The following is a 57,074-nucleotide window of genomic DNA, read 5'->3' as shown; positions in this document are numbered from 1 at the left end:
GGGCGGGCCCTCGGAAGGGCCGGTGATGCGCAGGGCGGGTGGCTTCGGCGGGCTGCCTCAGGCGCCGTCAGGCCATGCCGCCGTTGGCACGCAGGACCTGGCCGTTGACCCAGCGGCCCGCCGGGCCGACCAGGAAGGCGACCACCTGGGCGATGTCCGCGGGTGTGCCCAGCCGCTCCAGCGGCGGGGTCTTGGCGAGGGCCTCGATCTGCTCCTCCGTCTTGCCGTCCAGGAACAGGTCGGTCGCCGTGGGTCCGGGGGCGACGGTGTTGACGGTGACGTCCCGGCCGCGCAGTTCGCGCGCGAGGATCAGGGTGATCGCCTCGACCGCGCCCTTGCCGGCGGTGTAGGCGCCGTAGCCGGGGAACTGGGCCGCGACCACCGAGGTCGAGAAGGCGACGAAGGAGCCGCCCGCGCGCAGCCGGCGGGCGGCCTGCTGGGCGACGACGAAGGTGCCGCGGACGTTGGTGCGGTACATGGCGTCGAGGACGTCGAGATCGAGGTCGGCGATCGGGGACAGCGCCATCCGTCCGGCGCAGTTCACGACGACGTCGACGCCGCCGTGGGCCGCCTGCACCTGGTCGAACAGGGCGGCGACGGCGTGTTCGTCGGCGACGTCGGCCCGGAATGCGACGGCCCGGCCGCCCGCTGCGGAGATGGCCCGCACCGTCTCCTCGGCGGAGGCGGCGTCAGCGGCGTAGTTCACGATCACGGTCAGGCCGTCCTGGGCCAGGCGCTCGGCCACGGCCCGGCCGATGCCGCGCGAGCCGCCGGTGACGACGGCGACCCGGCCCGGGCCGGCATTGGCGCTGGTGCCGGGGCTGGAGTCGGAGCCGGGGGCGGGGCCGGGATCCGGGTCGACGCCGGGGCTCGGGGTTTCGACGGGAGTGCGGTTCATGGCCTCCACGATGCGGCGCTCCCGGCGCGCGAACCAGGGGATGCCATCCCCTGCGTCAGCGGTGCGCCGGCGGGCCGCCGTCCCGCAGACTGGGTGGGTGGCCTCCCCCAAGTACACCGAGCTCGGCGCCTTCCTCCGCTCCCGCCGGGAGCGCATCCGCCCCGAGGACGTCGGCCTCGTCGCCGGCCCGCGCCGCCGGGTGCCAGGACTGCGCCGGGACGAGGTGGCACAGCTCGCGGGCGCCTCGGTCGACTACTACAACGAGCTCGAGCGGGGTGCGGGCTCGCAGCCCTCGGAGCAGATGCTCGCCGCACTGGCCCGGGCGCTGCGGCTGACCTCGGACGAGCGCGACTACCTCTTCCGGCTCGCCGACCGCCCGCTGCCCGTGCACGGCGGACCGCAGTCGCACGTGCATCCCGGGATGACGGACCTGCTCACCCGGCTGACCTCCACCCCGGCGCAGGTCATCACCGATCTCCACGTCACGCTCGTGCAGAACCCCCTCGCCGTCGCCCTGCTGGGCGACCAGTCGGGCTTCCGCGGCCGGGAGGCGAGCTTCGTCCACCGCTGGTTCACGGACGCCGACGCGCGACGCCTCTATCCGGAGGCCGATCATGACGCGCAGTCCCGCACCTTCGTCGCCGACCTGCGCGCCGCCGCAGCCCGGCGCGACGCCAAGGACCCCGAAGCCCGCGAGCTCATCGCCGAGTTGACCGCCCGTTCAGCCGAGTTCGCCGCCCTGTGGGCCCGGCACGAGGTCGCGGTCCGCCGCAGCGACCGCAAGCGCATCAACCACCCGGTGCTCGGCACGCTGGAGGTCGACTGCCTCAACCTCTTCAGCGAGGACGGGCGGCAGCGCCTGCTCTGGTTCACCCCCGCGCTGGGCACGGACAGCGCCGACAAGCTGGACCTGCTCGCCGTCATCGGAAGCCAGCTCACCGACGCCCCGCGCTGACCGGACGGCCGTCCCGGCGGTGCCGAGGCGGGCGCCGGGGCCGTCCAGGCGGCCGTCACGCCCCGGTCAGTGCGGGAGCACCCAGCGCGGCCGCCACGTCCCGGCGGCATCGCGGTCGGCGGCCGCCGCCGTGGCGGCGAGGTGGGCGCGGAGGGTGGCGAGCGCCGGGTGGGCGTTGTCCCGGTGCCAGAGGAGCGAGTGCGGGTAGACGGGCGTCGGGTCGGTGACCGAGATGCGGCGCAGGCCGTAGCCGGCGGGCCAGACCAGGCGGGTCTGCTCGCTCATGAAGGTGGCCAGGGCCGGGGTGTCGGCGATGGTGTCGAGGAGGGCGTCGGAGCCGAAGTTGGGGCCGGTCGCCTCGATGGTGAGGCCGAACTCGGCGACCAGGTCGTCGTAGTAGGCGCCCCACTCGGTGCCGGGGACGATGCCGGGCATCCAGATCCGATGCCCGACCAGTTCGGCGAGGGTCACCGACTTGGCGCCCGCCAGCGCGTGCGCGGGGCCGGTGAGCAGCTGGAGCGGCTCGTCGAACACCCGGACCGACTCGACGTCCTCGGGGAGCGGCCGGCCCGGCATGGCGACGGCGCGGAACGTCGCGTCGATCGCGCCGGAGCGGATCGCATCGACGGCCGTCCCCACGTCGAAGATCATCACCACGTCGAGCTCGATCTCGGGGTGTGCGCGGTGGAAGTCGCGCATCAGGCCCGACTGCGCGCTCCGCGAGGTGAGCACGTCGACGCGCAGCGGGCGGCGGCCGGCGCGTACGGACGCCACCGCGCGTTCGGCGACGCGCAGCAGCTCGCGCGCGTGCGGCAGGAAGGCCTGCCCGTCGATGGTCTGCTCCGCGCCGCGCGGGGTGCGGGTGAACAGCCGGACCCCGAGGTCGCGCTCCAGCGCGGCGACCCGCTTGGACACGGCCTGCTGGGTGACCGAGAGGTCGACGGCGGCCTTCTGGAACTGGCCGGCCTCGGCGATGGCGACGAAGGTGCGCACTGCTTCGAGATCCATGGCGGCGAGCCTAGTGAACAACGCATGGTTGTGGCCGTGCCGGGGGGCGGTTGTTTGACCGGCGGTCCCGTTCGGCGCTTGGCTCTCACCGGTCAACTCCGGTTTGTTCGGTCGGGGCGTCGAAGGGGGTCGCACACGGTGGGCAGGAAACGGCTGGGCCGGCGGTTCGATTGGCTCTGGGCGGCGTACGCGGTGAGCGCGTACGGGTCCGGGCTGGGGTTCGGGGCGCTGCCGCTGATCGCCGTGACGGCCCTGCACGCCTCGCCGGGCGAGGTGTCCGCGCTGTCCGCGACCGGCCCCGCGATGGGCGCGCTGATCGCGCTGCCGCTCGGCCCCTGGGTGGAGCTCCGGCGCAAGCGCCCGGTGATGATCGCGATGGACCTGGCCCGGTTCGCGGCCATGGCCACGATCCCGGCCGCCTACGCCCTCGGCTGCCTCGGCTTCGCCCAGCTGCTGGTGGTCTCGGCAGCGGTCGCCGCCGCCAAGATCGCGTTCAACGCGGCCGGCGGCGCCTTCCTGAAGTCGCTGGTCCGGCCGGCCGATCTGCTCACCGCCAACGCGCGCTTCGAGTCCACGAACTGGAGCTCCATCGCGGTCGGGCCGCCGCTGGGCGGGGCGGCGATCGGCCTGTTCGGGCCGGTCACCACCGTGCTGGCCGACGCCCTCAGCTACCTGCTCTCCGCGGTGGGGATCGCGGCGATCGGCGGCCGGGAGGAGGCGCCCCAGCGGGTCGGCCGTCGGGCGGCGGGCGCGGTGGGGGCGGCGGGCGAACGGGCGGCCGACGCGGGCGGGGTGGCGGGCGAACGGCCGGCCGGTGCGGTGGGGGCAGCGGACGCGGAACGGCCGGCCGACGCGGTGCTCGACGGCTGGCGGCACATCCTGGCCGATCCCGGACTGCGGGCGCTCTACCTCAACAACATGCTCGTCTCCGGTCTGATCATGGCCACCGAACCGGTGCTCGCCGTGCTCCTGCTCCGCCGGCTCGACTTCGCCCCCTGGCAGTACGGACTGGCCTTCGCGGCTCCCTGCCTCGGTGGGCTGGTCGGCTCCCGGCTGGCCCAGCGCGTCGTCACCCGCTACGGCCGCGACCGGGTGTTCCGTACCGTCGGCACCCTGCGCGCCGTCTGGCTGATCGGCCTGGTCCTGGTCCGGCCGGGCGTCGTCGGGCTGCTCACGGTGATGGCCGTCGAGCTGGCGATCATCGTCAACATGAGCCTCTACACCCCGGTGCTGGCCACCTACCGGCTCGAGCGCACGCCGACGCACCTCGTCGCCCGCACCCTGTCCGCCTGGTCCATCGGCCAGCAGGCTGCCATCGCCGTGCTCACCGCACTCGGCGGCCTGCTGGCCGACGCCACCGGTCCCCGCACCGCCCTCGCGGTCGCGGGAGTGCTCGTCCTGGCCACCCCGCTCCTGCTCCCCCGCCCCGGACGGACCGGGGACCGGCCGGAGCCGTCCCGCAGCCCCGCCTGAGTCAGAGCGGCGCGCGCCGGCCTCGGAGCGCACCGGTCGGCGCAGGCCGGCGGCCCGTCGCGCCGTCCATCGGTTCGCGGATGGTCCCCGCGTGGGCGACCGGTTCCCCGAGGAAGGCGGCCCGACGGCTTCGGGGGCCGGCGGACCGGGCGGTCAGGCCGTCCGGCGCACGGCGATGACGTTGTCGGTGACGGTCGCGCGCTGCCCCTCGGGACCGGTTGCGGTGCGCCGGAGCGCGTGGCAGCGCTCGATGCGCCAGCCGTCGTCGAGGCGCAGGTCGGCGAGGGCCTCCTCGGCCGTGGGGAAGCGCACGTCCTGCCCCGCCTGCCAGGACCACGGCGCCACCGAGGCGTGGTCGACCACGAGCAGCAGCCCGTTCGGGGCGACCGCCGCCGCGGCGCGGCGCAGGATCCGTGCGCGCGGGATCTCCACCGGGGTGTGGAAGTAGCCGGCGGTGACGAGGTCGAAGACGCCCTCGGGGAAGGTCCGGGCCAGGTCGTGCCGGACGGGGTGGACCCGGGCGGACAGCCCGGCGGTCCGGGCCCGCGCGGCGACGCGGTCGAGGGCGGTCCCCGAGACGTCGACGGCTGGCGGAGCTCGCCGAGCGGACGGGCATCAACGAGAGCACGCTGTCCCGGCTCGAGGGCGGCAGCCGCAAGCCCACCCTGGAGCTGCTGCTGCCGCTCGCCGAGGTCCACGCCGTCCCGCTCGACGAGCTGGTGGGCGCACCCCCGCACCGGCGATCCGCGCATCCACCTGCGGCCGGTGGTCCGGGACGGGATGACGTACGTGCCGCTCAGCCGCCCGGGCGGCGTCCAGGCGCACAAGCTGCTGATCCCCCCGCGACCGGGCGGCGAACCGGAGTTGAAGACCCATGACGGGTTCGAGTGGGTCTACGTGCCCAGCGGCCGGCTGCGCCTGCTGCTCGGCGACCGGAGCCTGGTCCTCAAGGCGGGCGAGGCCGCCGAATTCGACACCCACGTGCCACACTGGCTCGGGCCGGACGGCGACCGGGCCGTCGAGCTCCTGGTCCTCTTCGGACACCAGGGCGAGCGGGCCCACCTGCGAGCCCGGTACACCTGACGTTTCGTCAACTTTATGGACAGGCAATCTGGTTCGCGCACCGGGCGGTCGTCGACCGGACCGTCGCGCCGCTCCGCCGGACGCACGCCGGGCGGCGCCCCCACTGGCCGGTCCACGGTCAAGCCCCGGTCAAGGATTACGCCGCAGGGGCCATCACCCCCTATCCTGGGGCCGATTCGAACAGACACCTCGTTCGGTGAGGCGTCTTCACGGACACAGGCCACTGATCCCACCCGTCGAGAGACGCTCCGGATCAGGACAGGTCTCCCCGGCTCAAGGGGTGACCCCAAGTGGCTTCCCGTCGGACACCGACCAGGGACACGCCGTGGAGTGCCAAAGCTCTGACGAGTGGGGGTGCCCGGGCGGTGACGTCGGTCTCCCCCTGCCGCGCCGCCGCGCCCCCGATGCGCGGCCGAGACCGGGAGGAGGGCGTGATGGACGAAAGTCCTGGCCATAGTCGGCCCTTCCCCGTGCCGCACTCGCCGTCCTCGCCGTCCCACCGCCGCCCGAGGCGCCCCGTCCTTCCCTGACCCGATCCGGTCCGTTCCGCCCTGCCGCCCGCCCCGGGCGCGGGCGGCCCCGGCGCATGCCCGCCACCGGCTCCGCGGTCACGGACGGCCGCGGCGCGCCGCCGGGTGGCCCGATGCCCCGTCCTGCCGGGGCGAGGGGGTTCCCATCATGGCCGCCGCCACGCTGTTCACGTCCGCCACCGCCCGGCTGCGCGACCGCACCGTCGCCGCCGAGCGCCGCACCGCCGTCACCCGCACCGTCCGGTCGTCGCTCGTCTCGCTGGCCGGGCTGGTCGGCGGGCCGGTCGCCAACCAGGCCGGTGAGGAGGTGGGCCGCGTCGTCGACGTGGTCGCCCGCCTCTACGGGGCGGAGCCGTACCCGCCGGTCACCGGCCTGATCATCCGGATCGGCCGGCGCCGCACCTTCATCGCCGCCGACGCCGTCGACCGGATCATGACCGGGCGGGTCCGGCTGCGCACCGCCCGGCTGGACCTGCGGGAGTTCAACCGCCGCCCCGGCGAGGTGCTGCTCGCCCGCGACGTGCTCGACCACCAGCTCGTCGACGTCGACGGCGTCCAGGTCACCCGCGCCGCCGACCTCTACCTGGCCCCACTGGCCGCCCGCACCGTGCTGGTGGGCGTCGACGTCTCGCTGCCCACCCTGCTGCGCCGCCTCGGCCCGCGCCGCTGGCAGGTCCGGCCCACCCCGGAGCGCGTCCTCGACTGGCGCTCCGTCGCCCCGTTCGGCGAGCAGGCCACCCACGGGCCCGCCGAGGTACGGCTGCGCGCCTCCCGCTCCGCGCTGCACCGGCTGCGTCCGGCCGACCTCGCCGACATCCTGGAGGACCTCGGCCGGCACGAACGCCAGCAGCTGCTCGGCTGGTTGGAGCCGGAGCAGGCGGCGGACGCGCTGGAGGAGATGGAACCCGCCGAGCTGGAGAACCTGCTGCGCGAGGTGCCGCCCGAGCACGCCGCCCGGCTCGTCGACGAGATGGAGCCGGACGAGGCGGCCGACGCCCTGCGCGACCTCGCACCGGGCGAGCGCGAGACCCTGCTCGCCAGGATGCCCGAGCCCGAGGCCGCCGAACTGCGCTCGCTGCTCGCCCATCGCGAGGGCACCGCGGGTGGTGCGATGACCACCCTGCTGGTCACCGCCGGCCGCGCGCACACCGTCGCCCAGGTGCGGGCGGAACTCGCCGCGCAGGCCGAGCACCGCACCGACATCGACGCGGTCGCCGTACTGGGCGAGGACGGCCGGCTGCTCGCCGACATCCCGCTGTTCGACCTCGCCGTCGCCGAGGACACCGCCGTGGTCGGCGATCTCGTCAGCTGGCTGGGCCAGTTCGGCCCGCCGGTGACCGTCCGACCCGACACCCGCCTGCCCGAGGCCGCCGACCGCCTGGTCGCGGCCCGGGCCACCTCCCTGCTCGTGGTCGACGACTCCGGGCGCCCGCTCGGCCGGGTCCTGGCCGACGACATCCTCGACTCGCTGCTGCCCGAGCGCGGGCGCCTGCACTTCCGGAGGCTCCTCAAGTGACCCGCGACCTCGACACTGCCCGCGACCTCGGCACTCCCCGGGACACCGACCAGCCCCGGGACGCCGCTCGACCCCGGGACACCGCCCAGCCCCGGGACGCCGCCACCCGCCCGGACACCGCCGACCAGGCCCGCGGGCCCGCGCCCGACCCGGCGTCGGCGCAGCACCCCGCCGGCGTCCCGGCCGGCTCCGGGCGCGCCGGCCGCCGCCGGGGCCTGCGCCGACTGGCCGCCGTCGCGATGGTGGCCGGGCCGGGTCTGGTCGCCGCCAACGCCGGCAACGACGCCGCGGGCATCGCCACCTACGCCAGCGCCGGCTCCCAGTTCACCTACGGGACGCTGTTCTTCATGGTGCTGGTCACCGTCGCCCTGGTGATGGTGCAGGAGATGGCCGTCCGGCTCGGCGCCCACACCGGCAAGGGCCTGGGCGCGCTGATCCGCGAGCAGTTCAGCCTGCGGCTGACCGCCCTCGCGGTGTTCTGCCTGCTGCTGGCCAACACCGGCCTGGTGGTCAGCGAGTTCGCCGGCATCGGCGCCGCCTTCCAGCTCCTCGGCGTGCCCAAGTGGGCGGTCATCCCGCCGGCCGCGGTGCTGCTCTGGTCGCTGGTGCTGTTCGGCTCGTACAAGTGGGCCGAGCGGATCTTCCTGGTGATGTCGCTGGCGTTCTTCGCCTACCCCGTCGCGATGGTCCTCGGCCACCCCGACTGGGGGCAGGTCGGCGAGCACCTGGTGGTGCCGCACCTGGAGCCCGGCAAGGACTTCATCCTGCTGGCCGTCGCCCTGATCGGCACCACCGTGAGCCCCTACATGCAGTTCTACGCCGCGGCCGGCGTGGTCGACCGCGGCGTCAAACCCGCCGACTACAAGCTGATCCGGGCCGACGCCGTACTCGGCGCGGTGTTCGCCTGCGTGATCAGCCTGACCATCATCATCGCCACCGCCTCCGCGATCGGCGGCACCGGCCCGCTGGAGTCCGCCGCGCAGGCCGCCGAGGCCCTCAAGCCGGTCGCCGGGCACGGCGCCGAGCTGCTCTTCGCCTTCGGCCTGATCGGCGCGTCCGCGCTGGCCGGCGCGGTGGTGCCGCTCTCGGCGAGCTACGCCATCGGCGAGGCGGCCGGCGTGGAGCGCTCGGTGTCCCGCAGCTTCCGCGACGCGCCGCTCTTCCTCGGGCTGTTCACCGCCCAGATCGTCCTCGGTGCCGTCGTGGCGCTGACCCCGGTGGACGTCATCCAGTTGCTGATCGGCACCCAGGTCCTCCAGGGCCTGATCAGCCCGATCGTCCTGGTCTACCTGCTGGTCCTCACCAACCGCCGCGCCGTGCTGGGCGACGCCGCCAACGGCCCCCGCTACCGGATCGCCGCCACCGTCGTGGTGGTCGGCGTCGCCGCCATGTCGACGATCCTGCTCGCCCAGACCGTCCTCGGCTGGTTCGGCCTCGGCTGACCCCGCCGGGGAGCGACCGCCCGGCATCCGGCACCCCGGCGCCCGTCGGCCCTCCGGCTCAGCCGCCCGCGGGCACCCGGAGCGTGCCGTAGCGTTGCATGCGCTGCCAGCGGAGCCGGGAGCCCGCGAGCGCGGTGAAGACCGACTGGATCACCACCAGGTACATCAACTGCCGGTGGACGAACTGCTGGAGCGGCAGGCTCCACAACGGCACGCGCCGATCCCTGTCGGGCCGGGCGCTGCGCCGGTGGCGACTGTTCAGCGCCGACACTCGGCGGATTGTCACACCCTCCTGAGGTCGCCGAACCGCAACGGGCTCGGCCCCTGGGCGGGGGCGGCGGCCTCGGCGACGCGCCTCGTCCCCGGTGCTGACAGCCACCGGCGGCCGTCCGTCAGCGTGTGGAGGTCGGCGCGGTCCGGGGTGGAGCAGGGGGACTCGCGGCACCGGCCGGCCCGGGCGGACAGCGTCGGCCCCGGTGCCGGTCGGCAGCGGGAGGAACTGAGCCGCCGCGTCAGTGGGAAGAGGAGAGAACCTGACGTCCTGTAGGGGGGCGCCCGGCCGTCACCAGGCACGGTCTCCCCCCTTCGGCCCCGGCCGCCCGCCATCGTCGTCCGGGGTCAGTAGCGGGCCCGGGCATGGCGCGGCCGGTGCGCGTCCTTCGCAGCCCTTCCCGCCCCGGGCCGCCGCGACCGGCCGTGGTGTGCGGAGGAAGGAGCGGTCGCGGCCAGGACCATCGCGAGCACGAGCGGAGCCAGCAGCAACATCATGGACACGGTCATCCACGCCTCCCGGGGATCGACGTCCGCCTCTGGTCCTCCCCGTGTGCCCCGCATCACGCCCGCCATGTCAGCTCAACGCGCTGCCCTGAGCGGCGACGGTGGACTCATCGGTTCGTGCCGGAGCCCGGCTCCTCGGGGAGCGGCGAGTCCGCGGGCGCGGGCCGGGACTTGCGGCGGATCAGGCAGGTGCTCCTGGCGACCGCGCACAACCGCAGGTCTTCGTCGAGCGCGCGACAGGTCGCCAGTCCGCGGTTCCGGCCGAGGTGGACCACCTCCGCATCGACCGTCACCGGGCCGCCCGGCGCCGGCACCGGGCGCAGGAAATCGACACCGAGGTCGAGGGTGACGATGTCCTGTTCCGCGGTGACGGCCGACAGCACGGCGCACCCGAGAGCGGCGTCGATGACGGTCGAGAGGATGCCGCCGGCGAGAACGCCGAGGTGGTTGGCGAGGAAGCCGGGTACGGGCATGGTGAACCGCACCCGGCCGGGTTCGGCGGTCTCCACCGCGATGCCGAGCACTTGGGCGACGGGGGGTGGAAGGACCTCGCCGCTCGCGAGGCCCCGCAGGTACTGCAGGCCGCTCTGCTGCGGGTCGTCGGCGAAGAGCAGGCCTGACTCCCTCCAGCTGAGGATCGTGGAACGTTCTGCGCCGATCTCCTGCCGAGTCATGCCGTCCCCTTCGGTCGAACAGCGGAGCCGATTCGCTTCGAATGTCGAAGCACCGCTGCCGGCCCGCGATACTACTGCTTCGAAATCCGAAGCGGTAGGTGCCGACAGAAGATCCGAGCCCGCCGCCAACCCCCGCGCGTGCGCGAGCCGCCGCGGGCGTCAGTCGGCAGAGCCGCCCTCGACCGCGCCCTCGCCCACGGTGCGGGCACGGGTGGCGCGGGTGGGACGGGTGGCGGCCTGGTCGTCGGGCTGGCGCGCCAGTTCCGGTTCGAGCTCCGCAGCCCAGCGTTGCGACCACCGGGCGAGGGGGTCGAGTGCGAGACAGGCATCCCGCCCCAGCACAGTGAGCTCGTACCGGCTGTCGGGCAGTTGGCGGACGACGTGGGCGTCCATCAGTTCGCTCAGGCGCTGTCGCATCACGCTGGAGGACATGTCGTCGCACTGCTTCTGCAGGGGCCGGAATCCGAGCGGGCCGCTGCGCAGCTCCCAGACGATGCGCAAGCTCCACCGCCGCCCGAACAGGTCGAGTGCCGCCATGAGGGGGCGACCGGACGTCGAGCCGCGGACGGGCTCGCCGGGCTTCGGGTTCGACATGGCGCGAAGACCAGCTCTCCAGGATTGATGCTTCGGATTCCGACACGCTACCATCGGCGAGCGCTTCGAAAATCGAAACGCAGGGAGGTCTGCGTGAACATCACGCCGACCACCCGGCTGTACCGAACGGCGGGCATCTGCACGCGTTCGTCCGAGCGCCCATGACCGGGTCCGCTGCCGCCGCGAGCACGGTCAAGCGGACTCTTCCCGACCCGGCCTCCATGCCCGGCTGGGCGGCCCACCGCAAGGAGGTTAACCAGGCGGTCAGCCAGGTCAGCGACGAGGACGGCAACGATTGCCCGGGCTGCAAGCTCGACGGCAGCGCCGACTTCGAGGCCGGCACCGCGAAGGCCTCCTTCAAGATCACCACCTTCGCCGGCACGGCGGAGGCCAGCAGCTACCTCGCGACGAATGCGAAGAAGTACGGGAAGAACGCATCCCCGCTGTCCGTCGGGGTGATCGGCAACGAGACCACCGCCTACAGCGGCACGTTCGGCAGCAGCACCGGTGACCTCATCCTCATGCGGGTGGGCACCACGTACGCCGGCGTCCTGCTCACGGGACCGTCGGACGTTCCGAAGCTGCAGAAGATGGCGACCATGCTTGCCCGGCGAATCGAGCAAACCGCCTCCGGCGAAAGCGCCAACGCCGCTCTCGACGTCACCTGACGGCCCGGCGCCTGTCGGCTTGGTGCTCCACCGCTCGGTGGAGCACCAAGCCGTGCTGGCGGTGGAACACGGCGGACACACCGACCTGCCCACGCCCGGACTTCTGCGACAAGCTTTAGAGGTGAGCGGACACCAGGTCGTGGTCAATCGTCAAGCTGCCGGGGTCCAGTGCGGGCAGACCCAGGTGGTCGCAGAGCAGCTGGGTGAGTTGCTGCTCAAAGTCGCTGCTCGTGTAGTTCAGCCCGGCCGCTGCGATGACGGGGGCCAGTTCATTGGGCCAGTACTCCCCTACGTATTCGGGCCCCTCGTAGTCGATGCAGGACGAGGTCCGGCCGTCCCGGTAGTGATAGGCCTTGGGTCCATGGGACTTGCCGATGCAGGGGTTGGGAACGAAAACCACCAGCTCAACCCCCTGAGGACACAGCTTGCGATAGTCGATGCCGCCGTAGTCGTCGCGCGACGGATTGTGCAAGCTGTGTACGATCACACCCCAGTCGCCGGGTGCCGGGTCGTTGCCGTGTGCGAGCGGCGGCCGGTGCAACGCGACCAGTCCTTCTGCCATGGATGCCAGGCTGGTTCCCCTGAAGTACACCAGGACGGATTCGTCTTCCCCGTAACCGTCCGCGCTCAGCCATGCGATGACGCCGCACTTGATCCAATCGGTCATACCCGGCACCGTAACCTGAGCCACCGACAAATCTGTTGCCTGCCAGCATCGTCGAGGTTGTAGCGGCGCAGCGACGGTGGCTCGACCATTCTTTTCACGGAACTCCGGGCGGAGCCGTTTCGCAGTTCCTCATCACCCCTGCCCCATCCCGTCGAAGCCCCCACAACGGGGGCACGGTCGGACCGCTCGGGGGTTCGGCCCTCCGGCCATGTCACATCGTCGGCCACCTTCCGAGGCATTCGGCACGTGTGGCTGGAGCCGGAGGAGACCTCCTCCGGCTCCAGCCATGAGCAGCGGAGGACATGCGGTCTCCGCGAGGGAATTCATCCCGGCGCTGCCGGACCAGGCCGACCAGGCCGACCGGACCGGCCAGGCCGCAGTCCACCAGCGCCGGCGACCGACCGGCACCCCGGCACCCCGTGCGGCCGCGAGGCCGTCCGCGCGCCGGGGTGCCGGGGTGCCTGGGCGCCTGGGCGCCGTCGGTCAGTACTCGTTCTTGATGACGAAGAACGAGCCCCGGATGGTACCGGCGAGCTTCGACTTCTGCCGGGCGAACTTGAACCGGGACGCCAGCTCCTCCGGGACCTCCATCCCGTCCGAGAGCTTGAACCCGACAGCCCGCTTCCCGGACTCGTCGAGGGTGTACATCACGTTGATGGACAGTCCGTTCTCGTAGAAGACGTAGGCCATGCGGATGTTCTCCACCTGGAAGGCCGTGGCCTCCAGCGGCCGGGACGAGATGACGAGGTCGCGTTCCTCCTTGAGGATCCGGTGCACCCAGTCGACGACCTCCTTGGCCTCGCTCGCCGGCTCCACCGTGAAGACGTGGTCGTACTTGTTCCGGAAGTAGCGCGCCTCGTTCGCCCGCAGGCCGGCGAGCGCCTCCGCTACGGGCGACGACTCCAGACCGACCGTCGAGACGGTGTCGAAATCCACGGTGTGCGTCATGGCGGGTGTTGTCTCCGTCTCCTCGGTTCGGCCCGGACGCCCGGTCCGTCCGGCACCGGCGCCCGCAGCCTCCTGCTGCTCCCCCCTACTCCAGCAGACCCCGGACGCCTCCGCCCGACACGTTCGGCCACCCGCTGGACGTGCCGGCCGGGCTCTCCCCGGCCCGGCGCCGCGGCTTCCGGGCACCTGCGAAAGGACCCGCGGGGGAACTCGAACGGCCGCGGAAAACTTGCGGGAATATCCGGCCGTGCTCGGGGCAAGCGAATGCCACCAACAGCCCTTACGACCGGAGGTCAATCACCATGGTCCCCTTGCTTCTCGTCCTCCTGCTGGCCCTCATCCTTTTCGGCGCGGGTTTCGCCGTCAAGGCACTGTGGTGGATCGCCGTCATCGTCTTCGTCGTCTGGCTGCTCGGCTTCATCGCGCGGGGCACCAGCGCCTCCGGCAGCCGCGGACGCTGGTACCGCTGGTAGTCCCGGTGCTAGCCGGGTCCTCCGCGGGGCGCCTCCCGGAACGAGGCGCCCCGCGGACGCCCCCCCCGGCCCTGAAATCCACGGACCGGCGAATTCCGGTATTCGGGCATTCGTTCCGGAAGGCGTTGGGAGTTGACCATGAGCGTGCTCGACAGACTCGACGACTACCAGCGGCGGCACCGTCGAGCGGGTCTCGCGCTCGCCGTGGTCTACAAGTTCATCGACGACCAGGGCACCTTCATGGCGGCCCTGATCACCTATTACGGCTTCCTCTCCCTTTTCCCGATGCTGCTGCTCCTGGTCACCGGGCTGGGATTCGCGCTGCACGACGACCCGCAGCTGCAACAGCAGGTCCTGCACTCCGCCCTCAGCCAGTTCCCGGTGATCGGGGACCAGATCGAGCACAGCATCCGCTCCTTCCACGGGAGCGGCTTCGCGCTGGCCGTCGGCATCGCCGGCAGCCTCTACGGCGCGCTCGGCGTGGCGCAGGCGCTCCAGAACGCCTTCAACACGGTGTGGGCCGTCCCCCAGCACAGCCGCCCGAACGCGCTGACCGCCCGCCTGCGCGGGCTCGCCCTCCTCGGCGTCCTCGCCGGCGCCGTCCTGGCCTCCACCGCCCTCGCCGCCCTCACGGCCACCGCGCACGGCTGGCCCATCTGGATCGAGCGAGCGGTCCGGTTCGCCGCCGTCCCGGTGTCGGCGGCCATCGGCACCGGCCTGCTGCTGACCGCGTTCAAGCTGCTGACCAACCGCCACCTCCGGGTGCGCCGCCTGTGGCCGGAGGCCCTGGCGGCGTCGCTGACCTGGCAGGCGCTGCTGCTGGTCGGCACCTACTACGTCGGTCACGAGCTGCGCGGGGCGACGGCCACGTACGGGGTCTTCGGGGTGGTGCTCGGCCTGATGGCCTGGATCTACCTCGGCGCCCTCACCCTCGTCCTCTGCGCGGAGAGCGCGGCGGTGCGCACCCGGCGCCTGTGGCCCCGCAGCATCGCGGCTCCCTTCGCCGACCACACCGCGCTGACCCGCGCCGACCGCCGGGCCTACACCTCGTACGCCACCGCAGCCGCCTACAAGCCCTGCGAGGAGGTCACCGTCGACTTCCACGAGCCCGCGGCCCGGCACGAGGACGGCACCGGTCCGTCGTCACCCACCGGCGGTTGAGCCGCGCGGGCCGGTGCCGGACCGCCCGCGGACGAACGCCGGTCGCGGGCGGTCTGACACGGGCCCGTCCGGCGGGTTATGGTGTCCGGCGATGACGACCGGGACGGCCTCGCGCCACACACGATTCGGCGACCCGGCGCTCCGCTGAGCGCCGTACGGGCCGCCGCGGGCCCGCAGTTCGACCAAGGATCCTGCGTTTCGGCGCGGGGCCCGCCTCCTTCGTGGTGACCACACGCTCGATGCGCCGACCACGACAGGAGACTTCGACGGATGCCCAGCAGGACCCTGACCATCCCCACTCCCGACGGCCTGGCCGATGCCTTCGCCGCGTTCCCCGAAGGCGGCGGGCGGCACCCGGGGGTGCTGATGTACCCCGACGCCTTCGGCATCCGGCCCGCACTGCGCGACCTCGCGTGCGAACTGGCCGGGCACGGGTACTACGTGCTCGTCCCCAACATCCTCTACCGGCACGGCCCGACGCCGGTGGTGGAGCTGCCCGAGTTCATCGGGGCGGAGGCCCGGTCCGCGGTCGTCGCCCGGCTGATGCCCCTGCTCAGGGCGCACACCCCCGAGCGCGCCCTGAGCGACGCCGCCGCCTTCCTCGGGTACCTGACGACCCGGCCCGAGGTCGCCCCGGGACCGGTCGCGGTGACCGGCTACTGCTTCGGCGTCCTGCTGGCCGCGCGCACCGCCGCGGCGCACCCCGGCGAGGTGGCCGCCCTCGCCGGGTTCCACGGCCCGGTGGGCGCCGACGGGCCCGACCAGCACCGCCTCGTCTCCGCGCTGAGCGCACGGGTCCACCTGGGGCACGCCGAGACCGACCTGACGCCCGAGGCCCTCGACGAACTGAACCGCGCCCTGGACGCCGCAGGGGTCGACCACACCTCCGAGATCTACCCCGGGACCGTCCACGGTTTCACCATGTCCGACACGGACGCCTTCGACCCCGGTGCCCTGCAACGCCATTGGGATCGCCTGCTGCCGCTCCTCGACGGCGCGCTGCGGCCCCGCGGCTGAGCTCCTGCGGCAGCGTTCCGCGGCTGGGTTTCCGAGACAGAGCCCTTCGGCTGGGTTCCCGAGACGAAGCCCTGCGGCTGGGTTTCCGAGGCTGAGCCTCCGGCCGGGGCGGCGCGCCCCGGCCGGGGTCACACCTCTGCCCGCCGGGGCGCCGGGTCGAGTTCCTCGATCCGGACCCGGTCGAGCATCCCGTGGTAGGCGGCGGCGTCGAAGCGGCCGGCCTGCGGGTCCAACACCGTGGCGGCGGACAGCGCCACCGCGTGCCGCAGCCGCTCCGGCCAGGGGATGCCGGTCTCCAGGCCGAGTGCGAGGGCCGCGACCGCCGAGTCACCCGCCCCGGTCGGGTTCCCGCGCAGGTGCTCGGGCGGGCGGGCGCGCCAACCGCCCTCAGGCGTACGGGCGAGCAGACCGTCCGGACCGAGGGAGGCCACCACCGCGCCCGCCCCGGCCGCGCGGAGCAGCTCGGCGCCGCGCGCCGGGTCCGCGGTGCCGGTCGCCGCCGTGAGTTCGGGCGCGTTGGGCTTGATCACCGCCGGACCGGCGGGCAGCGCCGAGAGCAACGCCTCGCCCTCGGCGTCCAGCACGACCGGCACGGCCGCGGCGCGGGCCAGCTCGACCAGCACCCGGTAGGCGTCCACCGGCAGTCCCGGCGGCAGGCTCCCGGACAGCACGGCCACCGAGGCGCCGGGCAGCAGGCGCCGGTAGTGCGCCAGGAAGCGCTGCCACTCCGCCGCCTCGACCGGCGGCCCGGGCTCCAGGAAGACGGTGGTGTCCTGCTCGTCCGCGACCGCGACGGTGCGACGGGTCCCGGCCGTGATCTCGACCAACTCATCGCGCAGGGCGCTCCGGGCGAGGTTCGCTCGCAGGGCCTGACCGTTCACGCCGCCGACCAGGCCGGTGACGATCGCCGGGTGGCCCAGCGCGGCCAGGACCCGGGCGACGTTGACGCCCTTGCCGCCCGCCTGCTGCCGGACGCTCTCCACCCGGTTGCTCGCGTGCAGGCGGACGGCGCCCAGCCGGTAGGTGAGGTCGAGGGCGGGGTTGAGGGTCACGGTGAGGATCATCGGCCGCCGCCGGTGGTGTCGTCGTTCCTGGTCATGACGTCCTCCTGAGCGAGGCTGCACGCAGTTGCGTGAATCTGATCGATGTAGAGCGGATTTTGCCATCAATGCGCAACCGTGCGCACCGGTAATCAGCTTCAGAGCATCCTGCGCCGGGCCGGTCCGCGCCGTACCGCCCCGGAACCGGGCACGGCACCCGCGGTCGACGAGCGCCGACGGGGGTCGCGCGGGCGCCGACGGGGGCCACACGAGGCCGTTCGGGCGAGTACTCGGCGTCAAAGATCAACTGCCCGTTCACCAAGATGTGTCATTTCCCCGTACCGATGTATCCACTCCCGGCTAAGATCCACTTCCCATGACCGGACGTCAGACCATCCCAGCAGTCACCGACTCGGCCGATGTCGTCATCCTCGGCGCCGGACCGGCCGGACTGACCCTCGGAAACCTCCTCCTCGCCGCCGGGATCGACTGCGTCGTCCTCGAACGCGCGGACCGCCGGCACGTCCAGACCCGCGCCCGGGCCGGGTTCCTCGCCGCCCACACCGTCCGCGTGCTGGACCGCCACGGACTCTCCGACGGTCTGCACCGGCGCGGGCTCCCCCACGGCACCTGCGAGTTCCGCACCGACGGGGGCCGCTTCCGGCTCGACTACGGCGCCCTCGGCCTCGGCGAGCGGCACACCGTCTACCCCCAACAGGACCTGGTCACCGACCTGCTGACGCACTACCTGGCGGCGGGCGGCCGGATCCGTTTCGAGACCGAGGCCCTCACCGTGGACGACGCCGCCGGCGTCCGCCCCACCGTCACCGTCCGCGACCCCGAGGGCCGCCCCTGCCGGTGGCGGGCCCGCTACGTCGCCGGCTGCGACGGCCGCCACGGCGCGGCCCGCCGTTCCCTGCCCGCCGCAGCCCGCCACCAGCGCGACCACGGCGTCAGCTGGCTCGGCCTGCTCGCCGAGGCACCGCCGAGCCTGGACGCCGTCGGCTACGCGCTGCACGCGCGCGGCTTCGCCGGCCACATGGCCCGCACCCCCGAGGTGACCCGCTACTACCTCCAGTGCGAGCGCGGCACCGCACCCGACGCCTGGTCCGAGGAGCGGATCTGGGACGAACTCGGCCTGCGCATGCGCACCGCCGACCACGGCCCGCTCCACCGGGGCCGGATCATCCATCGCTCCGTGATCGACCTCCAGTCCGACGTCATGGAGACGCTGCGGCACGGCTCCCTGCTGCTGGCCGGCGACGCCGCGAGCCTGCCCGCCCCGGCCGCCGCCAAGGGCGCCAACCTCGCCGTCCTCGAAGCCGAACTCCTCGCCGAGGCCCTGATCGACGACCTCGCGCACGGCGACCCGGGCGCCCTCGACCGGTACTCACCGCGCTGCCTCGCCCACATCTGGCGCGCCCAGGAGTTCTCGCACTGGATGATCCAGCTGCTCCACGCCCCGTACGCCTCGGACGGCGAAGCGCTCTTCCACGAATCCCTCCGGCGCTCGCGCGTCGAGTCCCTGCGCACCTCCCGCGCCCACCAGGAATGGTTCGCCGAGAACTACGTCGGCATCTGACCGCCGCGCCGCCGGCGCGCCCCAGGACCGGGGTGTCGCTCCGAGGCGCGGACGTCCTCGACGGTGACGTGCGGGCCGGGTGGCTGTCCCGGCTCCCTCACCGGTCCAGCATCGGCACTCTCACCTGGTTGAACGCGTAGTAGAGCGCCAGCAGCCCGTGGACCGCGAGGGCGGCCGGGGCGGAGAGGAAGGCCAGGCCGACGGTGAGCGGGTAGACGGCCAGGCCCAGCTCGAACCGCCACCGGCCGGCCCGGGCCGCGGCGACGTCGACGCGTTCGTCGAAGCAGTGGCCGGTGCGGGTCGCGTAGTTACAGAACACCCCGAACACCACGGCCTGCCCGACCATCACCCCGCCGTAGACGGCCGCGGCGACGTTCGCCGCCGAGCCGTTGCGGAGGTTCTGCGCCACCAGGGCCGTCGGGAAGGGCAGGGCGGAGATCAGCATGAGCAGCAGCAGGTTGACGAACATCAGCGTGCGGTCGATCCGGGCCAGGTAGCCGAACAGGGTGTGGTGGTTCACCCAGACGACGCCGATGACGAGGAAGCTCACCACGTACGCGAAGTAGGACGGCCACTGCTCGCCCAGCGCCCGCCACAGCTCCGCCGCGCCGTGGGCCTGCGGGATCCTGATCTCCAGCACCAGCAGGGTGATCGCGATCGCGAACACCCCGTCACTGAACGCCTCGATGCGGCCCGTGTCCGTCGTCTCCACCGGCAGAGCATCTCAGCACGGCAGCGGCGCCGGTCGGCGCAACGCCGCTGCGACCGCTCCGAGCACCGGCCGGCCCGCACGCCCGCCCGGCCGCCGTCACCGCGCCCCGCCCGGCCGCCACCTCCACCTGGCGACACGTCAGTGATGGTGTGTATCAACCGCGCTGGCGGAGCCGGCGTGCAGAGCCCCTTCCGGAGCGGCCCGGACCCCGTGCCGTGCGCTCCGACCGGATCGGACGCCCGAACACCCGCACGCCTTCGCACCCGCACTGTTAAGCTGCTCTGCGGCAGGCCCCTTCGTGGCGGAAAACGGAAAGCGGACGCAGACATGGCTGGTGACGACGACATCTCCGGGTGAGACCCGGTCCTGAAGCCGTCGTGGGTGCCGGGCACCCGGCGCGACGGCTCGCTTCGTCGTTCCCGTCCCCCTGTCTGCTCGTGGCGGAGAGGTCTCCGCCCGCTCACCCCCGGGTTGTCCTGATGTCCGACGCATCCATCGTCTGCTCCCAGCTGTCCTTCTCCTGGCCCGACGACACTCCCGTGTTCCGGGAGCTGTCCTTCGCCCTCGGCACCGGCCGCACCGGCCTGGTCGCGCCCAACGGCTCCGGCAAGAGCACCCTTCTCAGGCTCATCGCCGGTGAACTGCGGCCCACGGCCGGGTCGTTGACCGTCGGCGGCACCTCCGCCTACCTGCCGCAGGACCTCCCGCTGGCCGCCGACCTCACCGTCGCCGACGTCCTCGGGATCACCGAGGTGGTCCGCGCCATCGACGCGGTGGAGTCCGGTGACGTGGCGGAGGAGCACTTCTCCACCATCGGCGACGACTGGGACATCGAGGAGCGCAGCCTCGCCCAACTCGAACGCCTCGGCCTGGCCGGTGTCGGGCCGGATCGGCGGCTGGACACCCTCAGCGGCGGCCAGATCGTCCAACTCGGCCTAGCAGCACAGCTGTTCAAGCGGCCCGACGTGCTGCTGCTGGACGAGCCCACCAACAACCTCGACCTCGCGGCCCGCCACCGGCTCCACGAAGCGCTGGAGGACTTCACCGGCTGCCTGCTGCTGGTCAGCCACGACCGGGCCCTGCTCGACCGGATGGACCGCATCGCCGAACTCGGCTCCGGCGAACTCCGCCTCTACGGTGGGGACTTCACGGCGTACGAGCAGGCGGTGCAGGCCGAGCGGGAGGTCGCCGAGAAGAACATCCGCAACGCCGAGCAGGAGCTGAAGCGGGAGAAGCGGGAGATGCAGCAGGCCCGCGAGCGCGCCGACCGGCGGGCCGGCAACGCCGCCCGCAACCTCAAGAGCGCCGGTCTGCCCCGAATCTTCGCCGGGAACATGAAGCGCGGCGCCCAGGAGGCGGCGGGCCGCTCCGGCCAACTGCACGCCGCCCGCGTCGGCGAGGCCAGGGCCAGGCTCGACGACGCGGAACGCGCACTGCGCGGCGAACAGCGCCTGAGCCTGGACCTCTCCGGCACCCGGGTGCCGAGCGGGCGCGGCCTCTTCGTCGGCGAGAACCTCCAGGTGCTGCGCGGCGGTTCGCCGCTGTTCGCGGGCAGCGGCGTGGACCTGGCCGTCCGGGGCCCCGAGCGGATCGCCCTGGTCGGCCCCAACGGCGCGGGGAAGACCACCCTGTTGCGGCTGCTCGTCGGCGATCTCGCACCCGACGCCGGCCGGTCGAAGCGATCGGACGGCCGCGTCGCCTACCTCTCCCAGCGGCTGGACCTGCTGGATCCGGACCGGAGCGTCGCGGAGAACTTCGCCGCGGCGGCGCCCGGCCTCCAGCCGGCGGAGCGGATGAACCTGCTCGCCCGTTTCCTGTTCCGCGGTGCCCGCGCCCACCTCCCGGTCGGGGTGCTCTCCGGCGGCGAGCGACTGCGCGCCACGCTGGCCTGCGTGCTGTGCGCGGAGCCCGCTCCCCACCTGCTGCTGCTCGACGAGCCGACGAACAACCTCGACCTGGTCAGCGTCGGCCAGCTGGAGAGCGCCCTGAACTCCTACCAGGGAGCGTTCGTCGTGGTCAGCCACGACGAACGGTTCCTCGCGGCCATCGGGGTGGACCGGTGGCTGCGGTTGGCGGACGGCTCCCTGGAGGAAGTGGCGGCCCCCGAGCTCTGAGACGTCACCGGCCGGAACGCTCACCCGAACCGTTCCGGCCGGCCCGCCCGTTGACCGCCGGGCCTTCACCGGGCCCCTCACCAGTGCCGTTCCACCCGCGCAGGATCCCCTGCCCGGCCCCGCCGGCCGTACGCCACCGCGCGCACGGCCCCGCCCCACCGAGTTGGAGACCGATGTCGCCGATATCACCGATGTCACCGCCGCCCCCGGGGCCGCCGGCGCGCCCGACCTCGGGAGCGACCGCCGGGCGTCCACCCCGGACGGACGAGGCGCCACCGGGGCGCGCGGCCCCGAGGGCCCTGGTGCCGGCCGCAGTGGCAGCGGTGGCCTCCGCGCTGCTGGTCCGCTTCCTCCTGCTGGACTACCAGTCGGCGGACTGGCACTACTTCCTCGAACCCTGGTACCGGTACCTCACCGAGCGGGGCGGGTTCCGTGCCCTCGACCACACCGACTTCTCGGACTACAACGTCCCGTACCTGTACCTGATGGCCGCGCTCACCTACCTGCCGGTGGCAGGGCTGACGGGCATCAAGTGCATCTCGATCGCCTTCGACCTGGCGCTGGCGTACTACGCCTTCCGCATCGTCTCGCTGCAGTCGCCGCACCGGCCCTGGCGGGCGTTCGCCGCGGCGGTGGCCGTGCTCTTCCTGCCCACCGTCGTGACCAACAGCGGCTGGTGGGGCCAGGCCGACGCGATCTTCACCGCCTTCCTGGTCGGCGGCGTCCACCACGTCCTGCGCGACCGGCCCTGGTGGGCCTGCTCGTTCTTCGGCGCGGCGCTGGCCTTCAAACTCCAGGCGGTGTTCCTGTTCCCGCTGCTGCTCGTCCTGGTGCTGACCCGGCGAATACCCTGGCGGAGCCTGCTGGCCGTCCCCGCCGTGTACGTGGCGCTCGACGTCCCGGCCGTCCTGCTGGGCTCCGACCCGTGGCAGCTGCTGACCGTCTACACCCGGCAGGCGGGCATCTACCCGGACCTCACGCTCAACGCACCCTCCGTGTACCAGTTCGTCTCGGTGCCGCAGGGCGAGGAGGACCCGGTCCGCCGGGCGGGCGTCCTGGTCGCGGGCGTCCTGGTGCTGGTGCTGGTCGCACTGGCCGTCCGCGCCGTACGGCGCACCGACGGGACCGCGGTGCCCGCCACCGGGCTGGAAGGGGAGGCGGCGGCCGCGCGGCACCGGTGGCCCGGGCTCACCGACACCAGGATCCTGCTGCTGGCCACCGTCTTCTCGATCGCCGTCCCGTTCCTGCTGCCGGCCATGCACGAACGCTACTTCTACCTGGCGGACGTACTCAGCGTGATCGCTGCCTTCCGGCTGCCCCGGCGCCTCTGGTACCTGCCGGTCCTGGTGCAGCTCTCCTCCTTCGGCAGCTACCTCAAGTTCATCGCGCCCGGCGTGTCGCCGTACCTGTCGATGCCGGCCCACGGCGCGCTGATGCTGCTGGCGCTCATCACCGTGGTCCGGACCACCGCGCTGGAGTTCCGGGGCGCCCCGGCGCCCGGCGGGAGCGCCCGGCTGCCGGGGCAGCGGACCGGCCCCAGGACCCGCACCGACGGGTGACGGCCGGTGTCGCCACCACCCCGGCCACCGGTTGTTTCGCCCCCGGCCCCACGGGCAGCCGCCCGGATGCGACACAGGACCGGAGGGACGCCGTCATGAAACCGCTCTTCCTGAGCCGCCTCTACGAGTCGGTCCAGCCGGTGGCGTCGGTGTACCTGGACACCTCGCGCGACCTGGACGAGCCGGACCGGGCGACAGCGCTGCGCTGGCGGGGCCTGCGGGAGAGCCTGCTCGCCCACGGTGCCGACGAGGACAGCGTCCATGCGATCGACCACGTCGCCGGGCGCGACCACGGGTGCGCGGGCCGGCACGGACAGGCCGTGTTCGCCTCCGCCGGGCGGATCCTGCTGGACGAGTGCCTGCCCGAGCCGCCCCCGCGGGACACCGCCCGGTACGGGGCGCTGCCGCACGTGCTGCCGCTGCTCTTCCAGCGGGCACCGGACGTCCCCTACGCCGCCGTGGTGGTCCACCGGGTCCATCCGCCGGCCGAGGCGGGGGCGGCGGCGGAGGACGAGCTGGAGCTCGAGTACGACCTCGGCCGCTGGCCGAGGACCCGGGTGAACTCCACCGCCGTGCACCGCCGGATCCCGCTGACCGGGTGGGTGGAGGACGCCGAGCGGCTCCTCGGGGAGCTGGCGGGTGCCGTCGGCGGGGCCACCGAACTCGTCGTGCTCGCCGGGGACGCCTGGGCCGTGAACACCATGATCCGGCTGGCCCCGGCCGGGCTGCGCGGCCGGTTCGTCAGGCTGCGCGACACCGGGCTCCACCGCGCGGAGCCCGGCCGGGCCGTCCTGGAACACGAGGTCGAACTGCTGATGGCCGACCGGCTGACCGAGCACGACCAGCGCCGGCTCGACGCCTTCCTCGTCCGGCGTGCGGTCGGCCGGCGCGCCGACGGCCCGCGCACTGACCACCCGGCCGCCGACCACCCGGGCACTGAACGCTCGGGCACCGACGGTCCGGGCGCCGCCGAGGGGCTGGCCGAGACGGTCGCGCTCCTGCAACGCGGCCAGGCGGCGGCCCTGTTCCTCAACCGCCCGTTCCCGGAGCCGCCCCCGCTGTGGGTCGGTCCGCGGCCCACCGATCTCGCGCCGGCGGCCGCGGACCTCCAGGCCTTCGGCGTCGGCTACTACTGGGAGGACGAGGCGGGCGACGCGCTCGTCCGCGCCGCCGTCGGGACGGGAACGGACGTGATCGCCGTCCCCGCCGACCAGGCGGAGTTCACCGACGGCCTCGCCGCCCTCCCCCGCTACGGCACCGCCGGCACCACCGCGCGCACGGGCGGTCGGGCCGTCCAGGACGTCACCCGGCGGTGAGCCGGGCCCGCGGTGAGCGTGCGGCGGTGAGCCGGACCTGCGGTGAGCCTGCGGCGCGGTGAGCCGGACCTGCGGTGAGCCTGCGGCGCGGTGCTGCGCCCAGGAAGCCGACGAAGGCCGCCGTCACGGGCTCGGGACGAGGCGCCGAGCCCAAGGGAGGACCGTCCGGACCGCCCACCGAAAGCGGCAGGGGCGGAAGTCCGGAAACGACTTCCGCCCCTGCGGATCGGAGCGCCGGGCCCGAATCGAACGAACCCCTCCCGCTGAAAGCGGGCGTGCTACCGCTGCACCACCGACGCCTGGCCTGGCCGGACTCGGACCACCTGGTGGCCCCGTCCCGCTGACGAGGAAGAAGTTACCAGCAGATGATCAGTGGGGACAATCGGCCCTCGCGGGGTCTCGGCCGTCGACCCCGCGGCCGCCCCACCGCCCCCGTGGCACCGTGGCGCGGCACCGGGCCCGATGATGGAGGAGGAAGGCCCGCGCCGGCCGACCGGAGGAGACCGCGCAGGAGGGAGCTGAGGCGTGACCGCGACGACGGGGAGCGTGTTCACGGGCGAGGACGTGCCCGCGAGGGAACGGTTCGATCGCTGGCGGGAGTTGGTCGGGCGGACCCGTTCCAGCGAGATGACCAGCCCTCACGCCGACGACTTCGAGGCCGAGATGCGGCGACTCGAACTGGGGCCGGTGACCCTCCTGAGGACCGCGTTCCCGTCCGCCCGGTTCCGGCGGACGGCCGCCATGGTGCGGCGGTCGGATCCGGGCGTCTACCACCTGACGCTGGTGCTCGGCGGGGACCTGGCGCTGACCCGCGACGGCCGGCCCGGGCAGGCCGTGTTCGGCGCGGGCGACCTGTACGTGCTCGACAGCTCGCAGCCCTACGACCTGCGGGCCTTCGGCGTCCGCACCGCCGACCGCACGGAACGCCGGCCCGAGGCCGTCGGCATCGACTTCCCGGTGTCGCTGCTGCCGCTGCCGCCCGACCGCATGCGCGAACTGATGGGCCGTCCGTTCTCCGGGCGGCAGGGCACGCCCGCGCTGCTCACGGAGTTCCTCGTCGGCCTGGACCGGCAGGCCGCCGCCCTGGGGCCGGCCGAGGCTCCCCGGCTGGGCACGGTCGTCGTCGACCTGGTGGCCACCTGGCTGGCCCGCGAACTGGACGCCGGGGCGGCGGTCCCGGACGACGCCCGGCACCGGGCCCTGGTGCAGAGCGTCCGGAGCTTCATCCGGCGCAACCTGCACGATCCCGAGCTGTCCCCGTCCGTGATCGCCGCCGCGCACCACATCTCCGTCAGCTACCTGCACCGCGTCTTCACCCAGCAGTCCGAGGGCGAGACCGTCGCCGCCTGGATCCGCGGGCAGCGGCTGGAGCGGGCCCGCCGCGACCTGGCGGACCCGGCCCTGCGCGGCACGCCCGTCCACGCCCTCGCCGCCCGGCTGGGGATCCCGCGCGCCTCCGACTTCACCCGGGCCTTCCGGGCCGCGTACGGGATGCCGCCCAGCGAGCACCGGCGCCGGGCGCTGTCGGGGTGCGCGAGCGAATAGCGGCGCCCCGGCGGACCCTTCGCCGCCGCTGGTCCCTGCGCCACCGGTGGTCGCCGCGCCCCCGGCGCCCCGGCACCAAGTCCCCCCGGGTCGGCGCCCGCGTCGGCCCCGGCCCGGCGCGGATCCCGGACGGCGCACCCGGAGTCGGCGCCGACGAGTGGACGCAGTGCCAAGGAACTGTCGACGCAGCGCCAACACGGCCGGCCCGCGGACTGAGATCCTCCCGGAGGAACACCACGGCGCCCACGCCGCCGTTCACCTCCGGGGCGGGCCGGACCGGTCCGGCCCGCCCCGGAGGCCCCCCACGGGCCGACGGCCCGGCACGCCACGGGGGTGCGTGCCGGGCCGCCGGGCTCAGCCGCCCGCACCGGGCACGCCTAGCGCCCCTTCTCCGCCCTCCCCGCGCGGTAATTCGGTTGACCCTGCCGTCGGTCGGCGACTGGACTGTGCGGGGCGCCACGACGGGTGGTGCCGGTGGCCACAGGAGGCAGCAACTCCCATGGAGATCCGTTCCACGACCGACCGGGACCGCGACGTCTACGTCGACACCCTCCATGCCGCCTTCGCACGCTTTCCGGAGACTCCGGCCGAGGACGGCGGCGGGGTCTGGTGGTCGGCGGCCGAGATGGACCGCAACCTGCTCGCCGTCGCGGCGGACGGGCGGCCGGTCGGCACCGCCGGTGCGTACTCCTTCGAGCTCACCCTGCCCGGCGGCACGATCGTCCCCGCCCCCGGCGTGACCGGCGTCGGCGTCCTGCCCTCGCACCGCCGCCGGGGCGTGCTCACCGCGATGATGCGGCATCAGCTCACCGAGCTGCGGGCCCGCGGGGAGCTCCTGTCCGTCCTGCTGGCCTCCGACGCCCTGATATACGGCAGGTTCGGCTACGGTCCCGCGACGTACACCCAGCGCCTGACGGTTCCGCGCCACCGGGCCGCCCTCGTCCCGCCCCGGGCCGGCGGACGCTCCGGCGCCGCGGTGACCGACGCGCCCTCCCGCTCGGGCACCGGTACGGGAACCGGCGCGGACACCGGCACGGTCGAACTGCTGCGGCGCGCCGAGTGCGGCGGGATCCTCGAAGAGGTCTACGACCGCTACCGCCGCCTCCAACCGGGCGCGCTGAACCGGCCGCCCCACTGGTGGGCGCTGGGCGCAGGCCAGCCCCCGACCGCCCCGGCGCCGCGTTACGTCGCCGTCCACCGCGGCGCCGACGGCGTGCCCGACGGGTACGCCAGCTACTCCCGCGGCGACGACAACGTTCTGACGGTCGACGAGGTGATCGCCACCGACGACGCCGTCCACACCGCGCTTGCCCGGTTCGTGCTCGGGCACGACCTGGTCACCGAGGTGGTGTTCAAGCACGTCCCGCCGGAGCACCCGTTGCGCTGGCAGCTCGCCGACTTCAGGGCCGGGCAGCTGAGCGACCACACCGACTGGCTCTGGGTGCGGCTGCTGGACATCCCGCGCGCACTGACCTCGCGCGGCTGGTCGACGGACGGCGAACTCGTCCTCGACGTGGACGACCCGTTCCTCGGCGAGCACGGGCGCCACCTGCTCACCGTCCGGGACGGCAGGGCCGACTGCGTGCCGACGGACCGGGAGCCCGACCTGTCCCTCGATGTGAGCGATCTGGGCGCGGTCTACCTGGGCGGGACGGCCCCGAGCACCCTGGTGCGGGCCGGACACGTCCGGGCCCACCGCCCGGGCGCGGCCGCTCTCGCCGACGCCCTCTTCCGCGCCGAGCGCCCGCCGCACTGCCTGCACTGGTTCTGACCCGCGCCGGCCCCTGACGGGCTGCCGGACGCGGCGTTCAGGCCCCGGACGCGGCGGGGGGGGGGGGGGGGGGGGGGGGGGGGGGGGGGGGGGGGGGGCGGGCCGCCCGCGCCCGGGTGCGGGGGCGCGGCCCGGCCGCTCGGCGGGCGGTGGGTTGCCCCGCGGGCGGGCCCGGCGGGGCGGGCGGGGGGGGGCGTCCCCCCCCCGGCGGCCGGTCGGGTACTACGACCGGTAGCGGTACCGGATCCGGCCACGGGTGAGGTCGTAGGGGCTGAGCTCGACGAGCACCCGGTCCTGCGGGAGGATCTTGATGTGGTTCTTCCGGACCTTCCCGCTGATGTGGGCGAGCACGGTGTGCCCGTTCGGGAGTTCCACCTTGAAGTTGGCGTTGCGCAGGCATTCGACGACGATGCCTTCGACTTCGATGCCATCGGCTGTTTTGGTCATGACTCTCACCTCTTCGTTCGTGATCACTTCGGATGACGCCGTCCGGCGTCGGGTGACACCGGACGACGCCCTGTGGCGCGCTCGTGGGTCGCCGTCACGGCGGTAGGGCGCCGTGACGGCCGGTCGGGGGCGTGTGGTGGGGCGTCAGCGACGCACCAGTTCCAGGGTCGCGCCGTCGCACCGGGCGCCGATGCCCTCGAAGAGGGCGGTGGCGGCCGCGTTGGTCTCGGTGACCTCGGCCCGGACCGAGGTGGTGCCCGAGCGGTGCAGGGCGTCCAGGGTGTCGGCCAGCAGCGCCCGGGCGATGCCGTGGCGCCGCTCCGCCGACCGGACGGCGATCAGCCCGATCCGCGGCCGGCGGGTCAGCGGGGCCAGTCGCAGCAGCCCGACGTAGCGGCCGCCCTGGCGGGCCACCGCGTACTTCGACGGGTCGACCACGCTGGTCCCCGGCGAGCAGGGCATCAGGCGGGCCGGCATCGTCCACCAGCCGTCGCCGGCCTCGATCTCGCCGTGCAGCACCCGGTCCAGGTCGCGCAGCGTGGCCTCGTCGGCCCGGCCGACGGGCAGGATGTCCACGCCCACGGGGGGCCGCGCCGGGCCGAGCCCGGTGATCTCCGGATCGGTGGGCACGGCGTAGACCCGCTCGCGGCGGACGGTCGTGAAACCGGCCCGCTTCCAGGCGGCCAGTGCGTCGTGGTCGGCTTCGTCGGCCACGGCGTACAGCGGCGCCGGCAGGGCCGCCGCCATCGCTTCGGCCAGGCGGTCGAAGACCGCGCCGTGCCACGCGTCGATGCCGATGAAGAGCCGGCCGTCGGGCCGGAGGAGGGCGTCGCCGTGGCCGACGACGCGGTCGTCCTCCACGGCGTGCCACTCGGTGTCCGAGACCCGCGTGATCGCGGTCCCGTGGTGGCCGCTGCCCGGGAGGGAATGCAGAGTGTTCATGGTGGTGCCTTTCGAGAGTGCCTGGCCGAGGCGCTCCCGGGCGACACGTACGTCAATCGCCCGCCGCGACGGAGAGGGGGAGCACCCACGCGGATACCGCCTTCATGGGTCTCACCTCCTCGTGTCGTTTCACGGCTTCGCAGACAGTAGCAGCCCCCGGTGGGCCCGCCCAACCGATTTACCGCGGGGCGGCCGGACGGCAGCAACCTGACACGCCCGTGGATTCGTTCATGGGTTCCGGTGAGGCTCGATCCGGAAGCGATGATCATCGACGAATCCAGAGACATGAGCACCGAGTCGGTCGACCTCGGCCGTGATCGGTCAACCGGTTCGTCGCGGTCGGCGCAGCCCTGGACCTGGCTCCGGTGGTGACGGGGTCTTCGGCCGGCCCTGGACCGATCGCCCGTCACCCGTCACCCGTCACCCGTCACCCGTCACCCGTCACCCGTCACCCGTCACCCGTCACCCGGACAGGATCCTGCGGCAGTAGGCCGGGGCCCCTGCCGGGTGCGGCTGCGCGAGGCGACGCCGGGTCCCGTCCACGAGATCATCGAGCAGCGGGTGGACCGGGCGAGCGGCACCGGCCGGCAGAACTCCCCGCGGGCGCGGCGGACGGTCGCTCGCTGCGCGCTCAACTCGCCGCCGCCCGCACCCTGCTGTAGGCGATGGGCCAGCAGCGCCCCCTCGACGCCGTAGGGGTGGGGCGGGGCTACGCTCCGAATGTGGAGACAACACCAAGCACCGCCGTCCGTCGCCCCCGGGTCGGACACATCCGGTTCCTCAACTCGCTGCCCGTGTACTGGGGGATGGCCCGGACCAGTGCTCGACGTCGACCTGACCAGAAGGACCCCCGACGAGCTGAACGACGGGCTGGTCCGCGGGGACCTCGACGTCTCGCCGATCAGCCTGGTGGAGTTCCTGCGCAACGCCGACCAGTTGGTGGTGCTGCCCGGGCTGGCGGTGGGATGCGACGGCCCGGTGATGTCCTGCTCGATCGTCTCCCGGCTGCCGCTGGACCAGCTGGACGGCGCCCGGGTGGCGCTCGGCTCCACCTCGCGGACCTCGGTGTGCCTGGCCAGGCTGCTGCTCTCGGAGCAGTACCGGGTCACGCCGCGTTACGAGGTCCGGCAGCCCGACCTGGAGGCGATGATGAGGGAGGCGGACGCCGCCGTGGTCATCGGGGACATCGCGCTGACGGCCTCGCTGTACCGGGCCGAGCAGTTGGGCCTGCACGTCCACGACCTCGGGCAGATGTGGAAGGACTGAACGGGGCTGCCGTTCGTCTTCGCGGTCTGGGCCGTCCGCCGCGACTACCTGGCCCGCCACCCGGAGCTGGTCCGCCAGGTGCACCGCTCGCTGCTCGCCGCGCGCGACCTGGCCCTGGAGCACGTCCCGGGGATCGCCGAACAGGCCGCGCGCTGGGAGCCGTTCGACGCGGCCTCGCTGGAACGCTACTTCAAGACCCTCGACTTCCGGCTGGCGGAGGACCAGTTCACCGCCATCACCGAGTTCACCCGCCGGGCCGGCCCGATCGCCGGCTTCCCCACCGACACGCGGGTGCGGGTGCTCGGGGCGTCGGGCTGACGCACGCGTGCCCGGCCCCCGGTCGTTCGGGGGCCGGGCACTGCGCACGGGGGGCTCCCCGGCGCCGCTCCCGCGGCGGGTGACCGGCGGTCAGCGTGCCGCGCTCTTGCGGGTGCGGCGGGAGACGGAGTCCAGGACGACGGCGGCGAGCAGGACCGCGCCGGTGATCATGTACTGGATGGCCTGGTTGACGTGGACCAGGTCGAGACCGGTGATGATCGACTGGATGACCAGGATGCCCAGCAGGGCGGACCAGGTCTTGCCCCGGCCGCCGAAGAGGCTGGTGCCGCCGATGACGGCCGCGGCGATGGAGTTCATCAGGACGTTGCCGCCACCGAGGAGCTTGTCCGCGGAGCCCTGCTGGGAGGCGATGAACAGTCCGCCGAGAGCGGCCATGCCGGCGGAGATCATGAAGACCGAGATCCGGACCCAGGCGACGTTGATGCCCGCCCGGCGGGCAGCCTCGACGCCACCGCCGACGGCGAAGATCTGCCGGCCGTAGCCGGTGCGGCGCAGGACGAAGTCGGTGACGACCACGACGGACAGGAACACGAGCAGGGGCAGCGGCAGGCCGCGGTCCTGGTTGAGCATGTAGGCGGCGGTCAGCGCGATGACGGCGAGGACGCCGGTGCGCAGCGCGATCTCGCTCATCGGGCGCGCGGTGAGGCCCGCGGCGCCACGGCGGCGGGCGTCGAGGATCTGCCCGGCGGCGAAGAGCGCGGTGCCGAGGACCGCGAGGCCCCAGGTGTAGGCGACGTCGCCGTCGCCGAGGAAGTAGGTGTCCAGGTTGGCCAGGACCCCGTCGTTGACGACGTTGACGGTGCCCTTGTCACCGAGGACGTACATCTGCAGACCGCTCCACGCGAGCAGGCCGGCGAGGGTGACGACGAAGGCGGGGACGCCGATCTTGGCGAAGAAGAAGCCGTGCAGGGCGCCGATGGCGACGGCCGCGCCGACGGCGATCAGGCAGGCGAGCCACTCGTTGTAGCCGGAGCGCACCGACAGGACGGCGGCGATCGCGGCGGAGACGCCGGCGACGGAGCCGAGCGACAGGTCGATCTCGCCGAGCAGGAGCACGAACACGATGCCGACGGCGATCAGGCCCGGGCCCGCGATCCACTTGGTGATGTTGGTGAGGTTGTCGGCGTTGAGGAAGTCGCCGGTGACGCTCTGGAAGATGACGCCGATGAGGATCAGGCCGAGGACGACGGGCACGGAGCCGAGGTCGCCGTTCCGCATCTTCCGCTTGAACTCGGCGAGGTAGCCGGCGAAACCGGCCTCGCGGACCAGCAGGCGGGGGTCGACCGCGGGGGCGGCCGCGACGGGCGCGTCCTCGGTGGTCGGTTCGGTGGTCGGTTCGGTGGTCACTTCGCTTCCTCCGCGAGTCGGGCCTGGCGCCGGGTGACGGCGTTCTCGGTGGCGCCGGTGATGGCGGAGATGATCTCCTCGTGCGAGGTGCCGGCCACCTCGAAGACGCCGTTGTTGCGGCCCAGCCGCAGGACGGCCACGGTGTCGGCGACGGCCTTGACGTCGGCCATGTTGTGGCTGATCAGGATGACGCCCAGGCCGCGGTCGCGCAGCCGCTCGACGAGGTCGAGGACCTGGGCGGTCTGCTCCACGCCGAGGGCGGCGGTGGGCTCGTCCAGGATGACGATCTTCGGGTCGCCGACCAGGGCGCGGGCGATGGCGACCACCTGGCGCTGGCCGCCGGAGAGGGCGGCGATGGGGATCCGCACGCTGGGGATGCGGATGGACAGGGTGTCGAGCAGCTCGCGGGCGCGCTTCTCCATGGCGACCTCGTCGAGCATGCCGAAGCTCTTCAACTCCCGGCCGAGGAAGAGGTTGCCGACCACGTCGAGGTTGTCGCAGAGCGCGAGGTCCTGGTAGACGGTGGCGACGCCGAGGGTCTGGGCGTCGTTGGGACGGTCGATGGTGACCGGCTCGCCCTCCCACTCGATGATTCCCTCGTCGATGGGGTGGACGCCGGCGATGGTCTTCACCAGCGTGGACTTTCCGGCGCCGTTGTCGCCCACCAGGGCGACCACCTCGCCTGCGTGTACCTCCAGGTGCACGTCCGTCAGTGCCTGGACGGCGCCGAAGCGCTTGGAGATCCCGCGCAACGCCAGTACGGGTGCGCCTGTCACGTGAACCATCTCCTTCTTCCCCGTGCACGCCGTGATGGTGGGTCGGCGGCCGGGCTGGCCCGCACGCCGTGCGGTGCGGTGCGGGCGGGTGAGCGTCGAAAGGGTGCTGCGGCGGGGCGGGGCCCGCCGGTGGGGGGCGGGCTCCCCAGGGGGGTGGGGAGCTCCGCCCGCGCGTGCTACTTCAGGCCGGCGGCGGCGCAGGCCGCGGCGTAGTCCGCGGTGCAGATGTCGGAGGCCTTGTAGAGGCCGTCGGCGATGACGGTGTCCTTGATGTTGGCCTTGGTGACGACCTTCGGGTCGAGCAGCTTGGCCGGGATGCCCTTGTCGGTGGCGCTGTCGACGCTGGAGGTGGCGACGGACTTGACGTCCTTGCCCTGCAGCAGGTCGACGGCCAGCTCGGCGGCGCTGTCGGCGAGCGGCTTGTAGGCCTTGTAGATGGTGTAGGCCTGGTCGCCGTTGACGATGCGCTGGACGGCGTCGAGGCCGGCGTCCTGACCGCCGACCGGGACCTTGATGCCCGCGCCCTGGAGCTGGGTGATGATGGCGCCGGCCATGCCGTCGTTGGCGGAGTAGACGGCCTGGAAGCCGTCCTTGCCGAGCTGGGTGATCGCGGCGCCGATCTTCTGGCCGGCGACGGTGGGCTTCCACTCACCGGACTGCTCGTAGACGACCTTCTTGACCTTGCCGTCGAGGACCTTGTGCGCGCCGGCCTTGAACTGACCGGCGTTCGGGTCCGCGTCATCGCCGTTGATCATGACGATGTTGGCGTCCGCGGCCTTGTCGCCGAGGGCGTCGACCAGGGCCTGGCCCTGGAGCTCGCCGACCTTCTCGTTGTCGAAGGACACGTACGCGGCGACCGGGCCGGTGGCCAGCCGGTCGTAGGCGACGACCTTGACGCCCTTGGCGGCGGCCTCCTTGACCCACGCCTGGGTCGAGGTGGCGTCGAAGGCGTCCAGGACGATGACCTTCACGCCCTGCGCTATCAGGGTGTCGAACTGCTGCTTCTGCTTGGCGGCGCTGCCCTCGGCGTTGTTGTAGAGCACCTTGCAGTCCGCGCACAGGGCCTTGACCTTGGCCTCGATGAACGGCCGGTCGAAGGACTCGTAGCGCGTCGAGGACGCGTTCTCGGGCAGGAGCAGACCGATGGACTTGGTGTCGCCCGAGGCGGCGGAGTCCTTCTTGTCACCGCCGGCCTTGCCGCACGCGGCCATGGACAGGGCCATCGAGACGGCCGCGGTGGCGATGACGGCGCGACGCATCGTTGCGTTCATGTGGGGGTGCCTCCCTGACGTCGCCGCGACGGTGCGGCGGGGTGGGACGGAGTCAACCCGCAGAGGACAGATTCAGTCAAGAAGTAAATCCATTACGAGACCAGGATGCGCCTTTTCGTTATCTTCCTGAAGGCATCCGTTCAGCCGTACGAGCCGCACGCTTCGGATGATCACCTGCCCGCCATCCGCTCCGGCTGGGCTATGATCCGTCCAGCCGCGGACGGGGCCGATGTGTTCAAGACGTGTCGACTGAACGGCCTTGGCGGCCGGAACGGACCTCTCCCCGGGCACCCCCGGAGGAGCGCCGCGACCCGGCGCGGGACGAACCCGTCCGCCCCGTACGGGAACTGACGCCACGACAGGTCCACGTCACGCCTTTCCTCTGGGTGTACCCACCCACCGCCCCTTCCTCACCCACGCCGGTCGGGCGGACGGGCTGCCGGGCGGCAGGAGCCGGCGACCGTCGCCGAGGACGATCCCCACGGCGACCGGGCCAGGCACCCCCCGTCGGCCACGGCACCCGCACCCCCACCCGCACCCGCACCCGCACCCGCACCCGCACCCGCACCCGCACCCGCACCCGCACCCGCACCCGCAGGTGATCGGGCGGGTGGAGGCCTGTGATACAGCTAGGGCGGCAGGGACGGTTGGTGACCGATCGGAGGGAAGGTCCATGGCGGAGCAGCGAGTTGTGATCGTGACCGGGGGCGGCACGGGCATCGGTGCGGCCACCGCACGGCTGCTGCGGGAGAGCGGCCACGCCGTCGTCGTCTCCGGGCGGCGCACCGAGCCGCTGGAGCGCGTCGCCCGGGAGACCGGCGCGCTGGCCCACCCCGCCGACACGACCGACCCCGAGGCCGTGCGCGACCTGGTGGAGAGCACCGTCGCCCGCCACGGGCGGCTCGACGGGCTGGTGGTCAACGCGGGCGTCGGCCGGGGCGGCGGCGTCGGAGAGACCTCCGACGAGGACTGGGACCTGGTGCTGCGCACCAACCTCACCGGCCCGTTCCTGACCATGCGGGCGGCCCTGCCGCACTTGCTGCGGGCACGCGGCGCCGTCGTCGCCGTCGCGTCCGTCTCGGCGCTGCGCAACGGCACGGGCAACGCCGCCTACGCCGCGTCCAAGGCCGCCCTGCGCCAGCTGTGCAGCTCCCTGGCCGTCGACTACGGGCCGCGCGGACTGCGGGCCAACACGGTGTGCCCCAGCTGGGTGCGCACCGAGATGGCCGACCGCCGGATGGCCCGCTTCGCCGAGGAGGCGCAGCTGGGCGGCGACGGGAGCGCCGACGCCGCCCACAGCAGCGGCGGCAAGGACGCGGCCTACGCCGAGGCCACCCGGCTGCTCCCGGTGGGCCGCCCCGCCGAGCCGCGCGAGGTCGCCGAGGCCGTGGCCTGGCTGCTGTCCCCGGCCGCCTCCTTCGTCAACGGCGCGACCCTCACCGTCGACGGCGGCGCCACCGCCCTGGACCCGGGCACCCTGCCCTTCAGCTACCGGATCGACCCGCGCGAGCCCTCCGCCTGACCCGGACTCACGGCCGCGCTCCGCCCGTCCCGTCCCGGCGCGGACGGGCGCGGACGCAGGCCGGGGCGGCGCACGGCCGTGACCGCCGAGCGGTCCGCGCCACCCGATCGGGCGAACCCCGTGGCAAAGGCCGGCGGCACGTGCCGCGCCGCGTCGACACTGGTCGGCGTTGACCGGTTCCCGGTCGGAAAGGTGCGGTGACCAATGGCGAAGAGCACGATCCTGCTCGCGTTGCACGAGGGTCCGGTCCGGTCGGGGGCCGCCGGCGAACAGCTCCGGCGGATGGGCAAGGAACTGGAGAACCGGGGGTTCGAACTGCGCTGGGCCGCCACCGCTCGCGACGCCCGGGCCGTGCTGCAGACCGAGGCGGGGATCGCCGCGGCCGTCGTCGCCTGGGACCTCGCGCCCGGGGGCGGGCCCGGTGGCGCGCCGGGCGTCGCGCAGGACGGCGGCTCCGCCGTGCTGCGGACGATCGGGCGGCGGTTCAAGGACCTCCCATCGTTCCTGGTCATGTCGGACGACTCCGAACGCGAGTTCGAGGCACTGCCGCTCTGGGTCTCGGAGGTGGTGACCGGGTACATCTGGCCCCTGGAGGACACCCCCGCCTTCGTGGCCGGCCGGGTCGAGGCCGCCGCGCGGGCCTACCACAGCGACATCCTGCCGCCGTTCTTCAAGGCGCTGCGGCGCTTCGACGACGCGCACGAGTACTCGTGGCACACCCCCGCGCACTCGGGCGGCGTCGCGTTCCTCAAGTCCCCGGCCGGGCGGGCGTTCTTCGACTACTACGGCGAGCGCCTGTTCCGCACCGACCTGTCGATCTCGGTCGGTGAGCTCGGGTCGCTGTTCGAGCACAACGGCCCGATCGGCGACGCCGAGCGCAACGCGGCCCGGGTGTTCGGGGCTGACCGGACGTACTTCGTCCTGCACGGCGACTCCACCGCCGACCGCATGGTCGGCCACTACAGCGTCACCCGGGACGAGATCGCCCTGGTGGACCGCAACTGCCACAAGTCGGTGCTGCACGGCCTGGTGATCTCCGGTGCCCGGCCGGTCTACCTCGTGCCCACCCGCAACGGCTACGGGCTCGCCGGGCCGCTGCCGCCGACCGGGACGGATCCGGACGCGGTGCGCGCCCGGATCGCGGCCAACCCGCTGACCGCCGGCGCCGTCGGCCCGCAGGCGCAGTACGCCGTGATCACCAACTCGACCTACGACGGGCTCTGTTACGACACCGTCCGGACCGCCCGCGCGTTCGCGCCCAGCACCCCCCGGCTGCACTTCGACGAGGCGTGGTTCGCCTACGCCCGGTTCCACCCCCTGTACGAGGGCCGCTACGGCATGGCGGTCGGCCCGGAGACCTTCGACGATCCGCAGCGGCCCACGGTCTTCTCCACCCAGTCGACCCACAAGCTGCTCGCCGCCCTCTCGCAGAGCGCGATGGTCCACGTGCGGTCGGCGCCCCGGGCGCCCGTCGAGCACGAGCGGTTCAACGAGGCCTTCATGATGCACGGCACCACCTCGCCGTTCTACCCCGGGATCGCGTCGCTGGACGTCGCGACGGCCATGATGGACGGCCCGCAGGGCCAGTGGCTGATCGACGAGGCCGTCACCGAGGCCATCAGGTTCCGCCAGGCCGTGGTGCGGACGGCGCGGCGGATCGAGGCGGCCGGCGACCGGCCCCCGTGGTTCTTCGGCGTCTGGCAGCCCGAGACCGTCACCGACCCGGCCACCGGCGAGCGCTTCGACTTCGCGGACGCCCCGGCCGCCCTGCTGGGCCGGGAACCGAGCTGCTGGCACCTGGAACCCGGCGCGGCCTGGCACGGCTTCCCCGACCTCTCCGAGGGGTACTGCCTGCTCGACCCGGTCAAGGTCACGCTGACGTGCCCCGGCGTCACCGCCACCGGGGAGACGGCCGACTGGGGCGTGCCGGCCCGGATCCTGACCGCCTACCTGGCCGGGCGCGGCATCGTCGTGGAGAAGACCGACAGCTACAGCACCCTGATCCTCTTCTCCATGGGCATCACCAAGGGGAAGTGGGGCACCCTGATGGACGGGCTGATGGACTTCAAGGCGCTCCACGACGGTGACGCCCCGCTCGACCGCGTCCTGCCCGGTCTCGTCGAGCAGTACCCCCACCGCTACGGCGGCCTGACGCTCGGGCGGCTCTGCCGGCAGATGCACGAGCACCTCACCGGCGCGGAGCTGATCGACGCCCTCGACACGGCGTTCCGCGAGCTGCCCACGCCCGTCGCGCCGCCCCAGCACTGCTACCAGCAGCTGATCCGCGGCGGCACCGAGCGGCTCCCGCTGGCGCGGGCCGCCGGCCGGGTGGCGGCCGCGATGGTCACCGTCACGCCCCCCGGGATCCCGGTGCTGATGCCCGGTGAGTCGGTCGGCGAGCCGGGCGGTCCGCTGCTGCGCTACCTGGGAGCCCTGGAGGAGTTCGACCGGCGGTTCCCGGGGTTCCGCAGCGAGACGCACGGCGTCACCATCGACCCGGCCACCGGCGACTACCTGATCGAGTGCGTCCGCGAGTCCTGACCGCCGGGCCCGCCGACACCCGCCGACACCCCCCGACACTCCCGACACCCCCCGACACTCCCGACACCCCCCGACACACCGGACGCCGCGCCCCGCCCCCCTCGCCGCGGCCGTGAGCCGGGCGAGCCGTCCGGCCGGGTCCGTCCCCTGCGCGGACCCGGCCGGACGCCCCCCTGGGGTGGGTGCGGAAGTCCGGTGCGGTCGGGAACGACCCTAGGCGGGGGCGTCTTACCGATGCCTTACCGGTGCGCTCACCGATCGGCCGGCGCCGGGCGGCCCGGGTGAGCGGAGCCCGCAGGCCGGCCCGGGCAGGCCGGTGGCAGGAAAGCCGAGCGGGCAGGCCGCCCCAGGGCCGATGAGCCGGCCCCGGCAGGCCCGCCCGGGGTACGGCGGCCGGGTCAGCACCCGTGGGTGAGGGCGTCGGTGCCGCCGTTCGCGGCGCCGCCCCGCCCGGGGGTGCCGCTCAGCTCGCGGGCCTCCTCCAGGACCCGCTCGGCCGACTCGGTCAGCCCGGAGGCCTCGTAGGCGCGGGCGAGGGTGCGCAGCGCGCCGGCGAGGAAGGAGCGCCAGCCGCGGGCCCGCCAGACCAGGACCGACTCCTCCAGGTGCGCGACGGCCGCGGCGTGCTCCCCCGCCGCGAGGTCCAGTTCGCCGAGGATGCCGAGGGCCTGGGCGAGGTGGTGGCCAAGGTCGAGGCGCCGCGCGATGACGAGGGCCGCCTCGGCGGTCGGGCGGGCGCGGTCGTCGCCGGTGGCCGCGTACAGCGTGGCGAGGTAGAGCAGTGAGAAGGCCTCGACGTAGCGGTCCTGGAACGAGCGGGCCATGGCGAGGGACCGGGAGAGCAGCTCGCAGCCCAGCTCCACCCGGCCGGCCCGGCCGTGGGCGGCGCCGAGGAACTGGATCGCGGTGGCCTCGAAGCGGGTGTTGCCGATCGAGCGGGCCAGCCGCAGGGTCTCGGTCAGGTGCTCGATCGCGCGGTCGAGGTCGGTCTCGCCGTGGGCGACGGCGATGATCTGGTGGGCCCTGGCCCTCCCGCCGGGGTGGTCGTGCAGCGTGGCGAGGTCGAGGGCCTGGTGGGCGGTGTCCAGCGCCTCGCGGGCACGCCCCTGGGCCACCAGGCTCCAGGCCGTCAGGACGAGGGCGTCGGCGGTTCCGCGCGGCTCGGCGACCTGCTCGAACATCCGCTCCAGCTGTCGTGCGCGGCCTTCCAGGGAGACCATCGTCTGGGTGCTGTCGGTCGGGGTCGTCCAGGTCGTCACCTCGATGAGGCCGCGGGTGAGCACGGCCGTGCCCCGGACGTCGCCGGCCGTCCGGCAGGCCTCCAGGACGGCGAGGTGGGTGGTGCGCCAGTCGTCGTACAGTCCGCGCACGTCGCAGTACTTCTCCTGGCAGGCGGCGAGGTCCCAGGCCGCGGCGACCATGCCCAGCGCGGCGGCCTGCCGGGCGCTCGCGTTCAGCGCCGGCTGCTCGGCGTCGAACCAGGCCGTCGGGTCGTCGAGCAGGGCGGCCGTGACGGCGCTCGGCAGCGGGTGGCGCGGGGCGTCGCCGTGGATCGGGGCGAGGCACGGCCCGGGCACCTGGTCCGCGGCCTGCTCCGCCAGCCAGAGCCAGGCGCCGAAGGCCCGTTCCAGGGCGGCGGAGCGGACGGCCGGATCGTCGGCGGCCTCGGCGTCCTCGCGCGCGTACAGCCGGACGAGGTCGTGGAAGCGGTAGCGCGGGTGCGGCTGCGCGCCGGTGTCCTGGAGCAGTTGGGCGTCGACCAGCTCCTCCAGCTGCCGCTCGGCCTCCTGCGGCGGGACGTCGGCGAGCGCCGCCGCCGTCCAGGGCGCGAAGTCGGGCGCCTCCAGCAGGCCGAGCAGCCGGAAGGTGCGGCGGGTCGGCTCCGACAGCCGGGCGCAGCCGACGGCGAAGGCGGTCCTCACCGCCAGGTCCCCCGCCGCGAGTTCGTCGAGGCGGCGTCGTTCGTCGCGCAGCAGGTCGGCGAGCCGGGTCAGGGTCCAGCGCGGCCGGGCGGCCAGCCGGGCCCCGGCGATGCGGACGGCCAGCGGCATTCCGCCGCACAGCTCGGCGATCGCGGCGGCGCCGAACGGTTCGGCGGCGACCCGGCGGTCGCCGAGGATGCGGCGCAGCAGGGTCTGGGCGTGGCCGGTGTCGAGCTCGGCGAGGTCCACGAGGTGGGCGCCGGGCAGGGCCGTCAGCGGGGCGCGGCCGGTGACGAGCACGGCCGAGCGCGGCCCGGCGCCTGCGTCGTGGTGTGCCGGGGTGCTGGGGAGCAGCGGTCGGACCTGCTGCTCGCCGGCGGCGTTGTCGAGGAGGACGAGCACCCGGCGGTCGGCGAGCAGGGTGCGGTACAGCGCGGAGCGCTCGTCGAGTGCTTCGGGGATCTCGCGGGCGTCGGCGCCGAGGGCGCGCAGGAAGCCGGCCAGGACGCGGGCCGGGTCGGCGGGTGTCTCGTCGGCTCCGCGCAGGTCCGCGTAGAGCCGTCCGTCCGGGTAGTCGGCGGCGGCCCGGTGGGCGGTGTGGACGGCCAGCGCGGTCTTGCCGATGCCGCCCATGCCCGCGATCACCGGCACCCGGCCGTCGGCCAGGGCGGCCAGAACGGCCTGGACCTGTTCCTCGCGGCCGGTGAAGTCCGGCAGGTCCGGCGGGAGTTGGGAGGGGGCGCGGGGTGGCCCGAGGTCGGCGCCCGGGCCCTCGCGGCCGTGGGAGCCGTGGGAGCCGTGGGAGAGGAGCGCCAGGAACACCTTCTGCACCTGTTCGCCGGGCTCGATCCCGAGTTCCTCCGACAGGCGACCGCGCAGTGCCTGGAAGCGGCGCAGCGCCTCGGCGGCCCGTCCGTCCGCCGCCATCAGTTCCAGCAGGACGGCGTGCAGGGGTTCGTCGAAGGGGTGCTCGTCCGCGAGCGCGGTCACGGCGGGGACGGCGGTGCGGGGCGTGCCGTCCGCCAGGGCCGTCCGGGCCAGGGACAGCGCGGCGGCACGCACCTCGTCCTCCACGGACGTCACCAACGGGTCCGCACGGTTCAGCCGCTCCAACCCGGCGAGGACCGGGCCGCGCCGCAGCCCGAGGGCCGCGGCCGGGTCCCCGTCGGCGGTGAGCCGGCGGAAGCGGGCGAGGTCCACCGCGGCCGGACCGGTCGTCAGCCGGTAGCCCTGGGCGTCGGAGTCCAGCACCACCGACGCGTCCCCGAACCGGGAGAGCCAGGTCCGCAACCGGGACATTCCGGTGTGCACCGCGCCCCGGCCGACGTGGTCCGCCTGCTCCGCCCACACCAGCTCCAGCAACCGCCCGACGGACAGCCGCTCCCCCTCCGCGAGCAGCAGCGCCCCCAGCAGCCCGCGCAGCACGGCGGCTCTCGGCGGCGTCTGCGGCGCGGAGTCCACGTCGATCGCCAGTGGGCCCAGCAGCCCGAACGTCATCCCCATCGCTTCAGTCCCTCGAGGCTCGCGACCACGGCGAGGCACCGGCAGTGCCGCCGACAGTCGGCGGGCGTCGGCCCCGGTGTGGTTCACGACCCTAGTACGGGCACTGAGCGACCGCGATCGTCCGGGCCCACGGGCGTCCGGCCCACGGGCGTCCGGCCCGCGGGCGTCCGGCTCAGTCGTACCAGCTGCGGATCGCGGCCGCCGTCTCACGGACGTCTGCCGCCCCGCTCCGGATCCGGGCGGCGAGGTCGACGGCCTGGTCGGGGCCGGCGGTGACGACGAGACCGGAGGCGGCGAGGTAGGAGGCGGCGACCACGGCGGCGAAGTGCTCGTTGCCCGACTCCAGGGCGGGGACGCGGATCAGTTGGTGCATCAGGGCGGCGGCGCGCTGGTGCGCGCCTTCGTAGACGGGAACGCCGAGGACGCAGTCGGCGTGGCGGGCCACGGCGGCGGCGAGGGTGCCGTAGTCGGTGATGTCCGGGTCGTTCGGCAGGCACTGGTGGGCGATGTCCAGGAGCCAGGCCCGGTCGATCCGCAGGATCACGCGGCGCCCGCCGGGGCGTCGGGGGCGGGGCGGACGGCACCGTCCGGTGGCACGGTCAGCGGCTTCATGCAGGCGAGCGTAGCGAGGTGTAGCAGGCGCTACAAAGAGGCGGCCCCTCCGGACGGCGGATCGACCGGACCGGAGGGACCGGGCTGGTCAGAACCACTCGGGCCGGCAGTCCGCCGCCGTCCGGTCCAGGCTGTCGAGCAGGTCGAACTGCGGCCCGGTGCGCGGCAGTTCCACCCGGAAGAAGTACCGGGCCGCCTGCCGCTTGCCCTCCCGGAAGGCGTCCGTGCCGTCGCCCAGCGCGAGGAACTGCTCCAGCCAGATCCAGGCGAGCACCACGTGGCCGACGGCCTCCAGGTAGGTGGAGGCGTTGGCCAGGGCGGCGGCCGGGTCCCCGGTCGCCCAGAGGCCGGCGGTGGTCCGCCCGATCCGCTCCGCCGCCCGCCGCAGCGCGGCGGAGAGTTCGGACGCCTCGCCGCCGGCCTCCTCGGCCCGCTCGGCGGTCGCGGTGAGGGTGTCGAGCAGCAGCCTCAGCCCCGCGCCGCCGTCCATGACGACCTTGCGGCCGAGCAGGTCCAGGCCGTGGATGCCGTGGGTGCCCTCGTGGATGGGGTTGAGCCGGTTGTCCCGGTAGAACTGCTCGACGTCGTACTCGCGGGTGTAGCCGTAGCCGCCGTGCACCTGGATGGCGAGGTCGTTGGCGGTCAGGCACCACTGCGAGGGCCAGCTCTTGGCGATCGGCGTCAGCACGTCCAGCAGCAGGTGGGCGCGGGCGCGCTCGGCTTCCTCCGGGGCGGTGGCCTCCTCGTCCAGCAGGCGGCTGCAGTAGAGGCCGAGGGCGAGGGCGCCCTCCACGTAGCTCTTCTGCGCCAGCAGCATCCGGCGCACGTCGGGGTGCTCGATGATCGGCACCTGCGGGGCGCCGGGGTCCTTGGCGGCGAGCGGGCGGCCCTGGGGGCGGGTGCGCGCGTAGTCGAGGGCGTGGAGGTACCCGGTGTAGCCGAGCGCGGCGGCACCCTGGCCGACGCCGATCCGGGCCTCGTTCATCATGTGGAACATGTAGGCCAGGCCGTGGTGGGCCTCCCCCACCAGGTGGCCGACCGCGCCCGGCGAGCCCCCGGGGGTGTGCCGCCCCTCGCCGAAGTTGAGCAGGGTGTTGGTGGTGCCGCGGTAGCCCATCTTGTGGTTGAGCCCGGCCAGGACGACGTCGTTGCGCTCCCCGAGGGTGCCGTCCGGCCGGACCAGGAACTTGGGCACGACGAACAGCGAGATGCCCTTCACGCCGGCCGGGCCGCCGGGGATCCTGGCCAGCACCAGGTGGACGATGTTCTCGCTCAGTTCGTGGTCCCCGCCGGAGATCCACATCTTGGTGCCGGTGATCCGGTACGTTCCGTCGCCCTGCGGGACCGCCTTGGTGGTGATGTCGGCGAGCGAGGAGCCGGCCTGCGGCTCCGACAGGCACATGGTGCCGAAGAAGCGGCCCTCGACCATCGGGCGCACGTAGGTGTCGACCTGCTCCCGACTGCCGTGCGCCTGCAGCAGGTTGGCGTTGCCGACGGTGAGCAGCGGGTAGGAGGCGGTGGCGATGTTGGCGGCCTGGAACCAGGCCCGGCAGGCGTTGGCGACCACGACGGGCAGCTGCTGGCCGCCGACCTCGTGGTCCATGGCGGCGCCGATCAGCCCCGCCTCGGCGAAGACCTCCAGGGCCTCCCTGACCTCCGGGATGAGGTGCACCCGCTCGCCGTCGAAGCGGGGCTCCTGGGCGTCGTTCTTCTTGTTGTGGGGGGCGAAGTGCCGGGTCGCGATCGCCTCGCTGAGTTCGAGGACGGCGTCGAAGGTGTCCCGGTCGTGGTCGGCGAAGCGGGGGCGGCGGGTCAGGGCTGTGACGTCCAGCCAGTCGTGCAGCAGGAAGTCGAGATCGCGGCGGGAGAGCAGCAGGGAGTCCACGGCGAGGCGTCCGATCGGAGAGGCGGCGGGAGCGGGTACGGGCTACGGGCGGTTGACCTCCGCGCCATCCTGCTCCAGCCGACGGCCTCTAAGCAAGCGCTTAGTCACGCGAAGAGGGAGAACACCTGGCCCGAGCCGCCGTCGCGGCACACCGCGCGGGCCGCGCTCGCCGGACTGCCCCCTGCCGCGCCCGTACCGGGCAGCCGGCTACAGGCCGTGGCGGTCGGCCCGGGGCAGCACGGTCCGGAAGGTCGTCGGTCCTGGCCCGTCGACGACGCCGAGCGTCCCGCCGTGGATGGCGGCGATGTCCCGGGCGATCGGCAGGCCGAGGCCGGTACCGCCGTCGTCCCTGCTGCGGGCGTCGTCCAGGCGGGCGAAGCGTTCGAAGATCTTCTCCCGGTCGGCGCCGTCGATCCGCGGCCCGTCGTTGACGACGTCCAGCACGGCCGCCGGACCGGCCCCCCGACCGGCCGCCGGCTCGCCGGTGAGCCGCACGGTGACGCCGCTCCGGGCGTGCCGCTGGGCGTTGTCGAGCAGGTTGGTGAGCAGCCGTCCGAGCCACAGCGGGTTGCCGGGCACGACGAGGGCGTCGGGCAGCTCGACCGTGACGGGGTGGGGCTCGGTGCCGCGGGCCGCGAGCGTCGTGCGCACCAGCTCCGCCAGGTCGACGGGTTCCCCCGGCCAGTCGTGTCCGGCCGCGTCCAGCCGGGCGAGCAGCAGGAGGTCGGCGGCGAGGGCCTGCAACCGCCCGGTGTCCTCCAGGGCGCCCGCCACCAGGTCAGCGCGGACCTCGGGGTCGGGGTGGGCGAGGGCCACTTCGAGCTGGGTGCGCAGCACGGTGAGCGGGCTGCGCAGTTCGTGGGAGGCGTCGGCGATGAAGCGGCGCTGTCGGGCCCCGGCGGCTTCCAGCCGGCCGAGCATCGCGTTCATGGTGCCGGCCAGCCGGGCGATCTCGTCGTCGCTGCGGGGTTCCGGCACCCGGCGGTCGAGGTCCCGGTCGCCGATCGCGGCGACCTCCGCGCGGATGGCTTCCACCGGCCGCAGGGCGCGTCCGGTCGCCCGCCACGTCAGGGCGCCGACGGTGAGCAGCAGGACGGTGCTCAGGACGGCGAGGGCGGCGGTGGTGAGGTCCTCGGCGGCGTCCACGGTGCGCAGCGAGGCGCCGACGTGGATGGTGACGGGGCCGCTGGGCGTGCCGGCGGTGAGGGTCGTGACGCGCTGGTGGTGCTGGTCGCCGAGGGCGCCCAGGTTGAAGGTGCGGTGGCCGTCCGGACGGCCGGTGGGGGCGACGGCGGGGCGGCCGGTCAGGTTCTGGCTGGCGGCGACCACCCGGCCGGCCGCGTCGACCACCTGGATGAAGTCGGTGCCGTGGTCCAGCGGGAGCTGGCTGTCCAGGTGCCCGTCCGCGGCCTGGCGGGCGACGGCCTGGGCCTGCTCGCGGGCGCCGTCCTCCACCGTGCGGGCCAGGTTGGCGCGCAGCAGCAGGACGACGGTGCCCGAGGCCACGGCGAGGACGAGGGCGACGCTGAGGCAGGCGGCCAGCGTGGTGCGGGCGCGGACGGAGCGCGGGGTCAACCGGTCGGCCAGGGCCGCGAGGCGTGCCGGGAGGCGGTCAGCCACCGTCGGCCGCCAGGCGGTAGCCCGCGCCGCGCACGGTCTGCACCGCGGCGCGCCCGTACGGGGTGTCGATCTTGCGCCGCAGGGCGCTGACGTGGACTTCGACGGTGTTCGGGTCGCTGTCCGGGCCGCTGTCCCAGACCGCCTCGAGGATCTCCCGCTTGGACACGGCCTCCCCGGCCCGGCGGGCGAGGTGGTCGAGGATCGCGAACTCGCGCGGGGTGAGGGCGATGGGCGAGCCGCCACGGGTGCAGGTGCGGGCGGCGGAGTCGACCACCAGGTCCCCCAGGACGGTGCGCCGGGGTGCCCGGCTGCCGATCCGGCGGGCGAGCGCCCTGAGCCGGGCGACGAGCACGACGAAGGAGAACGGCTTGGCGAGGTAGTCGTCGGCACCGGTGTCCAGCGCCTCGGCCTCGTCCCACTCGCCGTCCTTGGCGGTGAGCATCAGGATGCCGACGTCGCTGCCGGAGGCCCGCAGCCGGGAGCACACCCGGTAGCCGTTCAGGCCGGGCAGCATGATGTCGAGGACGACCACGTCGTAGGCGCGCTCCATGGCCCGGGCCAGGCCGGTCAGCCCGTCGTGGGCGACGTCGACGGTGAACCCCTCGGTGGCCAGCCCGTGCTGCAGGGCCAGGGCCAGCCGGCGTTCGTCCTCCACCACCAGTACGCGCATGCCCACCAGGGTCGCAGGTCGCCCCGGCGGAAGGCTTAAGGGGTCTTCAGGTCTTCAGCCGATCTTCAGCAACGCTCGGTCATCCTGTCCGTCTCGCCCGGGGACGGCCCGGGCCAGGCCGAGGATCGGGGTGGGTGCCGTGAGCGAGCCCATGGAGACGGGTACCGAGGAGCCGCAGCAGAGCGCGGGCAGGACGCGTACGGGTCTGGGCCGCGCCGGACGGTGGGTGCGCCGCCGTTCGAAGCGCTGGGTCGTGGTCGGGGCGGCGGCGGTCGTGCTCGGCGGTGCGGCGGCCGCGGTGGCGATGCACCACGAGCACGAGGGTCACGGCGACGGCCGCCGGTGGGCGGCGGGCGACCAGGACCGGTTCGACGGGCAGGAGCGCGGCCACGGCCAGGAGCGCGGCGACGGCCAGGGTGCCGGCGAGGGCCAGGGGCGTGACGGTGGCCGCCAGCGGCACGGCGGCCGGCACGAGCAGCAGGGCCCCCAGGGCCGCTCCGACGACTCCGAGCAGGCCCGGACCGGGCAGGACGCACCGGCGCCGCTGCCGGCGACCGACGCGGCCGACGCCGTCGCCAAGGCCGCGGCCGCCGTCAGCGGCGGCAAGGTGCAGTCGCTGACCCCGGTGGCCGAGCAGGGCGGCGGTCGCGCCTGGCGCGCGGTGGTGGTCGGTCCCGACGGCGTGCGGCACGCGGTGACGGTGGACGGCGCCAACGGCACGGTCACCGGCAACACCGTCCTCGGCGGGTGACCACCGACACCGCCCTCGGTGCTCGGACCGCCGAGGTCCCACCCATGGCAGCAGGTACGGCCGGTCCGGCCGGAGCCGCCGGCAGGACCGGCACGGCTGGTGACCGGCCCGCACAGAAGGGAGCGCCGTCGACTTGGGCGCAGTGACAACCCCCCGGGCGGCCGAGCGCCGCCGGGCCGTGCCCGCGCGGCCGGTCCTGAGCAAGGTCCCGCAGGTGACGGCGGTGTTCTGGGCCGTCAAGATCCTCACCACCGGCATGGGCGAGACCACCTCCGACTACCTCGCCCGGGTCCTCGGGCCCGTCCCGGCGGTCGGCTCGGCCGGGCTGCTGCTGGCCGTCGCGCTGTTCGCCCAGGCCCGGGCCCGGCGCTACGTGCCGGCGGTGTACTGGGCGGCGGTGATCATGGTGAGCGTGTTCGGCACCATGGCCGCCGACGTCGCGCACGTCGCCCTCGGCGTTCCGTACGCCGCCTCGGCGGCGGCGTTCGCCGTGGCCCTCGTCCTGGTGTTCGTGCTGTGGCGCCGGACCGAGGGCACTCTCGCGGTGGAGACCGTCGCGGGCGGCCGCCGCGAGGTCTACTACTGGTGCGCGGTGATGGCCACCTTCGCGCTCGGCACGGCCGTCGGGGACCTGACCGCCGCCACCCTGGGCTGGGGCTACCTGCCCTCCGGGCTGCTGTTCGCTGCCCTGATCGCGGTGCCCGCGCTCGCCCACCGGCTCACCGGCCTCCCGCCGGTCCCGGCCTTCTGGTGGGCCTACGTGCTGACCAGGCCGCTCGGCGCCTGCTTCGCCGACTGGGCCGGCGTCAGCCGTGCGCGCGGGGGCCTGGACCTGGGCACCGGGCCGGTCAGCCTCGTGCTCGCGGTGGTGATCGTGGCGGCCGTGGCGTGGCTGAGCGCGGCCGAGCGCCGCGAGGACCGAGCATTGGCCTGATCCCCGGTCGGCCATCGGGCCGGCCCGGGTCCTGATCCGAGGAAGGGCGCAGCACGCGATGAGCCACCCGTGGAGCCTTCCGGCCGCCGGACCGCCGGCGGCCGGAGCAGCCGTGGGGGCCGACTCGGAGCGGCTGTGCCCGCGTCTCCCGGCGGGTGCGTGGTGACGGCGGGCCGGCCGGTCACGCCGGCGCGAAGCAGCCGCGACCGGCAGCGCCGGCTCGTGGTCGCCGTCGCGGTGCTGCCGGCCGCGGCCCTGGCGGCGCTGACGGCCCTGCTCGCCTCCAGGGGCTGGACCCCGTTCGGCTTCGAGCGGAGCGCCGACGCGTGGAGCGCGAGCCACCGGCCCGCCCCCGCCCGTACGGTGGCGGCGGCGATCACCTCGCTCGGCTCCGGCGCCGTGCCGTACCTCCTCGCCCTGGCCGCCGGGGCCGTCGCCCTCCGGGCCCTGCCGCCGCCCCGGGCACCGCGCCGGGCGGTGCTGCTGCTGACGGCCCCACTGCTGTGGCTGCTCGCGGGCCAGGCGGTGCGGCTGGGTCTGATGCAGGCCTTCGCGCGACCCCGGCCGCCCCGGCCGGACTGGGCCACCGCCGCCTCCGGCTACTCCTACCCCTCGGGGCACTCCTTCACCTCCACGGTCTGTGCCGGGCTGCTGGCCATGGCCGTCGTCCGGGCCCGCCCGGCGGCCGCCGCGGGCCGGGCGGTCGTCGCGGCCGCTGCCCTGTTCGCGGCCCTGGTCGGCCTCAGCCGCGTCTACCTCGGGGTGCACTGGCCCCTGGACGTCCTCGGCGGCTGGCTGCTCGGCTGCATCTGGCTCGCCGTGGGCTCGGCGGTGCTTCCCCGGGTCCCGGGCACCGGCCCGCCGCCGGTCGCGCGCGGGTCCGGGGAGGCGCCAGGGGCATGACCGCGGGTCCCGGATGCGGCCGTCGCGGGGGGCGGCGCCGGGAGCGCGAGGGCCCGCGGCCCGGAGGACGTTCGAGGGGAGGCCTATGACGCCCGGTCAGCCCGCCGGACGGCTGGGCACCGGCTCCGTGCCGTCGTCCGGGGCCCAGGCACCGACGCCGAGCCGGCCGGTGGTGCCGAGGTCGAGTTCCGGGGTGACCATCACCGGGGCCGCCTGCGCAGTGGCCCGGACGCGGACGTAGGGGACGTTCACCGGCTCTCCGGCCTCGGTGGTGTTGCGCCACACCAGCGTCGCGTGGGCGCCCTCCCCCGGGCGCAGTTCGATCCGCTGCGGCGGGGCGTCCGCGCCGGTGCCGGTGGCGATCTGGCTGCCGCCGGGCAGGATGGCCACCCCCTCGACCGGGCGGTGCCGCAGGTCGAGCAGCTCCAGTTGCGGGTAGCCGTCGAGGGTCACCGGGGACGTGCCGCAGTTGCGCAGCACGAGCCCGACCACGCGCAGGCCCATCGCGGCGTCGCCCTGGTCGGCGTAGAGCCGCAGGCCCGACGCCGGGCACGGGCCGCCGGGCTGCGGCGCCTCGGCACTGGGGACGCTGCGGACCCTGGCGATGCCCACCCGTGGTGCGGCGCCCGGCCGGTGCGGACCGCCGCCGGCCAGCTCGGTGCGCTTCCGCTCGGTGGCTCCCGGGGCGAGGCCGGTGACCGTTGCGGTGAGCCGGTCCAAGGCGGCCCCGGTCGCCGAGCGCCGAGCGAACTCCACGGTGACGTCGGACCGTTCGCCGCCCTGGTTGGTCACCTCGTACTCCACACAGGTGCGGCCGACGGAGACGATCCGCACGCCGTCCTGCGCGAGGCCGTCCGACTCCACCGAACCGGCGGCGGCGGTGGCGATCGGCGCCCCGCACGGTGCGCCGCCGGCCGATGCCGCAGGACCGTGGGCACTTCGGGAGCCGCAGCCGGCCAGCAGGACGGCGGAGAGCGCGACGGCGGCGGAGAGCGCGACCGGCCGACGGCCCGTCAGCGGAGCATGAGAGTTCTCGGACTGGCGCATCCGATGATGCGATCACGAACCGCCCGGGAGCGGCTGTGAGCCGCACCACTTCCTCTGCAACAGCCGTGCAACGCTCCTCGCCCGCTCGGCCGGCGCGGGACTGACGACCACTGCGGGACTGACGACGACTCAGGCCCGGACGCGATGCCCGGTTCCCGACCCGGGCGAGCATCCCGGGATCTCCGGGACAGGCGCCTGCCGGGCCATGCCGATGGGGTGCCCTGGGGAACGGCAACGGGGGTGGAGGCCGGACAGGGCGGAACCAAGCGGTCACGCTCCGCTGGTCACTGCCAGGCGGAACGCGTCAGGGACTCGGTGCGCGGCGCGCGGGACGGCAGCGGTACGGCGTGCAGGCAGGGGTGGCTGGGTGTTCCGGCCGGAGCGGCCAGGACGGTGGCCACCTCGCCGCTGATCTCCACCCGGAGGTCGCCGTCCGTGTTCTCCCAGACCAGCGTCCCGCCGGGGCCGACGGCCTCGGTGGCGTGGACCACGACGACGGACGGCGGGGCGTGCCCGCAGATCGGTCCGGGCAGGGTCACCGCGTAGCGGCGCTCAAGGCTCTCCATGGCCGGCCTCCTCGTGTGGCACCCCCGCTCGCACTGTCCATTGTGCCCACGGGCGCGCGATTGTACACGAACGGAGACCAACCGGTGGTCTGTGGATCCGACGCTCCGGAAACCTTCACCCCCTTGCGCCGTTGCAGCCGGGTCGGCGGGCGGCCGGGTGGTCGATCCGGCGGGTCACCACCACCCGGTGACCAGTGTCAGGCCACCCATCGCAGGACGGCGCCGAGGCCGCCGGGCGGGCCGGGCACGGCCTCAGGCACCAGCAGCGCCTCCGCGCCGACGGCCGTTGCGCAGCGCAGCAGGGCGTCGGCGGCCGGTGCCTGGTGCGGCTCGGCGACTCCCATGGCCCGCAGGTCGTTCCGTTGCACGCCGATGTGCTCGGGCCGCGGGCCCGTCCACACCGGGCGCTCCGGGTCGTGGCCGCCCGGCTGGAGCAGCAGTGCGGCGAGCTGGTTCTGCCGGGCGGCGGCGACCACGGCGGGCACGCCCTGGGCGGCGGCGCCGGGCGCGGTCTCGGTGCCGGCGGCGTCGGTGCCGTGCTCCCCCGGGCGTCCGATGCCGGTGCGGAAGGCGTCCAGCACGGTGTCCAGGTGATGCGTCCGGTGACCGTTCCAGGCCGTCGCGATCCGCTGGTCGAAGACCTCACGGGCGATGCCGTCGGCCCGGCCGCCGCCGTCCACCTCGACGGTGTGCGGCCGCAGCTGCGGCGGCAGCAGCTCGTGGACGGCCCGGCGCTCCCGGACGTCGCCGGTCAGCACGAGCAGGTCCGCGCCGCTGCCCGGCCAGACCCGGCCGAGGTGGTCGGCGATGATCGCGGCGGTGCGGTCCCAGGCGTCCTCGACCCGGTGGCGGTAGTGCCACTCGTACCGGTCGGCGGGCGGGGCGCGATGGCCTCGGCCCTGCCACTGCTTGCCCTCGACGGTGCCCAGCCGAGCGGCACCGCCGAACTCCCGGCGCTCCAGTTCGGCGCCGGTGCGGTCGACGGCCACCACCAGGCAGCGCGGAAGGGCGTCGTCGAGCAGGTCGAGCAGCGGGGCGGTGTGCGGCAGCGGCGCCCAGTCGACGGCCACGTCGGGCGGTGAGGTGGCGAGCGCGGTGTCGACCACGACCTCGCCGTCGGCGGCGAACAGCGCCCGCCCGGGCGGGGAGCCGCCGGCCGGTTCGGCGGCCAGCCGGTCCCGGACGGCGGCGCAGGTGCGGTCGTCGACGCCGAGCCCGGCCAGTCGGTGTACGGCCGCGCGGTCGAGGAGGGCCCGGCGCGGGGCGGCGTCCTCGGTGGCGCGGGAGGTGTCGAGGTAGACGGAGGCCCAGGGGCCGGGCCGGTCGAGCAGCGGTGTGAGGAACGCGAGATCCATGGCGGCCTCCCGGAATCGGCGGGCTACTGGCCGGCGCCTACCCGACTGCGGGCCGCGGACACCCGGCCGGGGCGGTCGGGCGCGTCGGCCGTGCGGAGGGGTCGGCCGTGCGGAGGCCGGGTCCACCGTCTGGCGACCGGGTCGGCCGTTCGGAGGCAGTCGGATGAACTGACCGAGCCGCTCCGACCGCGGTGCGCGGGTGGTCGGTACGGTCGGTGCCCGGTTGGAGGGCTCGCTGGAGCGGGCCCGGAGACTTCGGAGACTCGAGACTGGAGACGACATGAGGCTTTCCGGACGCCGGACCGGCACCGCCGTCGCCGTCGCGCTCGGCGTCGCGGGTCTCACGGCCGGTGCCCGCGCCGTGGCGTCCGCCCGGGCCGCGGCGTCGGTCCCCGTCCGGGTGGACATGCCCGCAGTGGTGCCCGTCGCCCTGAGCGTCACCCAGGCGCGGCCCACCAGCCTGAGCGCGTCCGCGGCCCATGCCCGGACCGGCGAGCCGCTGCCAGGCCTGGCCGTCCGGTTCTACTCGGCGGCGGGCCGCTTCCTGGGCTCCTCCACCACGGACGGCGACGGCGTCGCCGAGGTCGCCGTCCCGCCGGACCTCGGGCCCGGCGGCCACCTGGCCTCGGTGTTCGGGGACGGCTTCCACTCCGCCGCCCGGGCCGTGCTGCCCGCCGGGGCCCGCTGACTCCGCCGACCGCTGCCCCGCGCCCCGCCCCACCGCGTCAGCCGGTGAGCCAGGGGGCCTCGGGCAGCTTGGCGTCCGCCCGCTGTCCGGAGAACTCGAGCGTGGTCGGGGTGCCGAGGCCCGCCATCTGCATGGTGACCCGGCCCAGCGTGCCGTTCCCGTCCACCCAGTAGGTGAGCGGCGATCGGGCGCCGTCCGGAGCCGCGCCCTGGGCGCGCGGGCCCGCGAAGCGGTCGTAGTCGTGGTCGCCGATCCGGTCGCGGCCGAGCCGGCGGGCCCCGGACTGGGCGAGCAGCAGCGGGTTGTCCGGCCGGTCCGCGCCGAGTTGGACCAGCAGTTGGAGGCCGGCGTCCAGCGGATCGGCGGTGTAGGAGCGCGGGGACCAGCCGGTGCGGGGGATCCGCTCGGCCTGCTGCCAGGGCGGGGCCGGATCACCCTCGGGGTCGGGGGCCAAGCCGAGGCCGCCGGTGTCCCAGATGACCAGGCCGTGGTCGAGCGGGCCGCTCGCGCCGGTGGTCCGGTAGCGCCCGGCGCCCCGGTGGGTCCGGTAGTCGACCACCCCTTCGATCCGGACCTGCACTCCCCCGCCCTCGGCGGCGGTGAGCACCACCCCGACCGGGCTGGCCTGGTAGAGGTTCAGCCGCGACAGCGCCAACCGGGACGCCTCGTCCGTGGTGACCGGCCGCTCGGCGGTCCCGTCGGAGGCCGACCGGTAGGCGACGACACCGGCCGCCACGGCGCCGCAGACCGCGAGCGCGATCAGCGCCCTCAGCCAGTGGGCCTTCCGGCGGGGCGGCGGGGCGGCGGTCCTGGTCCTGCGGGCCATGCGGCTTCCTTCTCCCGATCTCTTCGACTCGTGTCCGTCCGTGTCCGTTGCGTCCCTTCCGGCCCAGGGTTCCGGCCCCGGGCTCCGGCCCACCGTCGGTCCCGGTCGGCGCGGGAACCGGTAGCGGAGTCGCCCCAGGGACCGGCCACGGACGGCCCACGGGCCGGCCATTGGACCGGCCAGGGACCGGCCATTGGACCCTCCAGGCACCGGTCAGGGATTCGGGCGGGGGGGGCGGGCCCCCCCCCCCGGCCCCCCCCCCGGCCGGGGGGGGCCCCCCCCCGCCCCGGGGGGGGGGGGCCCGGGGGGGGGGGGCCGGCGCGGGCCCCGCCCGGGGCGGCCCCGGGCGGGGGGGGGCCCCCGGCCCGGCCCCCCCCCCCGCCCCCCCCCCCCCCCGGGGGGGGGTGGGGGGGGGGGGCCCCCCCCCCGCGGGCGCCCCCCCGCCCGTTCCGGTTCGTCACCCCGTCATCGGCGGGGTGCGCCTACCGGTGCTGGGCCCTGCGCCTGCGCGTCAGGACGAACAGCGCCGCACCGAGCACGGTGAGCGCCGCGGCGCCCGTGGTGATCAGCGGGAGGCCCTCCCCCGCTCCGGTGTGGGGGAGCTGCCCGCCCGGTGCCGGCGGGGCCGGCGGTGCGGGCGGAGCGGGCGGTGCCGGGTTGGTCGGCGCCGGGGTGGGCGTCGTCGACTCGGTCGGGGACGGCGTGGGAGTGGGCGTCGGGGTGGACGTCGGGGTCGGGATCAGCTTGTTGACGGCCGTCACCTCGACTCCGGCGTCGAGGTTGTCGGCGGTGAGCACCAGCGGCCCGAAGACGGTGGTGTCCGGGGCCGAGTAGCCGGCCGGCGGGCTGAGTTCCTGCCAGTAGTACGTGCCGACCGTACCGCTGCCCCGGCAGATGCCGTCGGCCGCGGTCGTACAGGGCTCACCGACGGGCGTGTCGGCCTTGGTACCGGTGGTCTGGAGGCCGTCGGTGCCGTTGGTGTCGCGCCACAGCTGGAACTTGGCCCCGGGGAGCGGCTTGCCGTCCTGGTCGTGCTTGACCAGTTTCAGCGCGCCCTCCTGCTGCCGGAAGCCGAAGTCGAAGGTGTGGTCGTTCTCGCCCGGTCCGCCGGTGGTCAGCGCCCGTTCGGGGAACTTCGCGTCGGCGGGGACGATGCCCTTGGAGTCGACGAAGTGGTTGTCGCCGACGTCGTGGTCGGTGGGCACCCACTGGTACAGGGGCCCGCCCTTGGCGTAGTCGGCCGGGTTGTCGAGGCGGATGGTGTACTTGGTCCGGGGCTTGAGCCCGCCGGTGACGTCGGAGTCGTCAAAGTAGTACTCGCCGCGCGCCGTCGTCTTCGTCGTGCCGACCAGCTTCCCCGACTCGTCGTAGAGGTTGACGGTGGCGCCCGCGACCGGGCGCTGGCCCGGGTTCTGGACGCCCTTGCGCTCGGGGTCGTACCAGACCCGGTTGCCGATCTGCAGCGGCGCCTGGTCGCAGAGCACTTCGAGGTCACCCATCGCGGCGCCCTTGCCGAAGGGGGAGGCGGTTCCCGCCGGAGTCAGCCGCAGGCCGAACTTCGGGTCGTTCGTGCCGTCCTTGCGCTCCAGGAACGAGGTGCCGTAGCCGACGGCGGTGTGGTCGGGGTCGAAGGCGGAGACCGCGACGGTGCTCTCGACCTTGGAGAGCGCCGTGCCGGCGAACGCCGTGTTGTGGTGACCACCCCAGGCGGTGGCAAAGAACCGGATGCCCCGGGGGGAGAGCCCGCAGCCGAGGTTGACGTCCATCACGTACATGACGTTCGACAGGCAGGCCTTGTTCAGGTCGCCGCCGGACATGACGGTGGCCGAGTTCGGCGCCGGGGCGCCCGGTCCGCGGTCGGCGAAGCGGTCCTTGAAGGCCAGCAGCATCGAGCCGTCGGTCTCGAACTGGATCTCGCCGAGCTCCGGTTCGGGAAAGGCGATGGTGGTGTTGCCGCAGACCCTGCCGTTCTGCGAGGCCGGGAAGGTGCTGGTCCACGGGAACCAGCCCGCGCCGTCGCACGGGCCGCCGCCGACGGTGGACTGGCGCGGGTAGTCCATCGGCTGGTCCAGCACCGGCTTGCCGAACGCCCCGGTGTCGAGGTCGAACGGCAGGACCAGGGCGCGCACGTCGGTCAGCTTGCCGGTGGACTCGCCGGAGCAGACTCCGCCGAGGTAGCCGGTGCCGTCCTGCATGCCGAGGCCGTAGGGCCGCCAGTCCGCAGCCGACGGGCAGCCGGGGTCCGGGATCGGGTAGGAGGCCTTGGGCGCGGAGGCCGTCGGCTTGGTGGCGTCGTAGCGGTAGAGCTTGCGGTCGTTCAGGTTGACGACGAACAGGTCCTTGCCGTCGTCGGTGATCTTGATGCCGCCCAGGCTCTCCTTTCCGGGCACGTCGAGGAAGGCGTCGTCCGTCCCCGGCCCGTGCGCGGTGCTGCCCGCGTTCGGGACGGTGGTGAAGACGGTCGTCTTCTTCTTCGCCGGGTCGCTCAGGTCGGTGACGTAGATCCCGCCGGAGCCGGCGGGGCCGTAGTCGGTGGTGCGCTTGGCCGTTGCCGCGGAGAACAGCCGCTTTTCCGCCTTGTTCCAGGCGAGGCCGAAGATCGTGCCGGTCTCGGCGTCGGTGGCGATGTTCGTCGCCGCGTTGCCAGGGCCCTCCTGGCCGCGCATGTCGTACGGGAAGGTGACCAGCGTGCGCTGGTTCCCGCCCTGGTAGGTGGGCGTCTGACAGGCCGTTGCCAGCGGCGCGTTCTTCTGGCAGTAGTCCCCCGGGTTCCAGAGCCCGGTGGTGTACGAGACGTTCTTGCCCCCGGAGAGGTCGACAAACTCCTCGTTGCTGCTGAGCTGGGTGGGTGCGCCGTCCAGCCCCTGACGCGAGGCGAAGGCCGGGAACAGCACGCCCGGCTTCGGGTTCACCACCTGCACCCGGTACTTGCCGCCGGCCGCCTTGGTCGTCGCCGGGGCGAGCGTCACCGTGCCGTCCGCCGCCGTGACGCCGTCGATCCCGAAGCCGGCGTCATCGGTGAGCGTGACCTTCACGCCCGCGATGCCCGGCTCCAGCGCGGGCGTCCACACCCCGGAGGTGTCCACGGCCCGGATCACCCGGACCGTCACTGAGCCGTCCCCGGTCTGCGAGACGGCCGCCGGGGCCACCGCCAACGAGGAACTTCCCACCGCGATGGCGAGCGCCGCCAGGCGGCTCACGGCGTGGCGTCCGGGCAGGCCCGGTCGTCGCCGTCCCGGACCGCGAGCGGCGCCGGTCATCCGTTCACTTGTCGTTGTCATCCCTGCTCTCATCGTCCCGAGGGCCCACCGCCCGAGCTCGCGAGGGAGTTCGCGTGTGGCGGGGAAGCCGCCATTGTTAACGGGAGCTTAAAGGGGCTTCACTCAACTACGGGCTGGAATCCGGAACTTTGACGTATCGTCAGATGTATCCAGCGGGGCGGCCGATCGACCGCGCTCCACCGGGAACACCACCGGACCTGCGGGAACGCACCCCGCAGCGGCTCCCGGACGTAGACCGAGCGCCAAGTCGACAAAGCCGGGCGCCCCGTACGGGCGAACGCCGGCTCGAACACCACCACGAGCAACTCGGCGATTGCACACACGGTGCACAGAACTGCACACGACTCATTCCGCCTCACCGGCCCCAGGAGCACCGACAGCCGGGGCCCAGGCAGCGGCGGCCGGGCCCGGAGGCAGCGGCTCGCGAAACGGCGCCCGGGGCCGGCCGTGAACCGGCTCCGATCCGGCTCGACACGGGGCCGGGCATCGGTTCTCCCACCCTCTGGATTACGTCAACGTGTTTGACCTAGTCTGCCC

At 74.3% G+C, this 57,074-nt stretch carries 45 protein-coding genes, 1 tRNA gene, 2 pseudogenes and 1 riboswitch; of the genes and pseudogenes, 22 read left to right on the top strand and 26 right to left on the bottom strand.

The genetic code is table 11. The features are described from left to right. Positions 1–67: 67 nt before the first annotated feature. On the bottom strand, positions 68–898 hold the full coding sequence (locus ACGF07_RS03500; protein ID WP_392894985.1) for an SDR family oxidoreductase: 831 nt from the start codon (positions 896–898) through the stop codon (positions 68–70). A 40-nt stretch (positions 899–938) separates the two neighbouring features. Here ACGF07_RS03500 and ACGF07_RS03495 point away from each other — a divergent pair, with 40 nt between their 5' ends. Beyond that, on the top strand, positions 939–1,853 hold the full coding sequence (locus ACGF07_RS03495) for a helix-turn-helix transcriptional regulator (RefSeq protein ID WP_392895529.1): 915 nt from the start codon (positions 939–941) through the stop codon (positions 1,851–1,853). Between the two features lie 66 nt (positions 1,854–1,919). Here ACGF07_RS03495 and ACGF07_RS03490 read toward each other — a convergent pair whose 3' ends face one another. After that, positions 1,920–2,861: a LysR family transcriptional regulator gene (locus tag ACGF07_RS03490; protein ID WP_392894983.1), complete on the bottom strand. Its 942-nt coding sequence runs from the start codon at positions 2,859–2,861 to the stop codon at positions 1,920–1,922. A 138-nt stretch (positions 2,862–2,999) separates the two neighbouring features. Here ACGF07_RS03490 and ACGF07_RS03485 point away from each other — a divergent pair, with 138 nt between their 5' ends. Then, positions 3,000–4,334 carry an MFS transporter gene (locus ACGF07_RS03485; protein WP_392894981.1) on the top strand — a complete coding sequence of 445 codons (1,335 nt, stop codon included), beginning with the start codon at positions 3,000–3,002 and terminating at the stop codon, positions 4,332–4,334. Between the two features lie 153 nt (positions 4,335–4,487). Here the strand turns inward: ACGF07_RS03485 and ACGF07_RS03480 are convergent, their stop codons facing one another. After that, positions 4,488–4,766 carry a hypothetical protein gene (locus ACGF07_RS03480; protein ID WP_392894979.1) on the bottom strand — a complete coding sequence of 93 codons (279 nt, stop codon included), beginning with the start codon at positions 4,764–4,766 and terminating at the stop codon, positions 4,488–4,490. 155 nt (positions 4,767–4,921) lie between these two features. Here ACGF07_RS03480 and ACGF07_RS03475 point away from each other — a divergent pair. From ACGF07_RS03475 to ACGF07_RS03465, 3 genes and pseudogenes are all read left to right on the top strand, one after another. Further along, positions 4,922–5,417, top strand: a pseudogene (locus ACGF07_RS03475) (helix-turn-helix domain-containing protein). A 181-nt stretch (positions 5,418–5,598) separates the two neighbouring features. Beyond that, a riboswitch (M-box (ykoK) riboswitch) is annotated at positions 5,599–5,778 on the top strand. 317 nt (positions 5,779–6,095) lie between these two features. Continuing rightward, positions 6,096–7,463, top strand: a complete 1,368-nt coding sequence (locus ACGF07_RS03470; protein WP_392894976.1) for a magnesium transporter MgtE N-terminal domain-containing protein — start codon at positions 6,096–6,098, stop codon at positions 7,461–7,463. Beyond that, positions 7,460–8,905 (top strand): NRAMP family divalent metal transporter, encoded by a 1,446-nt coding sequence (locus ACGF07_RS03465; RefSeq protein ID WP_392894974.1) that lies wholly within the window; start codon positions 7,460–7,462, stop codon positions 8,903–8,905. The genes ACGF07_RS03470 and ACGF07_RS03465 overlap by 4 nt, the downstream gene beginning before the upstream one ends. 58 nt (positions 8,906–8,963) lie before the next feature. Here the strand turns inward: ACGF07_RS03465 and ACGF07_RS03460 are convergent, their stop codons facing one another. From ACGF07_RS03460 to ACGF07_RS03450, 3 genes are all read right to left on the bottom strand, one after another. Continuing rightward, entirely contained in the window at positions 8,964–9,119 is a 156-nt protein-coding gene (locus tag ACGF07_RS03460) for a hypothetical protein (protein ID WP_392894971.1), read from the bottom strand. Between the two features lie 670 nt (positions 9,120–9,789). After that, positions 9,790–10,356 carry a PaaI family thioesterase gene (locus ACGF07_RS03455; protein ID WP_392894969.1) on the bottom strand — a complete coding sequence of 189 codons (567 nt, stop codon included), beginning with the start codon at positions 10,354–10,356 and terminating at the stop codon, positions 9,790–9,792. A gap of 159 nt (positions 10,357–10,515) precedes the next feature. Next, a complete protein-coding gene (locus tag ACGF07_RS03450; RefSeq protein WP_392894966.1) occupies positions 10,516–10,950 on the bottom strand; it encodes a winged helix-turn-helix transcriptional regulator in 435 nt (144 codons plus the stop codon). A gap of 161 nt (positions 10,951–11,111) precedes the next feature. On the opposite strand from ACGF07_RS03450, the gene ACGF07_RS03445 reads away from it, so the two are divergent. Continuing rightward, positions 11,112–11,618: a hypothetical protein gene (locus tag ACGF07_RS03445; protein WP_392894963.1), complete on the top strand. Its 507-nt coding sequence runs from the start codon at positions 11,112–11,114 to the stop codon at positions 11,616–11,618. A gap of 115 nt (positions 11,619–11,733) precedes the next feature. Here the strand turns inward: ACGF07_RS03445 and ACGF07_RS03440 are convergent, their stop codons facing one another. Both ACGF07_RS03440 and ACGF07_RS03435 read right to left on the bottom strand, forming a co-directional pair. Further along, a complete protein-coding gene (locus tag ACGF07_RS03440; protein WP_392894962.1) occupies positions 11,734–12,285 on the bottom strand; it encodes a hypothetical protein in 552 nt (183 codons plus the stop codon). 483 nt (positions 12,286–12,768) lie between these two features. Next, entirely contained in the window at positions 12,769–13,233 is a 465-nt protein-coding gene (locus ACGF07_RS03435) for a phage tail protein (protein WP_392894959.1), read from the bottom strand. Positions 13,234–13,535: 302 nt separating this feature from the next. Here ACGF07_RS03435 and ACGF07_RS03430 point away from each other — a divergent pair, with 302 nt between their 5' ends. The 3 genes from ACGF07_RS03430 (at position 13,536) to ACGF07_RS03420 (ending at position 15,884) form a co-directional block, all read left to right on the top strand. After that, a complete protein-coding gene (locus ACGF07_RS03430; protein ID WP_350746092.1) occupies positions 13,536–13,706 on the top strand; it encodes a hydrophobic protein in 171 nt (56 codons plus the stop codon). A gap of 138 nt (positions 13,707–13,844) precedes the next feature. Beyond that, positions 13,845–14,867 carry a YihY/virulence factor BrkB family protein gene (locus ACGF07_RS03425; RefSeq protein WP_392894957.1) on the top strand — a complete coding sequence of 341 codons (1,023 nt, stop codon included), beginning with the start codon at positions 13,845–13,847 and terminating at the stop codon, positions 14,865–14,867. Positions 14,868–15,137: 270 nt separating this feature from the next. After that, the gene (locus ACGF07_RS03420) at positions 15,138–15,884 is read left to right on the top strand and encodes a dienelactone hydrolase family protein (protein WP_392894955.1); all 747 of its coding nucleotides are present in this window, start codon (positions 15,138–15,140) and stop codon (positions 15,882–15,884) included. Positions 15,885–16,012: 128 nt separating this feature from the next. On the opposite strand, the gene ACGF07_RS03415 is transcribed toward ACGF07_RS03420, so the two are convergent. Continuing rightward, entirely contained in the window at positions 16,013–16,948 is a 936-nt protein-coding gene (locus ACGF07_RS03415; protein ID WP_392894953.1) for a 1-phosphofructokinase family hexose kinase, read from the bottom strand. Between the two features lie 352 nt (positions 16,949–17,300). Between ACGF07_RS03415 and ACGF07_RS03410 the strand changes: the two genes are divergently transcribed. Then, positions 17,301–18,506: a 4-hydroxybenzoate 3-monooxygenase gene (locus tag ACGF07_RS03410; RefSeq protein ID WP_392894951.1), complete on the top strand. Its 1,206-nt coding sequence runs from the start codon at positions 17,301–17,303 to the stop codon at positions 18,504–18,506. Between the two features lie 97 nt (positions 18,507–18,603). Here ACGF07_RS03410 and ACGF07_RS03405 read toward each other — a convergent pair whose 3' ends face one another. Beyond that, positions 18,604–19,218 (bottom strand): TMEM175 family protein, encoded by a 615-nt coding sequence (locus ACGF07_RS03405; protein ID WP_392894950.1) that lies wholly within the window; start codon positions 19,216–19,218, stop codon positions 18,604–18,606. A 479-nt stretch (positions 19,219–19,697) separates the two neighbouring features. Between ACGF07_RS03405 and ACGF07_RS03400 the strand changes: the two genes are divergently transcribed. From ACGF07_RS03400 to ACGF07_RS03390, 3 genes are all read left to right on the top strand, one after another. Then, positions 19,698–21,332 carry an ABC-F family ATP-binding cassette domain-containing protein gene (locus tag ACGF07_RS03400; protein ID WP_392894948.1) on the top strand — a complete coding sequence of 545 codons (1,635 nt, stop codon included), beginning with the start codon at positions 19,698–19,700 and terminating at the stop codon, positions 21,330–21,332. A gap of 314 nt (positions 21,333–21,646) precedes the next feature. Then, complete coding sequence (locus tag ACGF07_RS03395) at positions 21,647–22,891, top strand: glycosyltransferase 87 family protein (protein WP_392894946.1); 1,245 nt, start codon at positions 21,647–21,649, stop codon at positions 22,889–22,891. 95 nt (positions 22,892–22,986) lie between these two features. After that, positions 22,987–24,207: a hypothetical protein gene (locus ACGF07_RS03390; RefSeq protein ID WP_392894945.1), complete on the top strand. Its 1,221-nt coding sequence runs from the start codon at positions 22,987–22,989 to the stop codon at positions 24,205–24,207. 230 nt (positions 24,208–24,437) lie between these two features. Here ACGF07_RS03390 and ACGF07_RS03385 read toward each other — a convergent pair. After that, positions 24,438–24,506: transfer RNA gene (locus ACGF07_RS03385), tRNA-Glu, on the bottom strand. A gap of 226 nt (positions 24,507–24,732) precedes the next feature. On the opposite strand from ACGF07_RS03385, the gene ACGF07_RS03380 reads away from it, so the two are divergent. Both ACGF07_RS03380 and ACGF07_RS03375 read left to right on the top strand, forming a co-directional pair. Further along, positions 24,733–25,752, top strand: coding sequence for a helix-turn-helix domain-containing protein (locus ACGF07_RS03380; protein ID WP_350746115.1), 1,020 nt, complete (start codon positions 24,733–24,735; stop codon positions 25,750–25,752). A gap of 499 nt (positions 25,753–26,251) precedes the next feature. Continuing rightward, positions 26,252–27,523 carry a GNAT family N-acetyltransferase gene (locus ACGF07_RS03375; protein ID WP_392894943.1) on the top strand — a complete coding sequence of 424 codons (1,272 nt, stop codon included), beginning with the start codon at positions 26,252–26,254 and terminating at the stop codon, positions 27,521–27,523. Positions 27,524–27,745: 222 nt separating this feature from the next. Here the strand turns inward: ACGF07_RS03375 and infA are convergent, their stop codons facing one another. Beyond that, on the bottom strand, positions 27,746–27,970 hold the full coding sequence (gene infA / locus ACGF07_RS03370) for a translation initiation factor IF-1 (protein ID WP_392894942.1): 225 nt from the start codon (positions 27,968–27,970) through the stop codon (positions 27,746–27,748). 144 nt (positions 27,971–28,114) lie between these two features. Then, complete coding sequence (locus tag ACGF07_RS03365) at positions 28,115–28,912, bottom strand: GNAT family N-acetyltransferase (RefSeq protein ID WP_392894940.1); 798 nt, start codon at positions 28,910–28,912, stop codon at positions 28,115–28,117. Between the two features lie 665 nt (positions 28,913–29,577). Here ACGF07_RS03365 and ACGF07_RS03360 point away from each other — a divergent pair. Continuing rightward, positions 29,578–30,496 (top strand): annotated as a pseudogene (locus tag ACGF07_RS03360) (menaquinone biosynthetic enzyme MqnA/MqnD family protein). A gap of 90 nt (positions 30,497–30,586) precedes the next feature. Here ACGF07_RS03360 and ACGF07_RS03355 read toward each other — a convergent pair. The 3 genes from ACGF07_RS03355 to ACGF07_RS03345 all read right to left on the bottom strand — a co-directional run bounded on the left by ACGF07_RS03355 (position 30,587) and on the right by ACGF07_RS03345 (position 33,911). Beyond that, on the bottom strand, positions 30,587–31,864 hold the full coding sequence (locus ACGF07_RS03355) for a sugar ABC transporter permease (protein WP_350747707.1): 1,278 nt from the start codon (positions 31,862–31,864) through the stop codon (positions 30,587–30,589). After that, positions 31,861–32,649, bottom strand: coding sequence for an ATP-binding cassette domain-containing protein (locus ACGF07_RS03350; protein WP_350747710.1), 789 nt, complete (start codon positions 32,647–32,649; stop codon positions 31,861–31,863). Before ACGF07_RS03350 ends, ACGF07_RS03355 begins: the two co-directional genes overlap by 4 nt. 167 nt (positions 32,650–32,816) lie before the next feature. After that, the gene (locus tag ACGF07_RS03345) at positions 32,817–33,911 is read right to left on the bottom strand and encodes a substrate-binding domain-containing protein (protein WP_350747713.1); all 1,095 of its coding nucleotides are present in this window, start codon (positions 33,909–33,911) and stop codon (positions 32,817–32,819) included. Between the two features lie 673 nt (positions 33,912–34,584). Between ACGF07_RS03345 and ACGF07_RS03340 the strand changes: the two genes are divergently transcribed. Together ACGF07_RS03340 and ACGF07_RS03335 are read left to right on the top strand one after the other, a co-directional pair. After that, positions 34,585–35,433 carry an SDR family NAD(P)-dependent oxidoreductase gene (locus ACGF07_RS03340; protein WP_392894937.1) on the top strand — a complete coding sequence of 283 codons (849 nt, stop codon included), beginning with the start codon at positions 34,585–34,587 and terminating at the stop codon, positions 35,431–35,433. Between the two features lie 204 nt (positions 35,434–35,637). Further along, a complete protein-coding gene (locus tag ACGF07_RS03335; protein WP_392894935.1) occupies positions 35,638–37,974 on the top strand; it encodes an Orn/Lys/Arg decarboxylase N-terminal domain-containing protein in 2,337 nt (778 codons plus the stop codon). A 398-nt stretch (positions 37,975–38,372) separates the two neighbouring features. Here ACGF07_RS03335 and ACGF07_RS03330 read toward each other — a convergent pair whose 3' ends face one another. From ACGF07_RS03330 to ACGF07_RS03310, 5 genes are all read right to left on the bottom strand, one after another. Beyond that, positions 38,373–41,399 (bottom strand): ATP-binding protein, encoded by a 3,027-nt coding sequence (locus ACGF07_RS03330; protein ID WP_392894933.1) that lies wholly within the window; start codon positions 41,397–41,399, stop codon positions 38,373–38,375. A gap of 172 nt (positions 41,400–41,571) precedes the next feature. Then, positions 41,572–41,943 carry a fic family toxin-antitoxin system, toxin component gene (locus ACGF07_RS03325; RefSeq protein WP_392894931.1) on the bottom strand — a complete coding sequence of 124 codons (372 nt, stop codon included), beginning with the start codon at positions 41,941–41,943 and terminating at the stop codon, positions 41,572–41,574. A 156-nt stretch (positions 41,944–42,099) separates the two neighbouring features. Next, positions 42,100–43,896: an acyl-CoA dehydrogenase gene (locus ACGF07_RS03320; RefSeq protein ID WP_392894929.1), complete on the bottom strand. Its 1,797-nt coding sequence runs from the start codon at positions 43,894–43,896 to the stop codon at positions 42,100–42,102. A gap of 207 nt (positions 43,897–44,103) precedes the next feature. Next, positions 44,104–45,516: an ATP-binding protein gene (locus ACGF07_RS03315; protein WP_392894927.1), complete on the bottom strand. Its 1,413-nt coding sequence runs from the start codon at positions 45,514–45,516 to the stop codon at positions 44,104–44,106. After that, positions 45,509–46,186 carry a response regulator transcription factor gene (locus tag ACGF07_RS03310; protein WP_350748302.1) on the bottom strand — a complete coding sequence of 226 codons (678 nt, stop codon included), beginning with the start codon at positions 46,184–46,186 and terminating at the stop codon, positions 45,509–45,511. Before ACGF07_RS03310 ends, ACGF07_RS03315 begins: the two co-directional genes overlap by 8 nt. 139 nt (positions 46,187–46,325) lie before the next feature. Between ACGF07_RS03310 and ACGF07_RS03305 the strand changes: the two genes are divergently transcribed. The 3 genes from ACGF07_RS03305 to ACGF07_RS03295 all read left to right on the top strand — a co-directional run bounded on the left by ACGF07_RS03305 (position 46,326) and on the right by ACGF07_RS03295 (position 48,774). Then, positions 46,326–46,937: a hypothetical protein gene (locus ACGF07_RS03305; RefSeq protein WP_392894925.1), complete on the top strand. Its 612-nt coding sequence runs from the start codon at positions 46,326–46,328 to the stop codon at positions 46,935–46,937. A gap of 142 nt (positions 46,938–47,079) precedes the next feature. After that, the gene (locus ACGF07_RS03300; protein WP_392894923.1) at positions 47,080–47,871 is read left to right on the top strand and encodes a hypothetical protein; all 792 of its coding nucleotides are present in this window, start codon (positions 47,080–47,082) and stop codon (positions 47,869–47,871) included. A 135-nt stretch (positions 47,872–48,006) separates the two neighbouring features. Further along, complete coding sequence (locus tag ACGF07_RS03295; protein ID WP_392894921.1) at positions 48,007–48,774, top strand: phosphatase PAP2 family protein; 768 nt, start codon at positions 48,007–48,009, stop codon at positions 48,772–48,774. Positions 48,775–48,870: 96 nt separating this feature from the next. Here ACGF07_RS03295 and ACGF07_RS03290 read toward each other — a convergent pair whose 3' ends face one another. The 3 genes from ACGF07_RS03290 to ACGF07_RS03280 all read right to left on the bottom strand — a co-directional run bounded on the left by ACGF07_RS03290 (position 48,871) and on the right by ACGF07_RS03280 (position 51,742). Beyond that, entirely contained in the window at positions 48,871–49,821 is a 951-nt protein-coding gene (locus tag ACGF07_RS03290) for a DUF4232 domain-containing protein (protein WP_392894919.1), read from the bottom strand. A 284-nt stretch (positions 49,822–50,105) separates the two neighbouring features. Then, complete coding sequence (locus tag ACGF07_RS03285; RefSeq protein ID WP_392894917.1) at positions 50,106–50,387, bottom strand: DUF6296 family protein; 282 nt, start codon at positions 50,385–50,387, stop codon at positions 50,106–50,108. A 197-nt stretch (positions 50,388–50,584) separates the two neighbouring features. After that, positions 50,585–51,742 carry a hypothetical protein gene (locus ACGF07_RS03280; protein WP_392894915.1) on the bottom strand — a complete coding sequence of 386 codons (1,158 nt, stop codon included), beginning with the start codon at positions 51,740–51,742 and terminating at the stop codon, positions 50,585–50,587. 280 nt (positions 51,743–52,022) lie between these two features. On the opposite strand from ACGF07_RS03280, the gene ACGF07_RS03275 reads away from it, so the two are divergent. Beyond that, positions 52,023–52,430 carry a hypothetical protein gene (locus ACGF07_RS03275; protein WP_392894913.1) on the top strand — a complete coding sequence of 136 codons (408 nt, stop codon included), beginning with the start codon at positions 52,023–52,025 and terminating at the stop codon, positions 52,428–52,430. A 37-nt stretch (positions 52,431–52,467) separates the two neighbouring features. Here ACGF07_RS03275 and ACGF07_RS03270 read toward each other — a convergent pair whose 3' ends face one another. Then, on the bottom strand, positions 52,468–53,256 hold the full coding sequence (locus ACGF07_RS03270; RefSeq protein WP_392894911.1) for a hypothetical protein: 789 nt from the start codon (positions 53,254–53,256) through the stop codon (positions 52,468–52,470). A 482-nt stretch (positions 53,257–53,738) separates the two neighbouring features. After that, positions 53,739–56,456, bottom strand: coding sequence for an SdrD B-like domain-containing protein (locus tag ACGF07_RS03265; RefSeq protein ID WP_392894909.1), 2,718 nt, complete (start codon positions 56,454–56,456; stop codon positions 53,739–53,741). Between the last annotated feature and the right edge of the window lie 618 nt (positions 56,457–57,074).

The organism is Kitasatospora sp. NPDC048194, assembly GCF_043202455.1.
Lineage (GTDB): Bacteria > Actinomycetota > Actinomycetes > Streptomycetales > Streptomycetaceae > Kitasatospora.
The sequence above is the reverse complement of the archived record's forward strand: the minus strand, read 5'-3'. Positions and strand labels throughout refer to the sequence as shown.

Bases quoted from the DNA above. Each gene is read 5' to 3' on its own strand.
- ACGF07_RS03330 (WP_392894933.1), bottom strand. From the start codon at position 41,399: ATGGGGATGACGTTCGGGCTGCTGGGCCCACTGGCGATCGACGTGGAC.
- ACGF07_RS03365 (WP_392894940.1), bottom strand. From the start codon at position 28,912: ATGAACACTCTGCATTCCCTCCCGGGCAGCGGCCACCACGGGACCGCG.
- ACGF07_RS03390 (WP_392894945.1), top strand. From the start codon at position 22,987: ATGAAACCGCTCTTCCTGAGCCGCCTCTACGAGTCGGTCCAGCCGGTG.
- infA (WP_392894942.1), bottom strand. From the start codon at position 27,970: ATGACCAAAACAGCCGATGGCATCGAAGTCGAAGGCATCGTCGTCGAA.
- ACGF07_RS03440 (WP_392894962.1), bottom strand. From the start codon at position 12,285: ATGACCGATTGGATCAAGTGCGGCGTCATCGCATGGCTGAGCGCGGAC.
- ACGF07_RS03435 (WP_392894959.1), bottom strand. From the start codon at position 13,233: ATGACGCACACCGTGGATTTCGACACCGTCTCGACGGTCGGTCTGGAG.
- ACGF07_RS03420 (WP_392894955.1), top strand. From the start codon at position 15,138: ATGCCCAGCAGGACCCTGACCATCCCCACTCCCGACGGCCTGGCCGAT.
- ACGF07_RS03425 (WP_392894957.1), top strand. From the start codon at position 13,845: ATGAGCGTGCTCGACAGACTCGACGACTACCAGCGGCGGCACCGTCGA.
- ACGF07_RS03400 (WP_392894948.1), top strand. From the start codon at position 19,698: ATGTCCGACGCATCCATCGTCTGCTCCCAGCTGTCCTTCTCCTGGCCC.
- ACGF07_RS03490 (WP_392894983.1), bottom strand. From the start codon at position 2,861: ATGGATCTCGAAGCAGTGCGCACCTTCGTCGCCATCGCCGAGGCCGGC.
- ACGF07_RS03290 (WP_392894919.1), bottom strand. From the start codon at position 49,821: ATGCGCCAGTCCGAGAACTCTCATGCTCCGCTGACGGGCCGTCGGCCG.
- ACGF07_RS03280 (WP_392894915.1), bottom strand. From the start codon at position 51,742: ATGGATCTCGCGTTCCTCACACCGCTGCTCGACCGGCCCGGCCCCTGG.
- ACGF07_RS03350 (WP_350747710.1), bottom strand. From the start codon at position 32,649: ATGGTTCACGTGACAGGCGCACCCGTACTGGCGTTGCGCGGGATCTCC.
- ACGF07_RS03335 (WP_392894935.1), top strand. From the start codon at position 35,638: ATGGCGAAGAGCACGATCCTGCTCGCGTTGCACGAGGGTCCGGTCCGG.
- ACGF07_RS03445 (WP_392894963.1), top strand. From the start codon at position 11,112: ATGACCGGGTCCGCTGCCGCCGCGAGCACGGTCAAGCGGACTCTTCCC.
- ACGF07_RS03500 (WP_392894985.1), bottom strand. From the start codon at position 898: ATGAACCGCACTCCCGTCGAAACCCCGAGCCCCGGCGTCGACCCGGAT.
- ACGF07_RS03310 (WP_350748302.1), bottom strand. From the start codon at position 46,186: ATGCGCGTACTGGTGGTGGAGGACGAACGCCGGCTGGCCCTGGCCCTG.
- ACGF07_RS03275 (WP_392894913.1), top strand. From the start codon at position 52,023: ATGAGGCTTTCCGGACGCCGGACCGGCACCGCCGTCGCCGTCGCGCTC.
- ACGF07_RS03455 (WP_392894969.1), bottom strand. From the start codon at position 10,356: ATGACTCGGCAGGAGATCGGCGCAGAACGTTCCACGATCCTCAGCTGG.
- ACGF07_RS03345 (WP_350747713.1), bottom strand. From the start codon at position 33,911: ATGAACGCAACGATGCGTCGCGCCGTCATCGCCACCGCGGCCGTCTCG.
- ACGF07_RS03270 (WP_392894911.1), bottom strand. From the start codon at position 53,256: ATGGCCCGCAGGACCAGGACCGCCGCCCCGCCGCCCCGCCGGAAGGCC.
- ACGF07_RS03415 (WP_392894953.1), bottom strand. From the start codon at position 16,948: ATGATCCTCACCGTGACCCTCAACCCCGCCCTCGACCTCACCTACCGG.
- ACGF07_RS03495 (WP_392895529.1), top strand. From the start codon at position 939: ATGCCATCCCCTGCGTCAGCGGTGCGCCGGCGGGCCGCCGTCCCGCAG.
- ACGF07_RS03470 (WP_392894976.1), top strand. From the start codon at position 6,096: ATGGCCGCCGCCACGCTGTTCACGTCCGCCACCGCCCGGCTGCGCGAC.
- ACGF07_RS03375 (WP_392894943.1), top strand. From the start codon at position 26,252: ATGGAGATCCGTTCCACGACCGACCGGGACCGCGACGTCTACGTCGAC.
- ACGF07_RS03430 (WP_350746092.1), top strand. From the start codon at position 13,536: ATGGTCCCCTTGCTTCTCGTCCTCCTGCTGGCCCTCATCCTTTTCGGC.
- ACGF07_RS03340 (WP_392894937.1), top strand. From the start codon at position 34,585: ATGGCGGAGCAGCGAGTTGTGATCGTGACCGGGGGCGGCACGGGCATC.
- ACGF07_RS03450 (WP_392894966.1), bottom strand. From the start codon at position 10,950: ATGTCGAACCCGAAGCCCGGCGAGCCCGTCCGCGGCTCGACGTCCGGT.
- ACGF07_RS03410 (WP_392894951.1), top strand. From the start codon at position 17,301: ATGACCGGACGTCAGACCATCCCAGCAGTCACCGACTCGGCCGATGTC.
- ACGF07_RS03285 (WP_392894917.1), bottom strand. From the start codon at position 50,387: ATGGAGAGCCTTGAGCGCCGCTACGCGGTGACCCTGCCCGGACCGATC.